Source organism: Segatella hominis (assembly GCF_004535825.1).
GTDB lineage: Bacteria > Bacteroidota > Bacteroidia > Bacteroidales > Bacteroidaceae > Prevotella > Prevotella hominis.
In genome coordinates, this window is record NZ_SGVY01000034.1 from 1 (window position 1) to 41834 (window position 41834).

Annotated in this window: 34 protein-coding genes; 12 read left to right on the forward strand and 22 right to left on the reverse strand. The window is 43.8% G+C overall.

The annotated features are described in order from the left end of the window. Positions 1-96 precede the first annotated feature (96 nt). From EXN75_RS11820 to EXN75_RS11890, 17 genes are all read right to left on the reverse strand, one after another. A complete protein-coding gene (locus tag EXN75_RS11820; protein WP_134843976.1) occupies positions 97-294 on the reverse strand; it encodes a hypothetical protein in 198 nt (65 codons plus the stop codon). 201 nt (positions 295-495) lie between these two features. Then, the gene (locus EXN75_RS11825) at positions 496-1218 is read right to left on the reverse strand and encodes a hypothetical protein (protein WP_134843977.1); all 723 of its coding nucleotides are present in this window, start codon (positions 1216-1218) and stop codon (positions 496-498) included. A gap of 62 nt (positions 1219-1280) precedes the next feature. Further along, a complete protein-coding gene (locus EXN75_RS11830) occupies positions 1281-2645 on the reverse strand; it encodes a C10 family peptidase (protein WP_223176159.1) in 1365 nt (454 codons plus the stop codon). Positions 2646-2702: 57 nt separating this feature from the next. Continuing rightward, positions 2703-3062 carry a hypothetical protein gene (locus tag EXN75_RS11835; protein ID WP_134843979.1) on the reverse strand — a complete coding sequence of 120 codons (360 nt, stop codon included), beginning with the start codon at positions 3060-3062 and terminating at the stop codon, positions 2703-2705. A gap of 179 nt (positions 3063-3241) precedes the next feature. Continuing rightward, positions 3242-4828 carry a hypothetical protein gene (locus tag EXN75_RS11840; protein WP_134843980.1) on the reverse strand — a complete coding sequence of 529 codons (1587 nt, stop codon included), beginning with the start codon at positions 4826-4828 and terminating at the stop codon, positions 3242-3244. A gap of 308 nt (positions 4829-5136) precedes the next feature. Then, on the reverse strand, positions 5137-5352 hold the full coding sequence (locus EXN75_RS11845) for a hypothetical protein (protein WP_238405813.1): 216 nt from the start codon (positions 5350-5352) through the stop codon (positions 5137-5139). Between the two features lie 338 nt (positions 5353-5690). Then, positions 5691-5816: a DUF6734 family protein gene (locus tag EXN75_RS18675; RefSeq protein WP_408005961.1), complete on the reverse strand. Its 126-nt coding sequence runs from the start codon at positions 5814-5816 to the stop codon at positions 5691-5693. A 564-nt stretch (positions 5817-6380) separates the two neighbouring features. Then, positions 6381-6629, reverse strand: coding sequence for a hypothetical protein (locus EXN75_RS17730; RefSeq protein WP_167639508.1), 249 nt, complete (start codon positions 6627-6629; stop codon positions 6381-6383). A gap of 157 nt (positions 6630-6786) precedes the next feature. Beyond that, on the reverse strand, positions 6787-8304 hold the full coding sequence (locus EXN75_RS11850) for a PepSY domain-containing protein (protein WP_281279468.1): 1518 nt from the start codon (positions 8302-8304) through the stop codon (positions 6787-6789). Then, the gene (locus EXN75_RS11855; RefSeq protein ID WP_008822862.1) at positions 8276-9151 is read right to left on the reverse strand and encodes a hypothetical protein; all 876 of its coding nucleotides are present in this window, start codon (positions 9149-9151) and stop codon (positions 8276-8278) included. Before EXN75_RS11855 ends, EXN75_RS11850 begins: the two co-directional genes overlap by 29 nt. Continuing rightward, positions 9144-10007, reverse strand: coding sequence for a hypothetical protein (locus EXN75_RS11860; protein ID WP_134843982.1), 864 nt, complete (start codon positions 10005-10007; stop codon positions 9144-9146). The genes EXN75_RS11855 and EXN75_RS11860 overlap by 8 nt, the downstream gene beginning before the upstream one ends. A gap of 30 nt (positions 10008-10037) precedes the next feature. Next, the gene (locus tag EXN75_RS11865) at positions 10038-10988 is read right to left on the reverse strand and encodes an HmuY family protein (RefSeq protein WP_342776615.1); all 951 of its coding nucleotides are present in this window, start codon (positions 10986-10988) and stop codon (positions 10038-10040) included. Beyond that, entirely contained in the window at positions 10985-13339 is a 2355-nt protein-coding gene (locus tag EXN75_RS11870; RefSeq protein ID WP_134843983.1) for a TonB-dependent receptor, read from the reverse strand. The genes EXN75_RS11865 and EXN75_RS11870 overlap by 4 nt, the downstream gene beginning before the upstream one ends. A gap of 152 nt (positions 13340-13491) precedes the next feature. Next, positions 13492-14088: a DUF4903 domain-containing protein gene (locus EXN75_RS11875; protein WP_134843998.1), complete on the reverse strand. Its 597-nt coding sequence runs from the start codon at positions 14086-14088 to the stop codon at positions 13492-13494. A 73-nt stretch (positions 14089-14161) separates the two neighbouring features. Next, positions 14162-14653, reverse strand: a complete 492-nt coding sequence (locus tag EXN75_RS11880) for a calycin-like domain-containing protein (RefSeq protein WP_134843984.1) — start codon at positions 14651-14653, stop codon at positions 14162-14164. Between the two features lie 41 nt (positions 14654-14694). Continuing rightward, the gene (locus EXN75_RS11885) at positions 14695-16128 is read right to left on the reverse strand and encodes a leucine-rich repeat domain-containing protein (RefSeq protein WP_134843985.1); all 1434 of its coding nucleotides are present in this window, start codon (positions 16126-16128) and stop codon (positions 14695-14697) included. A gap of 199 nt (positions 16129-16327) precedes the next feature. After that, complete coding sequence (locus tag EXN75_RS11890) at positions 16328-18841, reverse strand: outer membrane beta-barrel protein (RefSeq protein WP_134843986.1); 2514 nt, start codon at positions 18839-18841, stop codon at positions 16328-16330. A gap of 812 nt (positions 18842-19653) precedes the next feature. Between EXN75_RS11890 and EXN75_RS11895 the strand changes: the two genes are divergently transcribed. From EXN75_RS11895 to EXN75_RS11910, 4 genes are all read left to right on the forward strand, one after another. Further along, on the forward strand, positions 19654-22470 hold the full coding sequence (locus EXN75_RS11895; RefSeq protein ID WP_134843987.1) for a TonB-dependent receptor: 2817 nt from the start codon (positions 19654-19656) through the stop codon (positions 22468-22470). A 62-nt stretch (positions 22471-22532) separates the two neighbouring features. Next, entirely contained in the window at positions 22533-24062 is a 1530-nt protein-coding gene (locus tag EXN75_RS11900) for a hypothetical protein (RefSeq protein WP_134843988.1), read from the forward strand. A 397-nt stretch (positions 24063-24459) separates the two neighbouring features. Continuing rightward, positions 24460-25449, forward strand: coding sequence for an aminodeoxychorismate synthase component I (locus tag EXN75_RS11905; RefSeq protein WP_089544702.1), 990 nt, complete (start codon positions 24460-24462; stop codon positions 25447-25449). Between the two features lie 13 nt (positions 25450-25462). Then, complete coding sequence (locus EXN75_RS11910; RefSeq protein ID WP_089544703.1) at positions 25463-26068, forward strand: aminotransferase class IV family protein; 606 nt, start codon at positions 25463-25465, stop codon at positions 26066-26068. Positions 26069-26383: 315 nt separating this feature from the next. On the opposite strand, the gene EXN75_RS17735 is transcribed toward EXN75_RS11910, so the two are convergent. Then, positions 26384-26548: a hypothetical protein gene (locus tag EXN75_RS17735; protein WP_158570080.1), complete on the reverse strand. Its 165-nt coding sequence runs from the start codon at positions 26546-26548 to the stop codon at positions 26384-26386. On the opposite strand from EXN75_RS17735, the gene EXN75_RS11915 reads away from it, so the two are divergent. Genes EXN75_RS11915 through EXN75_RS11940 form a run of 6 tightly spaced genes read left to right on the forward strand, consistent with a single transcriptional unit; the run spans position 26542 to position 33694 of the window. Beyond that, positions 26542-27864: an SPFH domain-containing protein gene (locus EXN75_RS11915; protein WP_134843989.1), complete on the forward strand. Its 1323-nt coding sequence runs from the start codon at positions 26542-26544 to the stop codon at positions 27862-27864. The two genes, EXN75_RS17735 and EXN75_RS11915, sit on opposite strands and share 7 nt — an antisense overlap. 27 nt (positions 27865-27891) lie before the next feature. Continuing rightward, positions 27892-28593 carry a hypothetical protein gene (locus tag EXN75_RS11920; RefSeq protein WP_134843990.1) on the forward strand — a complete coding sequence of 234 codons (702 nt, stop codon included), beginning with the start codon at positions 27892-27894 and terminating at the stop codon, positions 28591-28593. Between the two features lie 60 nt (positions 28594-28653). Next, positions 28654-30750, forward strand: coding sequence for a hypothetical protein (locus EXN75_RS11925; RefSeq protein WP_187349094.1), 2097 nt, complete (start codon positions 28654-28656; stop codon positions 30748-30750). 19 nt (positions 30751-30769) lie between these two features. After that, on the forward strand, positions 30770-31675 hold the full coding sequence (locus tag EXN75_RS11930; RefSeq protein WP_134843991.1) for a hypothetical protein: 906 nt from the start codon (positions 30770-30772) through the stop codon (positions 31673-31675). Positions 31676-31685: 10 nt separating this feature from the next. Next, positions 31686-32711 carry a hypothetical protein gene (locus EXN75_RS11935; RefSeq protein WP_118117334.1) on the forward strand — a complete coding sequence of 342 codons (1026 nt, stop codon included), beginning with the start codon at positions 31686-31688 and terminating at the stop codon, positions 32709-32711. Positions 32712-32722: 11 nt separating this feature from the next. Further along, a complete protein-coding gene (locus EXN75_RS11940; RefSeq protein ID WP_118117333.1) occupies positions 32723-33694 on the forward strand; it encodes a hypothetical protein in 972 nt (323 codons plus the stop codon). A 93-nt stretch (positions 33695-33787) separates the two neighbouring features. Here the strand turns inward: EXN75_RS11940 and EXN75_RS11945 are convergent, their stop codons facing one another. Both EXN75_RS11945 and EXN75_RS11950 read right to left on the reverse strand, forming a co-directional pair. After that, positions 33788-34972 (reverse strand): AAA family ATPase, encoded by a 1185-nt coding sequence (locus EXN75_RS11945; RefSeq protein ID WP_134843992.1) that lies wholly within the window; start codon positions 34970-34972, stop codon positions 33788-33790. A gap of 4 nt (positions 34973-34976) precedes the next feature. Further along, positions 34977-35990 (reverse strand): aspartate-semialdehyde dehydrogenase, encoded by a 1014-nt coding sequence (locus EXN75_RS11950; protein WP_134843993.1) that lies wholly within the window; start codon positions 35988-35990, stop codon positions 34977-34979. 385 nt (positions 35991-36375) lie between these two features. On the opposite strand from EXN75_RS11950, the gene EXN75_RS11955 reads away from it, so the two are divergent. Together EXN75_RS11955 and EXN75_RS11960 are read left to right on the forward strand one after the other, a co-directional pair. After that, complete coding sequence (locus tag EXN75_RS11955; protein WP_134843994.1) at positions 36376-37239, forward strand: Rpn family recombination-promoting nuclease/putative transposase; 864 nt, start codon at positions 36376-36378, stop codon at positions 37237-37239. Between the two features lie 204 nt (positions 37240-37443). After that, positions 37444-38370 carry an Rpn family recombination-promoting nuclease/putative transposase gene (locus EXN75_RS11960; protein ID WP_456242900.1) on the forward strand — a complete coding sequence of 309 codons (927 nt, stop codon included), beginning with the start codon at positions 37444-37446 and terminating at the stop codon, positions 38368-38370. Between the two features lie 169 nt (positions 38371-38539). On the opposite strand, the gene EXN75_RS17740 is transcribed toward EXN75_RS11960, so the two are convergent. Both EXN75_RS17740 and EXN75_RS11965 read right to left on the reverse strand, forming a co-directional pair. Further along, complete coding sequence (locus EXN75_RS17740) at positions 38540-38707, reverse strand: hypothetical protein (protein WP_158570238.1); 168 nt, start codon at positions 38705-38707, stop codon at positions 38540-38542. Between the two features lie 16 nt (positions 38708-38723). Then, positions 38724-41207 (reverse strand): BspA family leucine-rich repeat surface protein, encoded by a 2484-nt coding sequence (locus EXN75_RS11965; RefSeq protein WP_134843996.1) that lies wholly within the window; start codon positions 41205-41207, stop codon positions 38724-38726. Positions 41208-41834: the final 627 nt, after the last annotated feature.

Here is a 41834-nt window from a genome sequence, read left to right on the forward strand (position 1 = left end):
TGCGGTGGAGTATGCAAACAAAATGGTACGGCAAATCAAGGAATGGTGTTTCTTTTGATCGGTTAGCCTGCAACCGACAAAAAGAAGCACTTTTCCTCATGCCGTACTACTGAGACATGAAAGGGTGGCGTGCCACTGTTTCATGTCGTTTGGATTGTGCGATAAAAAATGGAACTGCGAGTTGTGGCTATAAAAGTCAGCCGTTGTCAGCACGGCAAACAAAGAAAAGTCCTTGGCAGTATAGTCTTGAAGCATTTCAAGGCATACTGCCAAGGATTTTTCTTGCCGTGCCATAGTCGGAGAAAGTTAGTCTGAGGTACGAGGACTGTCTTTCTGCGACGACGGCTGAGTCTTATAGTGGATATTCATAAGGAGAGAAAAGCAAACGAATAAAAATACGTATTTTCTGAATTTAATTCAATTATGTTGCTTATGTAGCAATTATTTTCAGACATAAACAATGCTATCGAGAAAGAAGTTCTATCATACGACCTTCTACTCTCTTTTTGGTAAAGTCTTGTGGACTTTATTTCCTATGAACACATGCGGAAAGTCAATGCCCGTTTCTATGTCTGTAAAACTTGCCGTTAAATAGGTTTGCGGTAGCATGTTTATGCTTGACATGTTTGACAGAAGGTATGCAACATTATCGTTTTTTAACTTAAAGGTATGTTCGAAGGTACTATTTTCTCCTTTTAAGTCGAAAGATAACATGGTTCCATTTTGAGATATATGGTATGTTCCTTTCATAATTGGTATGTCATTATATTTAAACTGCATGTCATTATAGCTAAAAGCGTAACATATGCTATCCTCACTTGCAACCAATACGAATAAGCTATTTGACCTTATATTGAGGTGGTTTCCTTCCTCCTCTTCAAAGTTCAACGTAAGAAATGGGAGAATCACATTTACCTCAATGCTACATGACTCGTTCGTGATTCTATCTCGTACGAAGATGTGAGTAGTACCTATTTCCTTGCCGATAAGAGTGATTTTCTGTTTGTCATTCTGAGCTGTAGAAATGTCCACTTTGTCGTTACCTTCAACAACAAAGTTTCCGCTTCCGCCAGTTATTATGAGGTTTGTCGTATCACCCAAGGATACCTCTGCATTATTTTCTATAGTCAGAGGCTGATACTCATTTTCTTTATTGCTCTTACATGCAAAGAAGCATAACGCAACTAAGATAACACCTAATATACTATATATTTTCATAATTTTATAATATATGATAAAGAGGGAGCGTCTTGTATAACGCACCCTCTTAGCTGGTTGTTTTATTTCTTTCTTACATTAGGATAGAGTTTCAAATCCTGGTTGTAATGTCCGTTGAACGAAGTTTCAAAATCCAGATTGGTGGTGTTTCTATCCACCATATAGTACCCATCCTCGCTGCCGCTCCATCCAAAATTCGCATGGATGTATGTGTCGTTTTGCTTTACAATGATACGGGTGGTCGTTGTTCTTCTGCGGATTTGATAACCGTCAAGAATCCAGCAATGTCTTCCTCCGACACTAGAACTTCTTGTGCCCGCTTCATATGCTCCTGTAATAATTACGGGATACAATTTGTCAAGCGATTCTATAATTCGTCCCGCATCCATAGAATATCCAGCCCACTTTCTTCCGGAATCAAAAGTGATGCCAAGTCCGCTAAGGTAGCTTGAGGCATTGCTTATTTTTGCACCACCCTCTCCATTATTCCATGTTGTTTGAATTCCGTGAGCAACATGGTAAAATAAATTTGAAATCTGTGTTTTTAAAGATTCACTTCCATAATTACTAATTTCCGAGGATGCCTTCAGTGCACTCCAATTAAGCGAAATACCATTGACAGTAGATAAACATTCGTAAAATGCAACTATCTGAGCAATAGCAACAGCGGTACATCCTACAGCGTTTTTCCCATAATATGGCCAATTTTGCATTTCGGATGCTGTTGTCTCGTCCATAAGATTGTTGTATGGCGCACACTGATTCCACTTTGTGGTGATAAGTGGTGTCACTTGCTTTAACAATGTGCCCTGAGGATTGGACGTAGCAACCGATCGAGTAATACCCTTTTGAACTTCGATACGGTCTTTTACCCCCTCAAAAGTAAAACTACTGGTTCCAATCTTTGCAGATATTTTAGCTTTAGCACTTGCTCGCAAAGAATCTATAACAAAGTCTACAGCCTTCACTTTACTTATCAGCGAACGCTGAGCTTCTTTGAGCATCATAGCTGCACCTTTGTTGGTGAGGGTGTCATTGAGAGATCCATGCTCAACATATGCTATGACTCCAGGGACTCTTTCGTCTCCAGAAACGATAGCATAACCAGCATCGTCACCTTCGTTTAGACTTACCTCATAGAGAGGAATCTGTTTTCCGTTACTATAAGAGGAGAGGGAAAACTTCTTCACAATTGTCGGATTGGCAGCGATAGCTCTAGTGGAATTGCCTGTTGTAGAGAATTTGCTTACCATATCAACAATCTCATCTTGTGTCATCTCTAGTTGAGAATCTGGTACAATACTTGCATACTCTTGTTGTGTGAGGAGAATGGAACTTTTGGCATCGTTGGCGATGTTGTCGTCAATATCAGAGCAAGAACTCATCATTCCAGCCACACAAAGAGCAACGATAAAAAATTTCTTCATTGTCATTGTTGTTTTAAAATTTATATTCAAAATAGTATATAGCTATATAACTCCTTATCAATGCGTAATATGGAATTTACCTTTATAAACCAAATTGCCCAAAACAATCATGATAGTATAATTGCCTATGGGCAAATCTTCTGTTTCAAGAATACTATATGTGCGTCCTTCTACAATACCATTTGTATTTGATAAAGGAACTCCATACTCATCAGAGATGTAAATTGCGTACTCTCCAGAATAACGACTTATTTCTACAGTAACATATGCAGACTCTTGGTCAACCATTACTGAAGGAATAGCACTGCGTGCACCACCATGTTGCCGCATCCCATCCATATGGGTCTTTATGCCCTTTGCTGTAGAGGGCAATGTTGTTAGTAACAACAATAATGTAAAAATGATAATTTTCTTCATACTGATTTCGTTTGTTATTAATTTCGGTGCAAAGTTACGTCAATTCCAAACACTCAGCAAAGAAGTTGGGTCTAATTCTTTAATTTTGCAACATTTTTGTTATGTACTGATAGTCAACGTATTACATACCACCCCCCCCAGAAAAATGGAGGTCTAAATTTGAAGTTTTGCTACTGATTTTAGTAGTTTTCCATGAATTCTCGTAGAGATTTTTGTTCTTTTTCTATGCCTACTTTTGCCTTGTAGAGAAATAGTTTCTGCTTAATTGCTTTCTCGCTGATACCATAGATTAGTGCAAGTGCCTTCTGTGGCATTTTAAGACGGAGCAGCATCATCAGTCGTAGGTCTTTCTTCGTCAATCCCGAGAACTGCGCTCTTAATCTTGACACAAAGAGATTCTCGACACTATCTAAAAACACTTCTATTTCATTCCAATCATCTTCTGATATGAGTATATGCTTCTCTGTCTCGTTTCTCATGGACTCGATCTTTTCCATTATATCAATTTTCTTTAGAAGAAAATTCCTCATAGTGCAAATTTGAATATCTCGGTGAGAGAGTTCTTGCGCATGGAGCTGTTCTGCCATTGTAGCCTTTTGTTTTGCTTGCTTCTTATTGGTATTATATATGTAGAGTACAAAAATGATAACAATTAGTGCCAGTACAACCGTCAATACTGTTGCAGCTTTTTGCGATGTAATCTCACCTTGCAATCTTGCTTCTTCCTTTTCTTTTTGCAGAACAGAGACATAATAGTCATTTTTGACTTGCATGGTTGTACAGTACATTTTGTCTAAATAGTAGTTTGACGAGTCAAGGCAAACAATAGCCGGTTGTATTTGTCCTTCTCTTATTGCCGCCTTACATCTGATATAATAAATAAGGTATCGGCTAGCATGAGAATCTTTACTGACCTTTGCAAGAATATCTTTTGCCTGTAGCGTTGAATCAACATCACAATATGCATCTGCTAGGGCAAGGGCGTTCGAAGTATCAAACATCGATTTCCTATATAAATAGGCTTCCTTTGCACAAGTAAGTGCCTTTCGGTACATTCCTACATCATGAAATAACCGCGACATATCTTGATAGACATCAGCTAAAACCAGGGAGTCTCCCAATTCTTTAGCCAAATTCAAAGCTATTTTACATTCTTTCAGGGCTATAGCAGAGCTATCAGCAAACTCAAGTGCCTCACATAAGTTCAACCTGAAGTAAATCTTATTGGCAAGTGATGCCGTCGTATCTCTTTCATATTTGTCAATAGCCATTCTTGCATGAAGCAAAGCTTGTTTGGCATCCGTCATCTTCTCTACTTTAGAAAGTTTTTCCAAAGCAAGGCATTCCGTAAGGATGTCGTCTATCTTTTCTGACGCTTTATATGAGCGATCTAGACAACGGATGGCAAACTCCGTGCTATCATTTAGCATATAGTATTTGCCCATATAGTATTGGCATTTTGCATAAAGGGAATCTTCGGGATGCTTTTCATACCAGTTGTATCCAATGCGAATTAGCGAATCTTCGTCCACATCCAACCCCGACTTATCTTGTGCCATTGTGTACACAACAGCGTACTTTGCCTGTTCAGACTTGCCCAGTTCACTGAACTGCATGTTGTTCAGGAGTGCGAGGGCACTATCCGGGTGTTCTCCTGCCAGTAGCAATGCTTGTGCTATCGTGGTATTAGGCTTGTGTTGGCAAGACGACATAAACACCAAAACCACAATAATCAATGAACTGATGTGAATATAAAAATTTTTCATGACTTAATTCTTTTATGTTTTTTGCCTGCAAAAATACAAATTTTCCGAGAAATACGACCAGAAATAAGGTCTAAATTGCCAATCTATAATCATAGCGATTATCTTGTTGATACACAGCAGATTATTTGTATTTAACTGCTTTTTACAAGTCTAAATTTTAGTTTCGGTAAACACAAAAGTGACTTTTATGCCTGCGATTAGTGAAAAATATGCGGTTAAGGTCGCCTCTTACCAACAAAAGATATTTTTGTCATCTCAAAAGAAATTTTCAGTGCAAAAAACTACCTTAGTACTGAGCGCTCCGGTTTTCAGATTGATGAACAGCATTCGCCCATGAGCAGGTTGATGTGACTGATGTTGCGTTTCAGCGAAAGCAGCGATTGCTTGTCCCAGTTTACATACCATGCAGCTCTGATTCCCATGCGCGGATCGTTCCACTCTCTGAGATATTTCTCGGTAAGCAGGCTACCATTTCCTGTAAAGCGGGTCTTTCTGGCCGATGCCTCGGCATAGGCGTTGTGCATATTCTTCTCGTGAAAGAAGCGGCGAAAGGATGAGAACATGCAAACCAAACAGAACATTCAAAAAACAGGAACCCTTGCCACATAAGTTTGAATGGATTGAAATGGAAATAGCAAAGAATAGAGAATAATATGGTTTAATAAAAACAGATTTACCAAGCAAAAAATCGGTGATAAAAAATCTTAAAACATTCTTTATCCCCGATTAAATATCGTACCTTTGCAACCGAAAGAGTTCTTTGGATGGTTATGCAAATCACAGCAGGATGCAACATTCTGTTTATTTCTAATTCGTAACCTCTTCTTTTTATGAGATAAAAACTTATCTCATTCTCAATCACTTATAAAAAATACGTACTTTCGCCTTCAGAAAGCACCATCTCATATAGTAAAACTTGTTCAAAGAATATATTGAAATTAGTTCCCTGCAGCTTATTTACCATTTTGATATTTTTATCTACAAAAATACGGTTCTAACGTGACTTTTGTCTATTGGTCTTTAGTGTTATCTTTCAAATTCATATTTACATTTTGCACATGAGAATAAAATTAAACTATCATGGTTGAACACAAACGTTATTAAAACAAAAACTGCGATTAGAAAATCCTCACTTTGGGCTGGAATCCTAATCGCAGTGTAGAACATGTATATAATAATACAGTTCTGAGTTCTACTGTGTTTTATTGATAGTTTCATAAGATAGGCTTCACCTCGGCAATTGAAGCAAGCTTCATTGCTCTCGATTTGCACTATCATTGATAACATTGCACGGAACTTGCCCGTGCAAACTTTAAAAGTTAGTTCTCGCATAACCAAGACAGCACAAAGGCAACGCTTACCCTTGGCATTGCATACAGAATTATGAAAAGTCGGATTTGTCTGCCCTTTGTTCCTGAATAGATGACACATTAAATGTCCTTGTTTATGTAATGCTTATGTCAGCTCTTACTCGTAGCCCTTGTTCTGCTTCAGCTTTTTGTTCAGATCCAGACATCTTTGCAGTATGGAGGTTGTACCACGTACTCGCACACTATTGAGCATAGCTCATACAATCCAGACCGTTGGATGTCACATTGACACCAGCAGCCTGACCACTCAACACGTCAAGGGCATTGTTGGCCGCACCCTTGTTGGAATGATTTCCAACTATTTTTATAATATTACTTCCATTGTCAATGGAGTCTTTCCGTTCTGCAGGAACTTGCTTTTGTGCATGAGCCAAAGAACTGCAAAAGAGTGCAATGAGAAGTAATGTAAAGTCTTTTTTTCTCTTTGCCATTTTCAATTTCTATTACTTTGGTTATGGATGATTTCCGATAAGCAAAGATAAGGTGCAATACATTAAAAAACGTATATAAACTCCAATATTTATGTATTTTTACCTCGCCACCATCAGTTTGTTTTCGCATTTAATGGGAATTGGATTTTGTGCAATGTTATTTCTTTTTTAACCTAATTTTATAGCCCGACCACAAGCACCAAAACGCAAGAATGCCCATAACAAAGATGAATATGTATGTGGCTATCGTTCCAATGAAAATTCTGCCACTATGCACCTCTAATGCCACATTCCAAAGCGACATCGGAAGTTGGTTCATGCTCGAAGGTTGAGGGGCAAAGTTTGTTCCCTCGTAATATTCCGCTACGACAGGGGTGGAAAAGTCTTGGCTCATACCTGCGACAGCTTTCTTTCCGAATGGTGCTCCTGTTTCATTCGGTGCAGGTTTGTTCGTAAAGTAATCGGTAGCAGTTCCTTGTCGTCTGTCCCAAACAAACAAGCCGCTAAATGAACCGCAAAGCCATCTACCATTTGCATCTTTCTGTAATACATTCAATCCCATCACGCTGACAGGTGGAACAGAAGTAATAACTTTCACTGTAGCATTTTTGATGTTCAATGAATAGAATCCTTCCGATGAGGATAACAGCCAATCATGGCAGCTCTCATCATAACGAATTATGCGGAGCTTGTCGTTCCAAGGATTCTTGCTTCTGAGTGTTGTGCCTGGGATAGACGGAATCTTGCTTAACACTAATGCTATCATCACAGGAGGGCGGAGACACCAACCCGTCAGTGCAATCAAGAGCGCAAGTATGATAGTATATCGCCCGATTCTGTCATGCAGATGAAGCGAGGTTTGCAGTAATGCCTTTCGCTTCGGTCTCAGCCAAAAGACGATACCCGTAATATAGAGAACCACAAGAATAATGGCTATGGCATCAACCACAATCTTTCCTGTTATTCCGAAAAGTTCTCCACTATGGAGTAGCCAAACGGTACGAAAGGCAGTTACTTTGCCGTCATAATCCTTTGGCGCATGAAGTTGAATGCGCTTAAAAGTCTTATAAGGGGGAAGCGAGGTATAGACAAAGGAACGACTGAGCACTACAAGGGTGTCGCCATGCGAAGCGATGTCCGTAAATTTCTCCTCATCCTCCAGTGACATATTCACCTCATGCCATTTGTTATGCACTCCATAGCGATAAAGCCCGAAAGGTGAGACAGCAAATATCCTTCCATTATCAAGCCTTATGACATTTTTGATTTGACGATAGTCTGCACCTTCTGGCAACCCCTCATTAAAATCCTTGAAATAGGAAGCCTTGGAGTCGGTAAGCCAGATGCCACCATTGCCATAAAGCAACAGTTGGCGACAAGAATCCACATTCCTCATGGAATCTACCATTAAATCCTTGCCAATGTCAAGCGTGCCTCGTAGCAATCTACCGTTCCAATTCCGAAACACATAACGACTTGGCAGGTACTTCCTGCTCACGTTCACCTCCTTGATGAGTGAACGATGATTGAGCAGGATGCCTGACACGCAGAACATCAGCATGAAGAAGCTCAAGCCGATACCAAGCCATTTATGTTGTTTTCTCCAAGTTCCTTTCTTCATTGATTTCCTTATCTGATTATCTATCTTATTTCTTTTCTTTCTTCGCCCTTGCATCCTTGACAATCTTTCCTGCCAAGAAACAAAGTTCTATCACCATTACCACCCAATGCCAAGGATATTCGCTCGGATGTGCAATGAGCTTCCCGATGATGCCCGTGCGATTAAATGCCTCTACCGCTATCCAGAACACGATGACCGTTGCCGTACCCATTCTGATGTTTGCTCCCCACGATTGCAAGTGGAGTTGCTTGCGAAATACGTATGGGGCGGAAAGCAAGGCACCGAAGGCTACACCGAAGGTGACTGGACTCTCACGACCAAACAATTGAGGATCGTAGAGGTTCATCAGCAGGAGATAGCAAGTCCAGAGCATTGTGTTGATTTCCATGAAGGTAACAATGCTGGTGTGGCGTGTCATCGGGCGAGCGGCGATGAGTCGCTTGTTCTTCCCCAAGAAGAGCGTCTGCCACCAGTTGAGGAAGTTGCAGGCATTTCGGGAACAGAAGATGTAGAGCAACATCACCATTGCCCACAAGCCAAAGGTGGCAGGGAGCAGAAGATATTCAGGGCGGCTCAACACTTCTCCTGTCACTGGGTCAATCTCAGCATGTGTGCCCCAACGATGGGCATAATACATGAAGAGGAAATCCACCCAACCCGTCCAGTAGAACATGCCACCGATAAGTCCGAGCAAGGTTTGGCGAGTCTGTCCCTTGACGAAAACACCGACCACCACCATCACCAAGCCCACGAATCCCACAGCCATGCCAGCACCCAACAGTTGCGTGCCGTCGTAGTTGTCCTTCAATACTCGTGCCACCAAGTGAACCATGGGCATGCTTCCCAATATCACGCCCATCGACACGATGGATTTCCACCAATATAGTTTCTTGTTACTCATGGCTTTTCTTCTTGTGAGCTGCAAACATGATATAGACGAGCAATGCCACGAATGCCACGAGGATGCAAATCATCTGGGTAGTATACTTCTCCGGCTCAATCCAAATCTCCTTGAAAAAGTCCAAACGACCGAGCACTTCCACAGGTACCCAGAACACGACAACCGTTGCGATAGCCATACGGATGTTTGCTCCCCATGTGCTCAAACGCAACTGCTTTCGGAAGATGAAGAAACTGCCAATGAGGCAAGCCGCTGCCACGATGGAGGTGACAGGATGATGGTCGCCGAGGAAGTTCTTGTCGTAGCAGAACATCAACAGGAGATAGCTTGTCCACAAAATCATGTTCAGTTCCATGAAAGTAACGATACTTGTATGATGTGTCATCGGACGGGCGGCAATCTTATTCTTGCTGGAACGGAAAAGAACACGCTGCCACCAGTTGATGAAGTTACATCCGTTCTTGGTTGAGAAGATGTAGAGCACCATAATCATCATCCACATGCCGAAGGTGGCAGGGAGGATGAGGTATTCAGGGCGAGTCACAACTTCACCATTCTCCATCTCCGGCTGTGTACCCCAGCGGGTAGCATAGTACTGGAACAGGAATTCTATCCAACCGGTCCAGAAAAGCAGACCTCCGAAAAGTCCCCAAAGAGTCTGTTTGGTGTCTCCCTTTACGAAGACACCGATTACTACCATGATAAGACCTGCCAACCCAATGAAGAAGGCTGAGTAATGCACAGCTTCAGGAGTCATCGTCTTATCCATTATCATCATCAGCGCATGTCCCAACGGCATGGTAAAGAGTACCACGAGGAACGAAGCGATGGATTTCCACCAATTCAATTGTTTCATAATGTTTAATGTTTATTGTTTGATATTGAATTACTTTAATTCATCTAAGTAATAACTGATTCTTCCTCCCTCATCACCTATCTGCACATTGGCATCATACCAGGAGATAATCTGGAGTTTGTAATATCTCTCGCCATCCCACGAACGGATTACGTAGGTATGGAAAGAAGGAGTATATACTGGAGGTGGACCAGAGAAACTCATTGCCTTTTCGAGCACCGGATTGCCGCTTACCAACTGCTTGGCAGGTCCGTTGTTCGGGTCGAACCAAGGGTTCTCGTTCATATCCAGTTTGTTGGCGATGCAATACTTGTTCCAGTCGTTCTGCGACATGGTGACATAGACGCTTGCTGAATCATCCACGGCGAAGGTCATATTGTGTTCTGCCAGATAAGCATCTACCTGCGCCTTGCTCGTCCACTTGTCATATTCGCCATAGCCCAGGTCGGCAGCACCGCCCTTGCCTGGTCCGCTTGTTCCGCTGTTGGTGCGGAGCTGATAACCATTGAAGGCGAGGTCCCACTCCGTAGCAGGATAAGCCATCGTGTTGGGGTCATCCTCCTTGTTCTCCATCACTAAGATGCTGTTGGCTTGTCTCTTCACCGTCTTATAGGTTAACTTGCCTGTAGCTTGATTCTTGGTAAAGATGGTATCGCCGTTTGCATCACGCTCTACATCCTCGAAGATGTTCTTCTGTACGCCCTCGCTCCAATACTTTACGAGTTTGGCAGTACCTTTATAATGGAAATATTCCTCTATCGGCTTGCCGTCAATAAAGGCGATGACACTCTGGTTAGGGTTCAGCACATTATAGCGATGTCCCGTCTTCAGGTCAAAATAGAGCCAGTCGTTGGTAACACCCGTGCTATAACCTGTTTTTCGGGGCAAGGTATGACCTGTGAAGTCCTCAGCCTCATAAGATACGCAGCTCGTCATTGCGGCTGCCACACCTATTATATATAGTAATGCTTTCTTCATCATTTCTTCTTTCTAAATGCTTTTACCAATTCATCTACCAACACTTCCACCTGCACATGCGCCTTGGCTCCTGCCGTGGCTGGCACGTTAAACATGGTGATGCCCGAACCCAGGGTCTTTGGCACGTAATTAAAGATGTTATCCATACCCACGGTTACCTTTACCTTATTATAGAAGGTCTGAATCACCGACAGATTGCACAATACATACTGTGGCAATTGGCAGCGGAAGTAGGCATCGTGGCTCTCACCGTTTACAGAGAGTCGGTCCTGCACATCAAACTTCTTCTCACCCATGTAGCTTGCCGAGAAGGTAGCGCCCAGTCGGTAGTTCTTCTTGTTGTACTTATAGTCGAGGCTCGCCGTAGCAGCATGAGGCGAAGTAGTGTTCACCTGGATGCCATCTGTCTTGCTCACGTTCACGTAGCTGTAGGTGGCATTCATCGTGAAATGATCCAGGAAGTGCCAGCGCATGATGGCCTCCAGTCCGATGAGGTTCTGCTTCGACAGATTAGTATATTCAAAGTTATACTGCATGTCGTAGATGCGCCATACACCCTCAATCTTCTTGCGGAAGAAGTTGCCATACACATTGCCCGAGAGGAAGAAGTGGTCGTCGCTATACTCCGTGCCAACGCTCACATAGTTGTTCTTCTCAGGCTTCAGGTTCTCGTTACCCTTAATCATGAACATGCCGAGGTGGTCCCAGTTGAAGAACAGCTCCTTGATGCTTGGCGAACGATAGCCCATCGAATAGTTGGCTCTCCATGCCCAGTGATCCGAAGGACTCCACTTGAAGGCAATCTTAGGCATCGCCATCAGTCCGAAGGCACGGCTGAAGTTGGTTCTCACACCTGCCGAAACCATCCAGTGGTCGTTCATCGTCCACTCGTCCTGCAGGAAAGCCTCCGTTTCCTTCAGCGAACGGGTGCGCATGATATGGGAGGCATCGCCGTTGAATCGGTCGCTCGTCAGGTCATCGCTCAGGTGCTCGATACCGAGGATGAGGTCGTGACCCTCGAACTTCTGCGAGGTGATGGAGAGGCGAGGCTGGAAGATACGGCTCTTATACACTTTGGTACGCTCGTCGATGCGCTCGTGTCGCTTGAAGCGGTCGTAGAAGTCGCCATGAAGGGAGGCGGTAATCTTGAACCAATCCTTGAAGGAGTACTTAATCTTGGTTCCAGCCGTCCAGTCACGCGCCTGACTGAAGGTCATGTCCTGAATGAGGTCGTAGGTGTTCATATAGAACGCACTACCGTAGGCAAGAATCTCCAGGTTCTTGAAAGGGTCGTAGAATACCTTCTGCGATACCGAGATATGCTCCGTGCCCTCGATGCCCATTGGCGGACGGGAAGCCACGCTGGTAATGGTCACGTCGTGGTCGAGCCAAGGGTTAGCCTCCTTGGTATATACCTTCTTGTCGTTCTCCGCCTGGTACATGTAGAAGGCATCGCTCGAAGAATACCACACATCCGTCTGCGAAGTTACCTTGCCTGCATTGAATCCTGCCGACACCCAGCTCTGCAGGTTCGGACGGTCGGCGTTCTTCTCAAACATATACAGGAAATCCTTTTTTTCTGGATTCTTGTAGTTGGTCTCGTTCATCTGTCCCCAGCGCACACCAGCCTGAATATCGATAGGTTTGGTGGTTTTCTTGGTGATGAGGTTGATGACAGCACCCGATGCACGGCTTCCATAGAGGGTACTGCTGGCACCTTTCACGATTTCGATGCGGTCGATGGCATGGAGGTTGAAACGCTCATAGTCGAGGTTACCCGCCATGTCGCCCGTCAATCGCTCACCATCCTGCAGGAAGAGCACGTGGCGGGCATCCAAGCCCTGCATGGAGATTTCGTTGCCGAAACCCACCTTCTGGATGTTCATACCCGGTGTCTCCTGTTGCAGCGCCTTGGTCAGGTCGGCATAGCCTGCATCTACCAGTTCCTTACCGCCGATCACCTGCGTGCTCACTGGCGACAGCTTGATTGGTCGGGCGGTGCGGGAACCTGTAACCACCACCTCGTTCACCTTCATCACGTCCTCGGTCATGAAGAGCTTGAGGGAGCTGTCGCTTCCGATGGTTCCATTCAGAGGGTTATAGCCCACGGATACCACCTGGTAATAACACTTGTCACTCTGAGGCACCGAGATGGTAGCCTCACCATCCATGTTGGTAACAACACGCTGTGGCGATTTCAATTTCTCGTTGTCGGCGTAGGTGATGACTGCACCGATGATAGGTTGCTCAGTGGCTTTGTCGAAGATACCGAACTTCACCTTTCGCTGTGCAGCGACAGGGAGGGCGAGTATCAGCAGCAAGCCGATGAGCATTACATTTCTAATTGTCTTCATTTATATTGTCATTCTATTTTTTCCAAATCCTTACACGATTTCAGCCTCGCTATGGCTTGTTTCTCTTCCCTTCATTTTTTACTTGCAAAAAGAAAGAGAGATATGTCTGGGCATACCCCTCTTTCTTTTCTATAGATGTAAGACACGGTTTCTTATTTGATTCCGTGCTCTTTCTTATACGCTTTCAAGTCTTCCTCGTACTTTGCCTTGTCGGCATCAAATGTTGCGAGACGTGACTTGTCAATAGTCTGCTTAAAACATTCGGAACGAACGTTCATCATGTTATAGTTTACGATGAACTGAATTTCGTGTGTTTTGGCATTGTAATAGCCTTGCACGCTACTACCTTTGGCACTTGATGCAGAACCGTCTGTATCTGTTCCCCACACAGAACCGTCTTCACCCTTAAACTTTATCCAACCATCACCTGTATATTCTTTCTGCTCCCAAGAGTTGAGAACCATGGTCTTGACATCACACTTAAAATTGATAATCATTCCCATGTTTCCGACCGTGAAGTCAAGCAAAGAAATGGTGAATGTTTGTGCGTCAGTCTTACTCCATTCAAACTTAAACTTTGTAGGACATCCCTCCGGTAAAAGGGTCTTGTTCACGCCATTCATCGTTGCATTTGTACTAAGAACGATCTCACCATTGAGATAGTTCGTTGCCTCTTTCACTAACTCAGTATTTGCATCTGCATCTGTTATTTCTTCATCGGAAGAACAAGATGCAAAAGACAAAGACATTGCAAATGCAAAAGCAAAGATGAATAAATGAGAAAAAACTTTCTTTGCTGTCATTTTGTAATTAATATACCTATTACAAATCACTTGCCCTATTACCCTCGAATGTAACTATGGCTGTAAAAGGAGCACTAGAATACTCAGCATTAACAGTCAATGTATAGATTAGTTTACCATTCTCTATAGAACCTGTGACATAAGCTGTATATGTAGCTGGGAAAACTCCCAAGATTTTAAGTTTTACAGCATTTGTGCAAGTTGCTGTGAATGCACTATTAGCAGAAGAAATTTCAATATTTTTCGCATCTACAGTAATTGTACCTGGCATCTTACCTACTTTGAACGCATCAATGTGAAAATTATATGTTCCATCACCATTGCTTGTAACAACAGTCTCGATAGGAGAAACTGGCGACTTGTCACCATTCATGTAAACCTTGGTTAGCGAACCTGTGTAAGAACCTTCAATGTCCTCTGCTGATTGAACACTTACACTCTGTGCATAAACACTTGACGAAGTTGCAACGAAACCAAGCAACATCATCATAATAAACATTAACTTTTTCATTTTACTTAAATTTTAATTAATAATGTAAACTTTATTGTAAATTAAATACTTCTCGACCATCTGAAAGCTCCATTTTTCCTATAGTCAAGCCATTCTTCATCAGTTAAGCTATCCTTGAATTTTTTGATGAAACTTATAGTACTTTCTTTTGCAAATACATCTTTTGAAACCAAGAAGCTAATTTGTTCATCTTCACCAATAGCTTTTTCAAAAAAATCTCCATGATTACCCAATACATACTCTAAATTAGGGTATGTAATTTGGCAATTAGGCAATTTTAAAAGAAAAAATTCCATAAAACCTTTAAATGAACTTAAATCTATAGATTTCAAATTAGGCAAGTTGCAGAGTTCCATCAGTAATGCCTTTCCCTTTATATTTTTACTGAAAGTAATTGACTCTAGATCTTCACTGTTGAACAAACACAAACCATTTGCAATCGTCTTGTCAAATTCTGTAATTTCTTGATTTCCAACAAGAGTATTAGACAAATCCAATTCTGAAACAGATTTAAAATCATCAAGGATGAACGACGCTAATCCTGTAGCTTTAGACAAATCTATGCCATTTACAAAGTTAACACCTTTTAATGATATAGACTTGATGTTGGCTCTTGGCATCAAATACCCGACATTAAATTCATTCACATGATCAAAACCTAAAGAAACAAAGAATGAATTATAATAAGGGTTGTTGATAAAATATTCAATACCAGAAATAGAAGCAATTTTATCAAGGTCTGCAAACTCATTTGCATAATGAAGAGTTATGCTTTCTCCTGTTTCATTCAGTCCCATAGGCTTGCTAATATCTATATGTGTATCATCAACAAACAATGAAGCAAACTTCATCTTCAAAAAAGTACGGAAATATGTATCAGGAATCTCTCTCAAAGTATTGTACTTCTCCAAAGAACCCTTATCATTTACCATTTGCATATCAACAGTCTTGTTCTCTGCCTCATTCTGGGTATAGAAAGGCATCAAATCCTCTACATTATACTTGCAAGAAGCAGGGAGATAAAGTTTTGTAAACTCATGAAGGATAGTAGCTTTCACCTCGTCATTCTCAACCTTGGCTGTTACCAAGCCATCGAAGTCGTAGATGGCATTGCCTTGCAAGTCAAGACCTGTAATCTGTGAAGGAAGTGAAGCGATATGGAAAACTGGACCATAGCCATTGCCGCTAAGGTTCAACTCTTTCAAATTAGGAAAAACAGAAAGTTCCTTCAAGGCAGCGGTATCAACCTTTGTGCCTGAAAGGTCGAGAGATGTGGTGCTGTTGGCCTTGTCGTCAAGGAGCATTTTGCCATTTTCATCAAACTGGTATCCCTTACCCTTGAGGATAGTCATCAACTCAGAGTTGCTTACAGCCACATTGCTGTAAGAAGGTGCATCGTCGTCACTGCTGCAAGAAGTGAAGCCGAGGCAGAGTGCTAGGGCAGCGAGACCGATAAAATTCTTAAAAATCTTCATTGTTTTATTATTCTTTTAAATGTTTATAATTAATCAAAAATATTACCCTTAATTTGAGGCTGCAAAGGTACATATTTATAAAATAATGTACAATACCTAAAAATAATGAAATTTGCAATAGTAATTTGTTATGATTTATAGGGTTTCTCATCTGTCTTGTTGAGAAATCATAACATATCTAAGATTTTCAATATGTTTTTCACAGTTGCTTATTCAGCCGATACTTAAAACTGATGATGAAGTAGCTGCCAATTTGTGAGGTACGGCTTTCCGTCAATCCTGTCGCCGTAACATTGCGATAATAGTTTTTCTTGTCGCTGAGAATATCTGACCAATAGAGCGAAAGCTCGGCTTGCTTCTTTTTGAGGAATCGCCAAGATGCCCCCAAGTTCCAAACCACTTGGTCGTCTTCGCCTTTTTTGATGTTGGTGCCGTTACGGAAAGAGTATGCAGCATCGCTCTTGACCAGGAAACCAAGAGGAAGCTCTGCATAGGTATTCAGCGAAAAGTTGTAACTTCGGGTATAGTTGGACGTACTACGAAGCTGGTTGGTGGCATGGCGGTAACGCCAATCGCCCTGCAAGTCGAAGCCTCCCCATTTCGGCTGATAACCCAAGCGAAGGTTGGCATTATACGACGTATTGTGGGTGACGCTACGGTCTGGCTCCTCGCTCTTTCCCTCATTCACAAGAGCTACACTTTGGGCAAAGCTGGCTCCTGTGCGAGCAGAGAGATTGAACCGCTTCTTCCATCGCTTCTGATAACGAAGACTGGCACGCATATTCCAGTTGCCATTCACATTCACAGGATAAGTCTCCGTGCCACCAGTGGCAAGGTTGTAAAAGACGGCTTGCGTCTGACTGTTATAGGTGTTGCTGAAATTAACATCGCCCGAAAGACCGAGGCGAGTGTTCCTTCCCATCAACCGAAAGTTCTGGCTATAAGCCGCTTTGAGCGAAGGATTGCCATGAGTAACGTGCAATGGGTCGCTATTGTCGGTCAGCGAAACCAAACTGCCAAGGTCTGGCTGTCGGCTGCTGCCATCATAATTCAGTTCGAAGCGAGTCTTGCCTTGATGCCATGACACATTCAACTGTGGGTTCCAATTCACGCTCGTCCTCACCGTATCGGCATAGAGCAGCCCAGTCTTCTGGTCAAGACTTCTCCGCTCTGGATGCATCTGCACACCCGTATTCACCTGCCATCGCTTGCCATTATAATTGAAATAAAGGCTGAGTTCGTGGGAATAAGTCCGACTCTGGGTATAGTTGCTCAAACTGTCTTGATATACTTCGCTCTCGTAAGTAATCCTGTCGCTCACCTGTCGGTTGGCAGAATAGCGATAACCGAGTTGCAGGCGCAAGTTCTCAGCCAAGGGTTGCGTCAAGTTGATGCCTACGGAATAGGCACGATTGGTGGAGGGGGAGTGCTGGTATTGGTTGCGATAAAGCACGGAATCGCCACCCAGACTGCTCTCCAACTGATAGTAAGTGGTCTCGGAAAGGGAATGTGACTCGTTGGTACTCTTGCTGTCGGAGTAACTACCCGTGAGGCTGATGCTCGTACCCTTGTCGTTGAACACTCGGGTGATGTCGGCATTGACGGAGAACGAATGGCTGTCGCTCTTCGAATCCGAGTTTCTCGTGATGCTGTTGATACGCTCATCGCCTTCTGAAGAGGTGGATTGCTGGCTGTCGCTGGTGTTGTAGCTCTTCGACTTGCTGAAGTTTCCACCTATATTAAAATAGGTCTTGTCATCCAAGCTCCATCTCATGCCCAACGAACCATTGCCCATCGTGTTGCGATTGGTGCTGGTGGATGCCGAGTTCTGGTAACGGTTGCCTGTGGTGAGATATTGCTCGCTATATAGGGTGCTCTCGTTGCCACTGGCATAATGGTTGTACATCATGTTGCCATAGAGGGTGAATCGCTTGGAGAACTTCTTGGCAAAGTTCATCGCCACGTTGTCCTGTCGGTTGTCGGGATAGCGGGAGGTCATGTTCTTGTTGCCACTTCGTGCTATCACGGAGATGTTATCGCCAGTCTGGCGGAAGAGGTTGGATATTAACTCGGCTTCCTTCTTTTCGTTGTTGCCCCTGCCTATGCCTGCCGAAGTAATCAGCGTGCCGTTGAACTCTCGCTTGGTCTGCAAGTCGAGCACATAGTTTTCGCCGCCCTTGCGCACCTTGGTGATTTTCTCCAGTTCGCTCCGCTTGTCATACACCTTGATTTTGCTCACCAACTTGGCTGGCAGGTTTTCGAGGGCGAGGGTGCTGTTGCCGCCAAAGAAACTCTCGCCATTGACATTGATTTCATGGATGGGAAGACCGTTGTAGGTCATCGTCTTGTTCTGCTTTTCGTATTCCAATCCAGGCACTCGCTTCAAGAGTTCTTCGAGATATGCTCCTTCTGGAGTCTGGAAAGCATTGGCATTGATAACCGTGGTATCGCCCTTCATCTCCACCTCCTTCATGGCAGCAGTAACCACCACTTCGCCGAGGTTGAGCGTCTTAAAGATGGTATCTTCTTTTTGCGTTTCCACAGAGTCGCCATCGCCCTCTGACAAGGCACGACTCTCCCTTACTGTATCACTCGACACAGCATAAGAGAAAGCCCTTCCGTCAGGAGAAAGGGAAGACGATGCCCATACATTTGCTATTGTTGAGAAGGACATGAGCAAAAGCACAGACACATAAGCATATCGTAGCCTCATCTTGGTTTGAATATTCAAAATCGGCTGCAAAGGTACGAAAATCGGTGTATATTTGCAATACCTTGAAGTAGGTAAAGTAATAAAAGACTTGCTAAGGATATCCATTAAAGAAAGTGAAAAAATGAGCAAAAATAATTGTATTTCAGAATTTCAATTTATCTTTGTACCTGTAATCAAAGCGTTCTTTGTATATTACAAGGTTGTGAAAGAAAAAGAATATAGCTCGTTTCTAAATCGTTAGCAGTTACACTTTTTAAAGTGCTTAACCCTCTGATATTCAATTAATAAAAGATTTTATTATGACTCGGGTATTTTTAACGATAAAAATCGAAACACGTCGAGTAAATCTCTATCACAGCTGCACCTGCCCGAGAATATAACGATTCACGGAGTTTTTGAGAATGTAAAAAATTTGTGTTTTTCCATTATTACATAACAGGTCAGCAACCATTATTATATATTTGTATCTTAATGTTATCGTATTAAAGAATAATGGTAAAAGTCATGAAATTTTTCAAATGTAGTCAATGTGGCTACGGATATTTTTGGCGTTCTCTCATAAATAGTATATCTTTGTATGTACGTAACCGTCTGATAATCAAATGGTATTTTGTAGGAAAAAGAACCAAAAACTACTTTTTAAAGTGGACTCCTTTATTTATCTCCAAATATCGGGTTAAATATTTAAATATCTTTAGTTATTGCAACCGTAACACCATTGTCGCAGCTTCGTCAATGCCTTTCAATCTCATCGCAATCGCAATGTAATAATACTGCCGTACCTTTGCAACCGTAATCAAACGATATAGGTTATGAATGCTAAAAGGGGAATTATTGTATTAGGATTGCTCTCGGCGGCTAGCATGCCAACGTGGGCGCAACAGATTAAGGGTGTGGTTATCGACCAAAAATCGAAAGAGACACTCATCGGTGCAGTCGTCACTGTGGATGGAACCAACGTGAAGGCTATCACCAACATCGACGGAAACTTCCAGATCGATGGATTGGATAAAGAAAAGAAATATACACTATATATTAACTATGTAGGATATAAGACTCAAAAAATTGACGGGGTTCAGGCGAAGGACGCAGACCAGGTGATTGCGCTGCAACCTGATGAACAGCAGCTGAAAGAGGTGACCGTTACCGCAGTGGAAAGGCGTAATACGGATGCGGCAATGATACAAGTGGCCAAAAGCAGTCCCGTCATCGTGAGTAATGTTTCGGCACAGGAAATATCCAGAACTCAGGATACGAATGCGGGTGAGGTGATACGCCGAGTGCCAGGCGTGAGCCTCATCGACGATAAATTCGTGATGGTTCGCGGATTGTCACAGCGCTATAACAATGTGTGGGTGAACGGAGGAGCAGTGCCTAGTTCTGAGGCTGATTCCAGGGCATTCTCCTTCGACATCATCCCAAGTTCGCAGATTGACAACCTTACCATCGTGAAGTCGCCAACGGCTGAATATCCCGCTGATTACTCAGGCGGTTTCATCATCGTCAACACCAAGGAGATTCCGGCAGAAAACAGTTTCAACATCGCCGTGGGCGGAAACTGGAATACATCTTCTGCCTTCAAGGACTTTTCTTACTCAAAAGGTTCCGGAACCGATTTCCTAGGGTTCGACAATGGCTCGAGAAACCTGAATGGGGGCATCCATGCTGACTTGAATCCACAGCTCGATGCCAACGGAAAACCGGTGGGCGATTATGCTACTTCGCTCCTGGGCAACGGATTCAATAATGATTGGCTCATCAAGAACAAGAAGCCTTTGGGCGACTTGAAACTGGCAGCCAGCCTGAACCAGCGCTGGATGCTCGGCGGAAGAACACTCGGCATGCTCGCCGCCCTGAACTATACCAACGAATACCGCACCTACGAGAACATGGAGAACAATCTCTATGGCATCTATGATGCGGCAAACGACAAGCCGAACTATCTTCGTCACTCTGTTGACGACCAGTATAATAATAACGTGAGACTCGGAGCAATGCTCAACTTCACCTTCCTTTCCAAGGACGGCAATCACAAGTATCAGCTCAAGAACATCTTCAACCAGTTGGCTACCAGCCGATATACCTGGCGTGATGGCGTGAGCGCCCAGTCGAACCTGGAGCGAAGCGCAGAGTATTACTACCGCAGTAGAACTACATATAACGGTCAGCTTACCGGTAAGCACACCTTCACTAGCGATGCCCTTGACTGGAGTATCGGGTATGCGTATGCCAACCGCCATTTGCCTGACCGTCGTAGATACCTCATCGACGATGCTCTGGAATCGGGCGTTTATGCCCTGAGCACCGGCAACGACATATCCCGCGAGTGGACTCAACTCGACGAACACATTCTCTCTCTTGGTGTAAATGACAAGCACCACTTCAAGTTTGGCAACTTTGAGCCAGACTTGAAGGTGGGTGCCTATGGAGAATATCGCAGCCGAGAATACCAGACCCGCAACTTTATCTACAACTGGAATGTTTCAGATAACAACATGCCATCCGACTTCCGCCACAGCCATATCCCTACACTGCTCTCCAGCGAGGCGAACATGGGTTACGACAAGCTGTATCTTCTGGAGGAAAAGCAGATGCGCAATAACTACCGCGGACATAACACCTTAGGCGCAGGATACCTGGCGATGTCTCTCCCCTTTGGCAAACTCGGCATCCACGCCGGTGTCCGCTTCGAGCATAATGATATGGAACTCATCTCCAATTCCCGTGACTACGAGAAGAGTGAATCGAGCCGTCATTACAAGACCGATGATGTATTCCCATCTCTCAACACAACATATAAAATCAGCGACCAGCACCAGGTACGCCTCTCGTATGGCCGCAGTATTAACCGCCCAGAATTCCGTGAAGTATCGTCGTCGGTGTATTACGACTTCGACCTTGCCAGCAATGTGCAGGGAAACACTGAGTTGAAGAACTGTTATGTCGATAACCTCGACCTGCGATATGAGTGGTATCCATCCCGTGGAGAGCTCATTTCGCTGGCAGTCTTCTACAAGCACTTCGATTCTCCTATCGAGTGGACCTACACGGTGGCAGGTGGCACAGACCTGATTTATTCCTACAAGAATGCGAAGAGTGCCAACAACTACGGTGTGGAGCTGGATATCAGAAAGAATCTCGGTTTCATAGGATTGAAGGATTTCAGCTGGTCGTTTAACGGTGCCTTGATTAAGAGCAAGGTGCAGTTTGAGAAGGGCTCGAAAGAGGAAGACAGACCGATGCAGGGTCAGTCGCCATACCTTATCAACACCGGCATCTTCTATAAGAACGAGCCATTAAAGATGGATATCGCCCTGCTTTACAACCGTATAGGCAAGCGAATCATCGGTGTGGGCAGAAGCGAGGGAAGCACAGGCGATGACTCCAACGCCCGAGTGCCTCACAGCTACGAGATGCCCCGCAACACCATCGACTTCTCGCTGGCTAAGAAATTCGGCGAGCATCTGGAACTGAAGCTCAACGTAAGGGATCTTCTTGCAGAAAAGATATATTACAAGCAGTTTGCTGATGTAACGTATAGCGACGGAAGCAAGAAGGAAGTAGAAGAAATAGCAAGATGCTACAAGCCGGGCAGAAACATCGGTTTGCAGGCAATCTATAAATTTTAGAGACTATCCGTAGAATTTCAAGAAAGATAATATTAGATATTTGTTTAATAAAACAGGAAACAATGATGAACAAGATGTATTTTTTAGGATGCATGGGCATCCTCGCAGCATCTGCCATGTTGAGCAGCTGCAGCAGTGACAATGACGATCTAACTCCTTCTCCAAATCCTGGATCAGAAGTAGTTTACAAGTGGACAACCAATGGCGGCTTGAAGGCTTGCGACCACATCCTCTTCGGAACAGATGACAAGGAAAACGTCAACGGAACACAGATTGGCAACGGCGACCAGGAATTCGTCTTCACAGGCAAGCAGACTTTGAAGAAAGGCACTTATCTCCTCAAGGGATGGGTATATATTGCAGATGGTGCTGAGCTTACCATCGAACCGGGAACTATCATCAAGGGCGACAAGCAGACCAAGGCGGCACTCATCGCAGAGCGTGGCGGCAAGCTTATCGCCAAGGGTACAGCCACAGAGCCTATCGTCTTTACATCTGAAGAGGTTGCCGGCAGCAGAAAGCCTGGCGACTGGGGTGGCATCATTCTCTGCGGCAAGGCTAAGAACAACCAGACTGAGCAGCAGATAGAGGGTGGTCCTCGTACCAAGCATGGTGGCGCAGATGATGCTGACAACTCAGGAGCCTTGAGTTATGTACGCATTGAGTTTGCCGGTTATCCATTCCAGAAGGATAAGGAGATTAATGGTTTAACCTTAGGTTCTGTAGGTTCAGGCACAGAGATTGACCACGTTCAGGTATCTTATTCCAATGATGATTCCTTCGAGTGGTTTGGCGGTACAGTAAACTGCAAGTATCTCGTAGCCTACAAGGGCTGGGATGATGATTTCGATACCGATAACGGTTTCTCAGGAAAGGTGCAGTATGGTCTTTCTCTGCGCGACAGCAAGATTGCCGATACCTCTCAGAGCAACGGTTTCGAGAGCGACAACTGCGCTGATGGTGCTACCGTGGACCCTCGTACCAAGGCTACCTTCTCTAACATCACCTTCGTAGGTCCTAAGGTATTGGATGACAAGTTCCAGAACACCACAGATTATATCACTGCCGGAGCATACAATCCAAACAACGGGTCAGCTCTCGGCAAGTTCCAGTCAGCCATGCAGATTCGTCGTTCTTCTAACCTCAACTGCATCAACTCTGTAGCCTTAGGCTGGCCTATCGGTTTGATTGTTGATGGTGAGAAGGGTGAAACCGTGAAGGATGCCAAGGATGGCAAGTTCAAGCTTCAGAATGTATATTTCGCAGGTATGGATGCCGTTGGTACTGATGCCAACAAGAAGTATGAGGATTATCTCTACGATGCTGCAAAGAAGCAGGATATCGACAAGAATCAGAAGTCATACAGCAACACATTCTTCTTCTCAGAGCAGAGCAACAAGTATTTTGATTCATGGACTTCATTGGTTGGTGCAGATGGCTATACTCCTATCGCAGGAAGCCCATTGCTTGGTGCCGCAAGTTTCGCTGGCTGGACAGGTTTCGACACTGTAACCTACATCGGGGCCTTCGATGGCAGCAACAACTGGATGAAAGGTTGGACCAACTTTGATCCTCAGAATGCGAAGTACTAGAAAAAGATTAGTACCGGAACAAGAATTAGAATCGCTAATTTCTATTTTGACTATAAGGTTTTCTTTTATTGGGGCATGGCGCAGTGATTTGCGCCATGCTTTTTTTGTGGCGCATAAGATTATATACATGGAGGTTAGTCCTAAAGGTTACTACAACAACATTAGTGTTATATATAAAGTGAACACCAATAAATAACAAAGGAGTGATGAAGTTGGATTTTCAACAACATCTCTCCATTTTTTACTTTTTTTATTGCAAAAAAAGAATGATATTGCGAAGGAATAGCTATCTTTGCAATTTTATAATAAAATCGCATAAGTATGCCAACAAACAAGAATGCTCAACTAAGATATAAGATAATGGACAGATGGTTCAGTAACTTTAAAATGTAAGACAATGAAACAAAATATTATAGACCGTATCAATCATTTGGCTAACGAAAAGGAGCCTTTCCTTTTTGTCATCAACTATGCAGGTTCGGAAGCATACATACGGAAGCTGTCTGAAATAGCTATCGATGAATGCCTTTATGACTTTGAGGGTATAACCAATGTAAAACGGCAGTCACTCTCTTCGGCTACCAAACATCCGACGTGGAAAGTGTTTGAGCCAAATTTTGAAGATTACACGAAAAGTTTTGAAACCGTCAAAAGCAACATCTTGCGTGGAAACAGTTATCTTGCCAACCTTACTTGTAAGGTTGCTTTGGACTGCAACCTTACGTTGGAGGACATCTTCCTACGTGCTAAAGGCAAGTATAAGATTCTACTAATAGACAATAATAGCAATAGACGGTTCGTGTGCTTCTCGCCGGAAACATTCGTGAAGATAAAGAACGGAATGATATATTCTTATCCGATGAAGGGCACGATTGACGCGTCCTTACCCGAAGCAGAGCAAGTGTTGATGGGAGATAAAAAAGAAGCAGCCGAACATGCTACCATTGTGGATCTGATTCGAAATGACCTTAGCCGTGTGGCGGAGCATGTAAGGGTGGATAAATACCGTTATATTGATGTGCTCCATACCAATAAGGGGAATATTCTCCAGACCAGTTCCGAAATAAGCGGCAAGTTGCCAACTGGTTATCAAAAGCACATCGGAAACATATTGGATGCAATGTTGCCCGCAGGTTCCATAACAGGTGCGCCAAAGGACAAGACTATGGAAATAATCCATGAGGCGGAAGGCTATGACCGTGGATTCTATACAGGAGTCATGGGTATATATAATAATGGTGAACTCAACTCGGCTGTAATGATACGCTTTCTTGAAAATGACGGTATAGGAACGTATTTCAAGGCAGGAGGAGGCATTACTTCGAAGAGTGATTGCAGAAAAGAATACGAGGAAGTGTTACAAAAAGTGTATCTTCCTTTTGAATAGAACTGATTTTAATATGGCACAGCAATTCGTAGAGACAATAAAGATTGTGAATGGAAAGACACAAGCTCTTGCATACCATCAGGAAAGAATGGAAAGAACGATCTGTAAGTTCTTTCCTTCATTATGCAATGCGTCTATGCCTTCATTGGAAAAACTGATAAATCCAACGGAAAGCATGGATTTTTACAAGGCGAGAGTGGTGTATGGCGAACAAGGTGTTGAAGCAGTAGAATATGCTCCGTATTTTATTCGAAACATAAACTCCCTTCAAGTGGTCGCAGACGACACGATAACGTATGGCTACAAAAGTACCGACCGCAGTCGCCTCAATGCCTTGGTCGCACAGAAAGGGAACCGTGACGACATCATCATCGTCAAACATGGACTTTTAACGGATACCTCATTCACGAACCTTGCCATATTTGACGGCAAACATTGGGTGACTCCCAGACATCCCTTATTGCCAGGCACAAAAAGAGCCGCACTATTGGACAAGGGAATGATACAAGAAGCAGATATTACATTGGAAGATTTGCGAAATGCCAACAAGGTAAGTCTTTTTAATGCAATGATTGAGTTTGGTGAAAGAGAAATAGCAATGGAGAATGTCCACTTCTGAACATTCTCTATTTCTTCTGATATACAAGATATTTTATGGTTGTAGCGAACATGGCTACTAAAATATTTGGCGTTATCAAATAAATACCATATCTTTGCAACCGCAAGAGTTGTTTGAACCATTATGCAAAGTAAAGCAGGCAGAAGTAGTCTGACTTTCGCTAAATCGTTACCATAAATAAAACAGTCGAAACAACTATGCTGATTATTAGACTGATACAACTTTTTTGATTATCCTTTGCAAAGATAATGCAAATCGAATGCAGAATATTTTCTGCAAAGTTACTTAAAATCCACGGGAAATACAACTTTCCCTCTAAAAATCCACCACTAACCATTCTATTTTTCCTGCGACCTCTTCCTCTTGTGTTAAATATTCTTTATTCTCAATTATTTTTTTATCATTTTCGGCACATGTATTAGTTTTTTCACTATATTTGCCTTTAATTTCAGAAACTAAAAACTTTATAAAATATGGCATTTATAGATTGCGCAAGTTGGAAACCCCAAAACCAAAACGGTGAGTTTGTTTTTGCATATCGCTACCCTGAGACAAATCTCAGTACCTTTACTCAACTCATAGTAGCTGAGTCACAAGAGGCATTTTTGTTCAGCAAGGGGCAGATGATGGACAAATTTGGTCCAGGCAAGCACACATTGAACTCAGAAAACATCCCTCTTCTACGCAGGTTATATGGTCTTCCTTTTGGAGGAAACAACCCATTTACTGCAGAGGTGTGGATTGTCAACAAGTTATATCCAGCCAATCTGAGTTGGAATGTCAACAGTATGGCTGTTCATGATGCCGACTATAATACGCTGCTCCCTCTCAAGGCAGAAGGACAGTATGGTCTGTTCGTATCCGATGCAGCAAAATTCCTCATCAAGATGGTAGGCACCAAAGAAGTGTTTACCGAATCTGATATGCTCTCACAGGCCTATGGAGAATTCGCATCTAAGTCAAAGAGCGCCATCATCCAGTTTATGAACAACCAGCGAGTGGGCTTCAAGAGCATCTCAGCCTACCTCAGCAACCTCTCTGATTACATCAAGCAATTTCTGCTTCCTTTCTGGGAGGAATATGGATTGAGTCTCACAAAGTTTTATGTCAACGATATCTCTATCGACACCAGCACACCTGAAGGCAAAAAAATAGCTGACGCCATCGCAAGTCAGGCTTCCATGTCTATCACAGGACATTCCTGGCAACAGGAACAGATGTTTGACATGGCCAACAATGCCGTCAACCAGATGGGCAACCTTTCTGGCGGCAACGGTCTGATTGCCGGTATCATGGCCATGAACATGATGGGCAACGGAGGCATGGGAGGCGGCATAGGCGCTGGCATGATGCAGACGCACAACAACCAGCCTACCTTCTCAGGAAACCAAGGTGGCATGGGAGGTATGCAAGGCGGTATGGGAGGAATGCAACCCAATGCACAGCAAGGTGGCGGCGTGAAAGAAATCTATTGCGCCAACTGTTCCAAGAAACACCTGACCACCGAGCGCTTCTGTCCTCACTGCGGAAGCGAATATAATCCATGTCCGAAATGCGGTGCAGACAATCCGAAGAACGCCAGACGCTGTGTAAGTTGCGGAACGCCATTACAGCAGGCCACAATGGGAGGAGCAACCTGCAATTCCTGCGGTGCCCAACTTACTCCTGGTGCAGCCTTCTGTCCACATTGCGGTGCTCCACAAACTGTCCGCCCATCAGGCAACCTATGTCCAAGATGTGGTGCAGACATTCCACCTACATCACGGTTCTGCCCTAAGTGTGGTCAAAAAATATAATTATTCACTTTTAAAATCTTTATGATTATGAGCGCCAAAAACATATTCCATATCCTCGCCATCCTGCTTGGCTATGGACTCATCATTAGCGGTTTCTTTGTTCTGGGAGCAACCCTGGAAGACAATATCAAGTTGCTCGACATCTTCATGTCCTGCCTGATTTTCACCCAATTTGTAGAATTTACCCTCTTCCCACTTGTCAATCTGAACGAGAAGGCTCACAAGGAAGTGGGCATGTTGGGCATCCATCTGTTAACTGTCAATGTCTGCAGTCTGTTATCCATCTGCCTCATGGTGGCAGGTATCATGAACGACCTGTCTTTCAAGATCCAGCTCATTTGTCAGCTTGCAATCATCTTCATAGCCCTGGTAGGTCGCTTGGCTTCCTCACATGCCGGTGAGAAGGTAGAACAGTGCTATCAGAGAGAAGAAAACCAGGTGTTGGGCAAGAAATGGCTAAAATCTACCATGGAAAATCTCATGGAAGATGCAATACAGACCAAGGAACTGGATGAGATGACCCGAAACAAAATCCAGCAAATCAACGAAGATATCCGTTATATCACTCCTTCCTGCACTTCAGAAGCTAAGGAGATAGACCAGCAGTTCTGTCAACTGGCAGAATCTCTAAGGGTCATGATGAGAGACGTTACCGCTAATCAAAACCGAATAGCAGAGGAAGTAGAACATCTCCATCACATTCTCATCAGGAGAAAGAATGCGAGATAAAGTTACAAGCACAAGAGAAACCATGTAGTAAAAGTATTCATTTTAAAATAACTAATAACTATGGCATCAACCGGTAAAATTTTTAGCGATTCGAGCAATATCTACCAAGACCAGGCTCGACTCTTGTTTAACTATTACGAACAAGCCGCAGAACAGATCGTAAAGCAGGAAGAAGCTATCGAAAAGCAAATCAGCGACCTCGAAGCTTACCGTCAGGAAATCGAAATCAAGAAAAGCGACATCTGGAAATGGTTCCTCACCATCATCGCTTTCTTCATGTACTTCATCCGTAAGAAGCAATATGAAGAACAGATTCTGGAAATCGATGAAAGAATCGGAGAAAAGAAAAAGGAACATGAAAACATCTTCCGTGACTACAAAGTGACCAAAATGGGCGTGGCTTACGTGCCTGTAGCTCAACAAATGGCATACGAGGACAAATGTTTCGTGGTAGATTACTCCGGAAATGTTCCGATGTCTCACGTCAGCCTTCAGATGTCACGCCAGAACGATCTGCTGGTAGAGACAATGACACAAATGGAGAAACTGACGAAGGAAGCTCCTATCGTAGAAACCTCTGATGAGCCAGAAACCATTGACACCAACGATTATTCCCTCTCTATTCAGGAAGTCAACCAGAGCGACTATATCGGCAAACTGGACCGTTCTATCCGTACCATCTCTTACTGCATGAACGATACGGAAGTAAAGTCTGTTGACCTTCCATTGGTAGCTGACCACAGTGATTTTTTAGGATTCCTCAATGAATATGCTACCAGCGATACCGCCGGACATCCGATTGTCAAGGTATTCGACGACAAGAAATACAACAGTGAGATAGACGACTTCTGCAAATTAAACCAACTCAAGGATTCCCTTTCAAACGATACAGAGCAGTTCGAGGATGTACTGAAGCACCTCATGCACACCATGGCGATGTCTGTACAGACTGTCTCTGCCATGAAACTCGCATCTACCGACAAGGTGGTCAACAAGTCAAACGACTTGCTCTTCAAAATTCTCAAGGCTCCTTACAATCATTATTCCCCATTGTTGGAAGCAGAGGAAATCAGAAGAATCAAGAACGAAAAGTTCGACTATTCTGACTCTATTCAAGGTTACGAACCATTCCAGCTCAGAGATAGTTCCAGAGTTCGCTACAACCTCTTTGCAGACGAGTGGACAGCAGAAGACAACAGTACCTCCAACGTCCCATTCGGCGTACATCAGATTTATGAAGAAATCGTTGCACCTATGGTACAACGCCTCATGATGGAAAACCGCATCGAGAGAATTCGTGTATATAGCCATATCCACGACCAGAAACTGAGCTACCTCAACAAGTGGCATCAGGACGTAGATGCTTTCTATCGTTCCAACCACGCAGAAAGTGCCGACATTATTAATAATATGCAACAGACGCTGAGTGAATATGTAGAAGCCTACAACACGCTGGCACAGTTGCAGAAAACCCTCGACTCGATGGGCCAGGAAGGAGCCTCCCTCGACAATACCATCGTACAGAAAGAGGACAATACAATGGAAAATCTGGCAGCCTTCGAACTGCAAGCACAGGAATTCAAGAAAGCACAGGAAGATTTCAGCGACTATATGGACCGTCTGCAGGAAGACATCGCACTGAAGGCAGAAAAGTTCGGTCACGTGGAATTCTACGATGCAAGACTGCAGGATGGTTACTCCAACACGATGGCTGTGGCAGCCAGCGAGGTACAGACACTCGATGAGCGCCGCAAGCCATTGGCTTCTACCAACCCACTGCTCGCCAAGGAATCCGTACTGCTGCCTGAGCCAAACGTCGAGAACCTCACCTACGAGCATCTTTCACTCAACCTCCCTTCACTTGCCATCAATGCACTTGATGAAGTAAGCCGTATTTCCATCGAGGGAAAACAAGAGGAGAATACTGCTGCAGAATATCAGGAGGAGAATACTGCCGTATCAGTTCAGGAGGAAAATCCAGTTGGAACGAATCAGGAGGAGAACCTTCCTGAAGGAAACAAGGAAGAAGATACTGCTGATACCAATCTGGATGATGATCTTCTTGAAGCAAATCTGGATGGAATTCTTTCTGAAGAGGATGAAGAAGACAGAGAGGATTCCGAGGATGAAGAGAATGAGCAAAATAAAGACAATTAAATAATAGGAGGAGAAAACTATGTCAACAACAATCAGTTGCAGAGTCGATACCAAACCGATGGCAGAGGAACTCCATAGCGTTTCCAATCATGTGAAAGGAACAACTGCGGCGGTCACCACCATGCAGGCTGCGGTTATCGCTGCCGAAAACAGCGGCGCCAATAAGGTTTGCAGTAATGTAAACAGAGGTTTCTTCACCTTGATGTGCTCACAGATTTCACAGAAAATCGCAAGCAAGCATAGCCGTGTAGAAGCACTTCTCATGCACTTAGGACAACAGAAACGCATCCTCATGGGCATCAAGAATAATATGGAACGCGAATATGGAAGAATCTGTGAAAGATACCATCGCATCTTCACCAGCATCAACAAGGAGTTGGAACAGAGAATACGCCAGATAGACCAACCTGTTTTCGAATTGGTCAACAAGAATATGGTTACTGCTTCCAATCGTATGAATGCACTTACGGGATGGGCTGCCAACTCACAGATAGAAGGACTTACAGACAGTCAGAGAATCCTGATGTCCAAAATGAAGTACAATGCGCAATACGCACTAGAGCAGTCTGCCGACTTCCTGGCTCAAATAGGAAAGCAAAGAGTACTGACCAATCAGATCCTGATTTCCAATGTACAGGGCAATGAGGACAAGACTTGCCAGATTCCGGTCATCATCTGTGAAAGTATCAGCGATACAGCCAGCATCCCAAGAACAGAGGTATGGACACCAGATGACCTTTCTTCTGCCAATGCTTCACAAATCAACAATGTGATCCGTGAAAAAGACATGGAATGGAAAGACGAGAAATGGTCAGTCCAAGTGGACGAAGAGTTCAACCGCCTGGTGGATTCTTCCAACGCATCACAGAGAGTTAAGCAGATGATTCAAAAGCTGTATACTACAGCCGAGTCAAAAACACTATAATCAGTAAGCTATGAGTTATACAGAAAGTTTTAGCAGAACCATTGCGGTTCACTATAGTGGCACTGTTACGGTAAACTACCCGGCTTCTGAGCATGGTGGTTCCACAACCGCATCATATAGCGGAACTGCTTACGAGCAAGTGGATGTTGATATTCATGTGGACACCGCTCCTTTTGACGCCAGCGTAGCCAACTGCAATAATCATGTGAATGGACTCACCGCCAGTGTGGGTGCAATGAATACAGCCCAATGTATCGCTATCAGGAAGAATGCAGACAAAGTTTCCAAGGCTCTCATCGACGGATTTTTCCACACGGTAAGAACAGACATGGGAACTCAGAAGGCTGAGCTGGAACAGGTTATCAATGCCCGATTGCTCCTACTCAGACAGCAAGCAACCTCGCTCAAGGCAATACAGGACACAATGGCTGAGGATTATGCGCGCACCACAGCCCGGTATCAGAAAATATTCAATGATTTGAATAGGGAACTATCCAATCGTATCCACGAGATAGACCAGCCTGTTTTCAAACTGGTAGAAGGTGTAGAGAAACAAAACGACCGAATGCTTCATACCGACATGGTACAGACGGTGGCTACCATCAGCAAGGAGAGTAGTGTGCTTCAGGCGCAGGTCAATACTGCATCTGTCAAGAACCATACACTCCAGGCGATGACTCAAGCTCAGAACTTCCTCATGTCAAAAGCCCTTTCTGACCGTGCAATTCAAAATACCTGCATCGATGGAAGTGGAAAGGATGGCTATTGGGTTCCCGTATGCTATATGAAAACCGAATCGGAGAATCATCAGGTAGAACGCCAATGTCTGGTTCCTGACTATCTATCTTCCAGAGACAAAGACATGGAGTACAAACTCTGTCAGCAGTTGGATGAGATGGATTTCAACCAAGAAACAGAGACTGCAGAAGAACAGGTGAAGTCGTATGTCCAGTCAGAAATAGCAACCCATATCAAGGGCAGTGATCCTCACTCCATGCGAGTAAAGGACATGATCAACAAATTGTTAAATCAGTAATCTTTCTTATCATGAGCAATCTAAAAGAATTACATATCACGGATACCAATCTCCGTTTGGAAAATCATATCGTAAAGGGCGGCATCTTGCCAAACAAGATCGCCGAACTGTCAAGAACAGTCAACGTGGTGGGCGAGACTGTGGTAGAAGGTCCTCTCTATGCCAGCAAACTCACCATCGAAGCTGCTCCTTTTGAAGTGAAAGGCGCCGTTTTTACACAGAAAGAGATTTACATCAATAATGATGTAGAAGGCAATGTAACCTTCAAAAAGGCTGTAGGCTCTGCCACATCTGTCGTAACAAGAGCCACCAGATGCAATACCACTTTCTGTTCTGACGTCAATGCCAAGAGCATCACGCTGACCAATGCCTTTGTGGCTGGCAGCTTGTATGGAGATGAAATCGAACTGGACAATTGTGTTGTCATCGGTGGAGTTTTCGCTACACAGTCACTGTCTGTCAAAAACTCCGTAGTGGGCACATTCATCTCTCCTTTTGTAGAAATGGACGGCATCATCCACCTCTTGCTTCCGTCAGTATTCAGCGTGGAAAGAGTGAACTACACACCTGCCAGTCACCTATATTCACTGGCTTTGGCAGATCTGGGGTCACTATACCGCCATCAGGAAGAAGCACCGGAAAGTGGAAAGATAGAGATTAACCTCGCTTCAGATGACTTGCGCACCACCCTGACTGATAATAACCAGCAACGTACTCTCCACAGTTATAGTGTAGTAGGTAAGGTTTTGGCAGCCGACCTGATAGACACGGACAAGTTCCAGAATCACTTCCTTTTGACCGCAGCAGCATTAGGTCCACAACTGTTGAAGACGTATGATTTGGGAATCGATAAGGAAGGCAATCCTGCCGTATTGACAGTAGATCGCATCCGCGAATTTTTCTTTGAAATACAGCAAGGAAAGATCAAGATAAAGGATCTTGATGGTTCATTCAGTATCGAACAGTTTGCCAAGACGCTGTAAAGCCAAGAATATTTTAGAAGAAAATTTCTAAAAAAATAAAATAGAAAGAGAGGGTTGAGAACAATACAATCAGTTTCTCAACCCTCTCTTTCTTTATCTATAATCCTCATACAGTTTCATTGTGTCCTGTCTTGTGAAGGCAAGTTCCTTATAGAAGTCTCTCAAATAAGCTGAGATTTCATTTTTATCATCAGACGAAACAAAGAGATTCTCACCCAAACGTCTCTCCAGCGAACTCAGATTATCTGAGAGGGTTTCTATTTCTCCCTCATAATCTCTGCCCTCATCCGGGCTCTTACGAATGCGATGATACTTGATGTCTTCAGCAAGCGCATTCTTCATCTCCACCAGTTTCTCTGCCAAAGGAGCAAAAAGAGCACGGATCACAATAGTGCGGATGGCATCCCTTTCCTCCGGTTCCTGCCAGAGACAATGATAGATAGGAAGCAAGTCGCAGCAATCAACCTCTTCCCTGTCCTGCATGAAAGCAGAAGTACGGAGCAGACGGGCAATATTCTTCCAGCGACGATCGCTCACGTAGATATTCCTGCGCTCAGCAGCCTCATCCACATTCACGGCTCTCAAGGATTTACGAATGACGGAAATGACATCCAGCACCTCCTCCTTTACACCTATCTTATTGATATTCTCCGACCATTCCGCATACTCTTCTGCAGTAATCGCATTTGAATTCTTCACTCTTCGTTCTTCACTCTTCACCTCCAAGAGCATCGCCCTGAAATTCGATTCCTTCTTAATCGGACGACTCTCAATGCGAATGACAAATCGGTCCCAGAGAGCCTCCAAGCCCTCGCCCTTTGCCGGCAACTCATTGCTGGCAGCCACGAGAAGTTTCAGCGGAAGGTGCATCTCCCGATTACCATTGCGGAACAGTTTTTCATTGATCACCGTGAGAAGCGTATTCTGAATAGCAGGCCCCGCCTTCCAGATTTCATCCAGAAAGACCACATCAGCAATAGGCAGATAACCATCCACCGCACGCTCATAAGTATCAGAAGACTTTAATTTCTGAATACTCACAGGACCGAAGATTTCATCAGGAGTAGAGAAACGCGACATCAGGTACTCAAAACTATGAGCATCTCTGAAAGCAGTCTTCAACTGACGGGCCACCATACTCTTCGCTACTCCAGGAGGGCCTAAAAGGATAACGCTCTCGCCTGCCAGAGCGGCAAGGAGCGAGAGCGAAATTTCAGTATCTTTTTCATATATGCCCCGGTTCATTTCCTGGAGCAAAAGTTTAAATCTTTCCAGCATGCAATTACTTTACGTTGCCCACCTTAATCAAGTACTCAGCAATCTGCACAGCATTCAAGGCAGCACCCTTACGAATCTGGTCGCCAGTGAGCCACAAAGTATTGCCGTTGTCATCAGCCAAATCCTTGCGGATACGACCTACATAGACATTATCCTTACCAGCGCTCTCCAAAGGCATTGGATAAACGTAGTTCTGAGCATCATCCTTCACTGTAACGCCTGGAGCAGCCTCCAGAGCCTTGCGGATATCCTCTACAGCCAATGGCTTCTCTGTCTCAAACCATACACTCTCTGAGTGAGAACGGAGAGAAGAAACACGCACACAAGTAGCACTTGTACGAACATCAGAGTGCATGATCTTGCGAGTCTCGTTATACATCTTCATCTCCTCCTTGGTGTAATCATTTGGAGTCATCTTGTCAATCTGTGGAATGACATTGTAAGCCAACTGATGAGGGAACTTATTGATATGATCGGTCTTACCAGTCTCAATGATGTCCTTATACTGCTGCTCAAGTTCAGCCATAGCTGCAGCACCAGCACCGGAAGCACTCTGGTAAGAAGAGATATGAATCTTCTTGATATGACTCAAGTCATCGATAGGCTTCAAAACCACTACCATCATAATAGTAGTACAGTTAGGGTTGGCGATGATATTACGAGGGCGGTTCAGCGCATCCTCAGCATTCACCTCAGGCACAACCAGAGGCACATCGTCGCACATACGGAATGCACTTGAGTTATCTATCATGACAGCACCATACTTAGTAATGGTCTCTGCAAATTCCTCAGAAGTACCACCACCAGCAGATGTGAAAGCAATATCGACATCTTTAAAGTCATCGTTATGCTGCAAAAGTTTGACCTCATAGTCCTTTCCCTTGAAGTTGTATTTTCGTCCAGCAGAACGCTCAGAACCAAACAACACCAAATCATCCATTGGGAAATTTCTCTCTGCAAGGATGCGCAAGAATTCCTGACCTACTGCGCCACTTGCACCAACAATTGCTACTTTCATAATCGAATCTTTTTAATTTAAAAGTTGTTATAAGTGTGAACTTGGAAACGAGAAACTGCAAAAAACTGCATATTATCTCAAATCCGCTGCAAAGTTAAGACTTTTTCTGTTAAACCAAGCATATTTTTGCAAGAATTGTTGCTTTTTGCTGCATTTTTCTCATTTTTACTTACATTTCTATCAACAAGCCTGCATTTTTACTAAAAAAACATGCATTTCTATGGTTTTAAGGGGCTATACGTCACTTTTCATCGTGGTGGGATATAGGATCCTTGTCCTGTCACATGAAAAAAGCAATCTCCAAACTTTTTCAGAAACTTTTCCCAGAAAGCTCTTGCGGGTTTGGAAATAAAGTCGTAACTTTGCGCTGTAGATTTTAAAACAGATGGTTATGAAGTACTTAGATCCTAAGGCAGACCTCACGTTCAAGAAGATATTCGGCAATCACCCTAAAAGACTGATCAGCCTTCTGAACGCCCTCCTGCCACTCAGCGAAGAGGAGCAGATACACGAAATCAAGTATCTGCCCACAGAACTTGTGCCCCAGCTCGAAGGGGGCAAGAACACCATTGTGGATGTACTCTGCACAGATGTCAGCGGCAGGAAGTTCTGCGTGGAAATGCAGATGGAATGGTCTGAAGCCTTCCAGCAGCGAGTACTGTTCAATGCATCCAAACTCTATGTGAGTCAGGCTAAAAAGGGAGGAAAATATAGTGAACTCCAACCTGTGTATTCTCTCAACCTGATAAATGATATCTTTGCACATGATACTCCTGATTTCATCCACAACTACCGCATCGTGCACGATAAGGACAGTAATAAGGTAATCAAAGGCTTGCATTTCACTTTCATAGAACTCCCTAAGTTCACACCTCATTCCATTGCCGACAAGCGCATGATGGTCTTGTGGCTCCGTTTCCTCACGGAAATCAATTCCAATACGAAGGAGATTCCTGCCGACCTGCTTAATGATCCGGAGATAGGAAAAGCCGTAGAAGAACTGGAGATTTCCGGTTTCACTGATGCCGAACTCTGGGCCTACGACAAATTCTGGGATTCCGTAAGCGTTGAAAGAACCCTTATAGATGACAGCTACCAGAAGGGTAAGGAAGAGGGTAAGGAAGAAGGCAAACATGAGGCCAACACAGAAACAGCACAACGATTGCTGGCAATGGGACTTTCTGCCGAACAGGTTGCCAAAGCTACCCAGCTGCCTTTGGAAATCATTAAGAAACTAAGCAATTCATAAAAAATACAATAGCGGAGATGTAGATTACGAATATCACCATATAATCAAGGGTCTATACGCCACCTCTCATCGTGGCATATAGACCCTTGTCCTGTCACATAAAAAACGCAATCTCTAAACTTTTTCAGAAACTTTTCCCAGAAAGCTCTTGCGGGTTTGGAAATAAAGTCGTAACTTTGCGGTAGCATTTTAATATAGTTGATTATGAAGCAGGTAGAAGAAAGGTATATCAGCTTGCTGACCGATTTCGGTTTCAAGCGAATTTTTGGAACAGCAATGAACAAGGATTTGCTCATTTGCTTCCTCAACAGCTTGTTTAATGGCAAACAGGTTGTGAAGGACGTATCGTATCTGAATCCAGAGCATGTCGGAGATGTCTATACCGACCGCAGAGCCATCTTTGATGTATATTGCGAGGGCGAAAACGGCGAGAAGTTCATCGTAGAAATGCAGAATGCTTATCAGGCGTATTTCAAGGATCGTTCCCTCTTCTACTCAACCTTCCCTATCCGTGAGCAGGCACCTAAGGGGAATGACTGGGATTTCAAACTCAATCATGTCTATACCGTAGCCCTGCTCAACTTCAGCATGAACGAGGATGCATTCGACAAAGAGAAGATCCGCCATCATGTACAGTTGTGCGATACCGCTACCCACAAGGTTTTCTACGATAAGTTGGAGTTTATCTATGTAGAGATTGCCAAGTTCAACAAAACCCTTGAACAGCTGGATACGCTCTACGAGAAGTGGCTCTATGCACTGAAGAACCTCTATAAGCTTACCCAGCGCCCGAAAGAACTGTGCGACAAGGTCTTCGATCGCCTCTTTGAGGAAGCCGAAATTGCCAAGTTTACTCCGCAGGAAATGAGGGAGTATGAAGCTAGTAAGAAGGCTTATCGCGACATCAAGAACTCTATTGATACGGCAAAACAAGAAGGTCTTGCTGAAGGAATAGAAATCGGTATGGAAAAGGGAATGGAGAAAGGCATAGAGAAAGGTAGAGCTGAAGGCAAACATGAGGCCAACACAGAAACAGCACAACGATTGCTGGCAATGGGACTTTCTGCCGAACAGGTTGCCAAAGCTACCCAGCTGCCTTTGGAAATCATTAAGAATCTAAGCAATTCATAAAAAATACAATAGCGGAGATGTAGATTTCTAATATCACCATATAATCAAGGGTCTATACGCCACCTTGTCATCGTGGCATATAGACCCTTGTCGTTTTCCTGAAGTGCGGCTTTTATTTTGCCACCAGGCATCAAATGTGCTGTCTGGTGGGGGTACAGAGAATCAGGAACTAATCGGCCCAAATTCCCTTATTAGTTGAATTATCCCAGAAATCCTTCACATTTTCATCGCTGTAATCCTCTTCTGCCGCCTTCTGGATAACCGAGTTGGCGAGGATAACAGTGGTTCTCTTTTCCATGACGCTAAGCACTGGCTTGATATATTTTTCCTTTTTCATACCATTTCTATTTATATTACTTGATGATAACCTTCATGGTCTTGCCGCCACGCTTCACGATGTTCACGCCCTTCTGCAAATCCGGGAGGCGACGGCCCTGGAGGTCGTAATATTCTGCCTTGCTATCTGCTGTAGTCTCCAACTGCTCGATGGCTGTGGTACCACCGCTGATGCTGAACATTCTGGCACCTGCTGCAGGAGCAGAAGAGTTATCTACCATGTAAGCACGGAAAGACTTGCTGTCCACAAACTCTGTTGTTGTTTCCTGCAACAGTTTGGCTGGGTTCATCAGCTTGTCGCCCTTCACGATGTAGCAGTTGTTGTCAGTATCCTTGCTGAACATCTTTTGGGTATAGAGTCCCTGGAGCTGATAGTTGCTATTAGCAGTCTTTGAGGTCTGAACATCTTTAGCAATCGCCTTGTCGGCTTCAGAGAATTTGAGCTGTGTTGCTCCATCCTTCATCTTGATGATAACAGGAGTACCAGCCGCGATGCTTGTCTTTATCTCTTCGAGTTCTACGGTTTCTGTAGCATCATCAGCCGAAAGAAGCTTGAAGGCACGGAAGTTCTGACCATCGAGCGTTACCTCGAAAGGCAGGCAGAGCGTAGCCCAGATAGTACCTTCCTTCATCGTGCGGCTGTAAGATGCAGTCTTGGCTGCGAACGGCTCGTAAGCCACGAAGTCCTTGTCATCGGCAAGAACGAGTTTCTCGGCAGCAAGAGTTTCTCCCGTTGCTCCTATCTTCTCATCACCATTCTTGCCCACCAGCTTGCTGAAGTAGCCAGTCTTGTAGTTGGCAAAGATGTGGTCAGTCTTGTCTGAGTTATTCTTATAATCTACAAAACCTTTGAGGTTTGTGCAGTTCGAGAACATGTTAGAACCATCAGTAACCTGACCCGTAACAAACTTATCGCTTGCGTAGATGGTTGTGAGAGCAGAGCAGCTATAGAACATTCCTTGCATATTAGTCACATTCGCAGTATTGAACTTGGCGATGTCGAGCAATTTGAGACTTATGCAGTCATAGAACATTTCGGACATATCCGTCACTTTCTCGGTATTGAAACCTGAGACATCTAACGAAGAGAGATATCGGCATTCACAGAACATATCTACCATATTCGTAACCTCCTTGGTATTCAGATTCTTTATGCCTTCTACTTGCTTCAGGTTTTCGCACCAATAGAACCACTTATAACAACTCGTTGGTCTTGCATTAGCAAATGAAGTATCGAACACAACCTTGGTAATGCCTAATGTGTGTTTCATCCATCCAGGTAAATTTTTACCACTATTGAGTTCATACTCATTTTCTCCCAAAGTCTCCTTGGATGCGAGAAAGAAGGTCAGCGTGCCGTCAGCATATTTCACCATAGGGATTCCAACACTAAAATATCCACCTTCTATCTTGGCATAAGTCTTGTCGGTAGCCTTGTATTTTTTCCATACTTCTTCACCTTTGAGTTTTTCACAATTTGTGAACATACCGCTACTCTTAGATACCTGGGTTGTTACAAACTCACTGCTGGTGTAGATGGTGGTGAGAGCTTGGCAGTCAGAAAACATCCTTTCCATATTCGTCACCTTCTCTGTATTGAAGTTAGTGAGATAGAGAGAGGTGAGAGATGAGCAGGAATTGAACATGTAGCTCATATTAGTCACATTCTCTGTGTTGAAGTTTGTGATGTCGAGTGAGGTGAGAGCTGAGCAGGAATTGAACATGTGGCTCATACTCTTCACATTCGCGGTATTGAAGTTTGTGACGTTGAGCGAGGTGAGTTTTGAGCAGACAGAGAACATGCTGATCATATTCGTCACATTCGCTGTATTGAAATGAGTAACATCTAGCGAGGTGAGAGATGAGCAGCCAGAGAACATACTGGTCATATTCTTCACATTCGCTGTATTGAAATGAGTAACATCGAGCGATTTAAGAGATGAACAGCTATAGAACATGTAACTCATATTTGCCACATTCTCTGTATTGAACTTAGTGACGTCGAGAGAGGTGAGAGCTGAGCAACTATAGAACATGTTTCCCATATTCTTCACATTCGCTGTATTGAACTTAGTGACGTCAAGAGAGGTGAGAGCAACACAGTTATAAAACATGTAGCTCATATCCGTTACCTTCTCAGTATTCAGATATTCCAGGCCTGTAATTGTTTCCAGTTTTGTGAGACGATTAAAGAAATAGCTCAACGATGTAGGCTTGTATGTACTGAAGCTCTTATCGAAAACAATGTGCACAATCGTGCCATTCCCTAAATTCTTATTGATAGCATCCACCCTCATCTTATCTTCCACAACAACACTATTATCAGGAAGGGTTTCTCCCACAAATTTCTTGAAAGTCAAGGTTTGGGTGGAGGATTCATACGTTGCTATATACTTAGAACTGGAAGCTGATGTCTGCGCCACCATATTGGCTGGCAGAAGAAACAACATGAGCAACATCAATGGGAACAGAGCGAATCTACGGAACTTCGCCCCCCCCACTGTTCATACGGCCGGCTTGCGACCCATAGGATTGATTGGTAAAATGTTTCATAAATTAATACTGTATTTGTTATTTATAATTGTCTGCTTATTATTAAGTTCACTCCAGGAATACAAGAGGTTTAACAGCATGATGAATATGGATGCCAGAAATAAAAAGATATCCGAAGATAATACCTAACATGAGTGCTGCCCGATGATAATCAGGGCGAGTTCTTATCCTTGGCATGGTTTCAAATATTTCTTTCATGGTGCAAATATAATGTTTTTCTTTCAAAAAAGGTGTCGCATTCCCCTAAAAAGTGTTGCATTCCTATCAAAAAGGTGTTGCATTCCTATGAATGCAACACCTTTTTGTCGTTTTGTGAGACTCTCCACTCTGTTGGAGAACAGCCTTCTTTGTTCTTGAAGATGCGGTAATCGGGTAGAAGGTAAATGCTAATCATAAAAGGCATTTGCCTCCTATTTTCACATTTACCGACCTCCCACACCACCGTACATGCGGTTCCGCATACGGCGGTTTCGTGCTTTCTCATCTTGCGATGTGTGGCAAGTTGATTTCAGTTATCCCTATGAGTAGCGTCACTTCTATCCTATTGTCGGATTCCGTCCTATCGTCTTGGATAG

What these genes read in the sequence shown, in the direction of transcription:
- EXN75_RS11870 (WP_134843983.1), bottom strand. Translation starts at nt 13,339, where the DNA reads ATGAAGACAATTAGAAATGTAATGCTCATCGGCTTGCTGCTGATACTC.
- EXN75_RS11825 (WP_134843977.1), bottom strand. Translation starts at nt 1,218, where the DNA reads ATGAAAATATATAGTATATTAGGTGTTATCTTAGTTGCGTTATGCTTC.
- EXN75_RS11960 (WP_456242900.1), top strand. Translation starts at nt 37,444, where the DNA reads ATGAAGCAGGTAGAAGAAAGGTATATCAGCTTGCTGACCGATTTCGGT.
- EXN75_RS11930 (WP_134843991.1), top strand. Translation starts at nt 30,770, where the DNA reads ATGTCAACAACAATCAGTTGCAGAGTCGATACCAAACCGATGGCAGAG.
- EXN75_RS11915 (WP_134843989.1), top strand. Translation starts at nt 26,542, where the DNA reads ATGGCATTTATAGATTGCGCAAGTTGGAAACCCCAAAACCAAAACGGT.
- EXN75_RS11900 (WP_134843988.1), top strand. Translation starts at nt 22,533, where the DNA reads ATGATGAACAAGATGTATTTTTTAGGATGCATGGGCATCCTCGCAGCA.
- EXN75_RS11935 (WP_118117334.1), top strand. Translation starts at nt 31,686, where the DNA reads ATGAGTTATACAGAAAGTTTTAGCAGAACCATTGCGGTTCACTATAGT.
- EXN75_RS11850 (WP_281279468.1), bottom strand. Translation starts at nt 8,304, where the DNA reads ATGCAAGGGCGAAGAAAGAAAAGAAATAAGATAGATAATCAGATAAGG.
- EXN75_RS11880 (WP_134843984.1), bottom strand. Translation starts at nt 14,653, where the DNA reads ATGAAAAAGTTAATGTTTATTATGATGATGTTGCTTGGTTTCGTTGCA.
- EXN75_RS11860 (WP_134843982.1), bottom strand. Translation starts at nt 10,007, where the DNA reads ATGAAACAATTGAATTGGTGGAAATCCATCGCTTCGTTCCTCGTGGTA.
- EXN75_RS11835 (WP_134843979.1), bottom strand. Translation starts at nt 3,062, where the DNA reads ATGAAGAAAATTATCATTTTTACATTATTGTTGTTACTAACAACATTG.
- EXN75_RS17730 (WP_167639508.1), bottom strand. Translation starts at nt 6,629, where the DNA reads ATGGCAAAGAGAAAAAAAGACTTTACATTACTTCTCATTGCACTCTTT.
- EXN75_RS11895 (WP_134843987.1), top strand. Translation starts at nt 19,654, where the DNA reads ATGAATGCTAAAAGGGGAATTATTGTATTAGGATTGCTCTCGGCGGCT.
- EXN75_RS11955 (WP_134843994.1), top strand. Translation starts at nt 36,376, where the DNA reads ATGGTTATGAAGTACTTAGATCCTAAGGCAGACCTCACGTTCAAGAAG.
- EXN75_RS11865 (WP_342776615.1), bottom strand. Translation starts at nt 10,988, where the DNA reads ATGATGAAGAAAGCATTACTATATATAATAGGTGTGGCAGCCGCAATG.
- EXN75_RS11950 (WP_134843993.1), bottom strand. Translation starts at nt 35,990, where the DNA reads ATGAAAGTAGCAATTGTTGGTGCAAGTGGCGCAGTAGGTCAGGAATTC.
- EXN75_RS17735 (WP_158570080.1), bottom strand. Translation starts at nt 26,548, where the DNA reads ATGCCATATTTTATAAAGTTTTTAGTTTCTGAAATTAAAGGCAAATAT.
- EXN75_RS11855 (WP_008822862.1), bottom strand. Translation starts at nt 9,151, where the DNA reads ATGAGTAACAAGAAACTATATTGGTGGAAATCCATCGTGTCGATGGGC.
- EXN75_RS11830 (WP_223176159.1), bottom strand. Translation starts at nt 2,645, where the DNA reads ATGAAGAAATTTTTTATCGTTGCTCTTTGTGTGGCTGGAATGATGAGT.
- EXN75_RS17740 (WP_158570238.1), bottom strand. Translation starts at nt 38,707, where the DNA reads ATGAAAAAGGAAAAATATATCAAGCCAGTGCTTAGCGTCATGGAAAAG.
- EXN75_RS11920 (WP_134843990.1), top strand. Translation starts at nt 27,892, where the DNA reads ATGAGCGCCAAAAACATATTCCATATCCTCGCCATCCTGCTTGGCTAT.
- EXN75_RS11905 (WP_089544702.1), top strand. Translation starts at nt 24,460, where the DNA reads ATGAAACAAAATATTATAGACCGTATCAATCATTTGGCTAACGAAAAG.
- EXN75_RS11820 (WP_134843976.1), bottom strand. Translation starts at nt 294, where the DNA reads ATGGCACGGCAAGAAAAATCCTTGGCAGTATGCCTTGAAATGCTTCAA.
- EXN75_RS11910 (WP_089544703.1), top strand. Translation starts at nt 25,463, where the DNA reads ATGGCACAGCAATTCGTAGAGACAATAAAGATTGTGAATGGAAAGACA.
- EXN75_RS11890 (WP_134843986.1), bottom strand. Translation starts at nt 18,841, where the DNA reads ATGAGGCTACGATATGCTTATGTGTCTGTGCTTTTGCTCATGTCCTTC.
- EXN75_RS11925 (WP_187349094.1), top strand. Translation starts at nt 28,654, where the DNA reads ATGGCATCAACCGGTAAAATTTTTAGCGATTCGAGCAATATCTACCAA.
- EXN75_RS11940 (WP_118117333.1), top strand. Translation starts at nt 32,723, where the DNA reads ATGAGCAATCTAAAAGAATTACATATCACGGATACCAATCTCCGTTTG.
- EXN75_RS11845 (WP_238405813.1), bottom strand. Translation starts at nt 5,352, where the DNA reads ATGCACAACGCCTATGCCGAGGCATCGGCCAGAAAGACCCGCTTTACA.
- EXN75_RS11945 (WP_134843992.1), bottom strand. Translation starts at nt 34,972, where the DNA reads ATGCTGGAAAGATTTAAACTTTTGCTCCAGGAAATGAACCGGGGCATA.
- EXN75_RS11885 (WP_134843985.1), bottom strand. Translation starts at nt 16,128, where the DNA reads ATGAAGATTTTTAAGAATTTTATCGGTCTCGCTGCCCTAGCACTCTGC.
- EXN75_RS11840 (WP_134843980.1), bottom strand. Translation starts at nt 4,828, where the DNA reads ATGAAAAATTTTTATATTCACATCAGTTCATTGATTATTGTGGTTTTG.
- EXN75_RS11875 (WP_134843998.1), bottom strand. Translation starts at nt 14,088, where the DNA reads ATGTCTTTGTCTTTTGCATCTTGTTCTTCCGATGAAGAAATAACAGAT.